This is a genomic window from Paraburkholderia sp. LEh10 (assembly GCF_017814945.1).
GTDB lineage: Bacteria > Pseudomonadota > Gammaproteobacteria > Burkholderiales > Burkholderiaceae > Paraburkholderia.
On the sequence record NZ_JAGIPX010000017.1, the window covers coordinates 57,672 to 115,342 of the forward strand.

The window sequence follows — 57,671 nt, forward strand, 5'->3', positions numbered from 1 at the left end:
ATGAACGAGCGCGCCTGCCTGATTGAAGTGCGTGACGTTGAACGCGATACCGAACTTGACAGGCGTGAGCGCGAGGCCCTTTTTCAGCACTTCGTTGTTGCGGTTGAATTCGAGCACTTCGGCGCGGCGCCTGCGATAGTCGCTTGTCGCTTCGAGTTCGTCGATCAGTTCGTGAATCACGTTGTCTTCGACGATCTGCCCATACGGCGTCTGGTTGCGCTCCGTCTTGCCGTACAGATTGCGGCGGCGCACGTCGAGCGAGTCCTTGCCGAGCGAGCGCGCGACGTTGTCCATGATGTACTCGATCGCGAATGCGCCCTGCGGGCCGCCAAAACCGCGAAACGCCGTGTTCGATTGCGTATTCGTCTTGCCGCAGAAGCCGTCGATCTTGACGTCCGACAGATAGTACGCGTTGTCGAAGTGGCAGACGGCGCGCGTCATCACGGGGCCGGACAGGTCGGCGGAAAAGCCGCAGCGCGACGTCATATCGACACAAACGCCGTCGATCAAGCCTTCGTCGTCGTAGCCGACGTCGTACGTGTAATGGAAGTCGTGGCGCTTGCCCGTCACCATCATGTCGTCGTCGCGATCAGGACGCAGCTTCACGGGACACAGCAGCTTCCACGCGGCGAGCGCTGCGCAGCACGCGAACAGGCCCGACTGCGATTCCTTGCCGCCGAAGCCGCCGCCCATGCGCCGGCATTCGACCAGCACGCTATGCGAATGCACGCCCAGCACATGCGCGATGAGGTGCTGCATCTCCGTCGGGTGTTGCGTCGAGCACCACACGTGCATGCCGTCGTCGTCCTTCGGCACCGCGTACGAAATCTGCCCTTCCAGATAGAACTGCTCCTGGCCGCCGAGCAGCATTTCGCCCGCTTCGCGATACGTCGCGCGCGCGAGCTTCGACTCCGCGTCGCCGCGCGCAAGCTTCATCGGCGGGATCACGCTCTGGTTCGCGGCGCGCGCCTGCTGCGCCGTCAGCACGGCGGGGAGTTCCTCGAATTCGATGTCCGCGCGACGCGCGCCGAGTCGCGCCGCATCGTGCGACGTCGCGACGACGATGAACATCGGCTGGCCGACGTACTGGACGACGCCGTCCGCGAGAATGGGATCGTCGCCTTTGACGATCGGCGCGCAATCGTTGTGGCCGGGAATGTCGCCCGCCGTGAAGACGGCGACCACGCCGGGCGTCGCGCGCACCTTGTCGAACGACATCGACAGGATCTTCGCGTGCGCTTTCGGCGATAGGCCGAGCGCCGCGTGCAGCGTGCCGGCGAGCTCCGGAATGTCGTCGGTGTAGGTTGCGCGGCCGCTCACGTGCAGATGCGCGGACTCGTGCGGGCGCGACACGTGCACTTGGGTAAATTCGGCGAGTTCCCTGGCGTCCTTCAGGAACGGTTCGGCTTGCTGGTTCATTCTGTTGGTTCTCCGTTTCCTGTTTGCGTCAGGCCGTCTCGCCGGCCGCGACGACTGCGCGCACATCGAGCGCGCTCTTTTGCAGCGGATCGTTCGGGCGCGTTTCGAGCCAGAAGCGGTACAGCGTGTTCTTCGCGGCCTCGAGCCGGTAGTCGCTCGTCGCGCGCATGTCGGAGAGCGGCTGGTAGTCTTTCGCGAGCGCGATCATCGCGATGTGCGCGGTCGCCTCGTGCCAGGCGGCATCGGCGAGCGCGGCTTCGGCATGCGTCGCGCGCTTCGGCGTCGCGGCCATCCCGCCGAACGCGATGCGCGGCTCACGGATCGTCTCGCCGTCGGCGATAAACGAGAACGCCGCGCACACAGCGGAAATATCCGAGTCGAAGCGCTTCGAGATCTTGTACGTGCGGAACTGGAAATGCTTGCGCGCCTCGTTGCGCGCGGGCACCTTCAGACCGACGACGAACTCATGCGCGGCCATATCCTTTTTCTGATACGCGAGATACAGGTCTTCGAGCGGCAATTCGCGTTCGATGTCGCCGCCGCGCAGCACGACGCGCGCACCGAGCGCGATCAGGCCCGGCATCGAATCGCCGATGGGCGAACCGTTCGCGACATTGCCGCCAAGCGTGCCCGCATTGCGGATCGGCAGCGATGCGAAGCGCTGCCACATCTCGGTGAGTTCGGGATACTGCTTCGCCAGTTCGGCATACGCGCGCTCGACCGTGACACCGGCGCCGATCTCGATCCAGTCGTCGTTCGTTTCGACCTTCTGCATGTCGGCGATCTGGCCGACGTACACGATATGTCCGAGCTCGCGCATCATCTTCGTGACCCACAGGCCGACATCGGTGCTGCCGGCGAGGATGCGCGTCGTCGGCGCGTCGGCCATGATCTTCGCGAGCGCCTCGACGGTGCGCGGCGCGTCGAACTTCTGGCCGTTGCATTCGTAGTGGAAGGTGTCGCCGCGCTCAAGCTTCGCGAGCTGCTCGGCGAGCGCCTTCACATCGACGGGCGCTTTCGGCGCGGGCAACTGGAACATGCGCTCGGCCGCCTCGATGATCGGGCGATAACCGGTGCAGCGGCACAGGTTGCCCGTCAGCGCGTTGGCGATGTCGGCCCGGTCCGGCACCGTTCTGCTCGCGCATGCGTGCTCATGGCCGTGCTTCTCGTACATCGACCACATCGACATCACGAAGCCTGGCGTGCAGAAGCCGCACTGCGATCCATGGCACTCGACCAGCGCCTGCTGCACCGGATGCAGGCCGCCGTCCGGCTGACGCAGGTCTTCGACAGTGAAGAGCGCCTTGCCGTCGAGCGTCGGCAGAAACTGGATGCATGCGTTGACCGCCTTGAAGCTGACGCCACCCGCGCCGTCGCGCTCGCCGATCACGACTGTGCACGCGCCGCAGTCGCCTTCCGCGCAGCCTTCCTTGGTGCCCGTGCAGCGCGCGTCTTCGCGCAGGTATTGGAGAACCGTGCGGGTGACGGGCGCGTCGGTGATCTCACGGATCGCGTTGCGATGGTAGAAGCGGATGGGCTGGCTCATGTCTGTTGCTCGTTTCGGTTGGTCGCGTCCGCAGGGGAATGCGGGCGGTGCGGCTGACGGTTCGAAAAGTAGCATCATCAATATTCACAACCCATAGGCCCGATCGCATGGGGGACATATAACTGCGCCGATAAATTGAGACGGCGATGAATGCTGCGCCTTATATCGATTTGTCCGTTTTAGCATTGATTTCGTTGAAATACCTCGTATAGGACATACCGGCCTAGTATCTACGCTGCGATGACACGGGCGCCCGGACAGAAAAATTGACGGAAATCCGTCAGACCATGCGCCGAGCCCATTCTATCGACGAGAAGTTTATCAAATAGCTTCTGCAAGGGAATCGGTTCCATGGGAAAATCATGCCTCCCCGCCGATTTCAAGTCTCGTTTTCCCCATGTCCGCCGACTCCGCCACATCGCGCAGCGAATTTGCGACCACTTTGCAGATCATTCCGGTCGTTTTTTTCACGTTTCTTTGCTACCTGACGATCGGCATTCCGCTCGCGGTGCTGCCGGGCTACGTCCATGACGACCTTGGTTACAGTGCGGTGCTGGCGGGCCTCGCGATCAGCGTCCAATACTTCGCGACGCTTGCTTCGCGTCCGCTCGCCGGCCGTTCCGCGGACACGCTCGGTCCCAAGAAGACGGTGACGATCGGCCTGGTCGGCTGCGGCGCGAGCGGCGTGCTGTTGCTGCTTGCCGTGCTGCTCGGCCGCTGGCCCGTGTTGAGTCTCGGCCTGCTGATATTGAGCCGGCTGGTGCTCGGCTTCGGCGAAAGCCTGTGCGGGACGGGCGCGATCCTGTGGGGCATCGGGCGCGTCGGCACGACGCACAATGCGCGCGTCATTTCGTGGAACGGCATCGCCACCTACGGTGCACTCGCGATTGGCGCGCCGCTCGGCGTCGCGATTGCGCGCGGCGTCGGCTTTTTCGCGCTCGGCATCGTCGTGATCGCGCTCGCGGCGCTCGGCTACTACCTCACGCGACTGATCGCGGCCGTGCCCGTCGTGCATGGGGAGCGCATGTCATACGCAAGCGTGTTCACGCGCGTGCTGCCGCACGGCATCGGACTCGCGCTCGGCTCGGCAGGCTTCGGCTCGATCGCAACGTTCATCACGCTGTTCTATGCGGCGAACCATTGGCCGAACGCGGCGCTGTCGCTGACGGTGTTCGGCACGATGTTCATTGGCTCGCGGCTGCTGTTCGCCAACACCATCAAGACTTACGGCGGTTTCCGCGTGGCGATTGCGTCGTTCTCGTTCGAGTGCGTCGGACTGCTGCTGCTCTGGCTCGCGCCCGAGCCGCATGTCGCGCTTGCGGGCGCAGCGCTGACGGGTTTCGGTTTTGCGCTGGTGTTTCCGGCGCTAGGCGTCGAGGCGGTCGGGCTCGTGCCGCCGGCTAGCCGTGGTGCGGCGCTCTCGGCGTATTCGGTGTTTCTCGATTTGTCGCTGGGGATTACCGGGCCGCTGGCCGGGTATATTGCCGGCGAGTTCGGATATGGGTCGGTGTTTCTGTTTGCGGCGATTGCCGCGGCGGCCGCTGTCGCGTTGTCGACGATGCTTTATTTGCGCAATGCGCGTACGCCGAACGCGCCGGCGGCGGCTTAGTCGTCGCGGTTTGCTTTGCCTTTGCGCGGGCATTTGCGATAGCAGTCTGTTTTGCCACTGTCGCTGGCATTCGCGATTTGGTTTGCTTTGCCCTGCGCGGGCATCCGCGATTTGGTTTGCTTTGCCCTGCGCGGGCATCCGCGATTTGGTTTGCTTTGCCCTGCGCAGGCATCCGCGATTTGGTTTGCTTTGCCCTGCGCGGGCATCCGCGATTTGGTTTGCTTTGCCCTGCGCGGGCATCCGCGATGCGCCTACCGGCGCGGAGGTTGCCCCTGTGCGGGGCGGCACCTCCTTTCTTTGCCGCGGCAAAGAAAGGAGGCAAAGAAAGCCGCTCACACCGCCAACCCTTGTTTCTACCCACGGGCTCTCAACGGCCCCGCACTTATTGCGCTAGCGTACCGGCGAGCGCCCGTTGCCCACGCGCTGGCTAACGCCTCACCCGCATCTGGCGCTTGCGCACCGACATACGGCGCCAAACATCTCACCGCCCTTGTCAGCGTGGGGACGTTGAGGGCCCCTGGGCAGGTGCTGTACTCGGAACGTTGGGGGCCCGTGGGTAATCGTCAAGCGGCTCGGGGTGAGCCCGCTTTCTTTGCTTACTTTCTTTGCGGCGGCAAAGAAAGTAAGTGCCGCCCCGCACAGGGGCAACCTTCGCGCCGCGAGGCGCATCGCGGATGCCCGCCCAGGGCAAAGCAAACCAAATCGCGGATGCCAGCGATAGCGGCAAAACAGACCGCAATCGCGAAAGCCATCAAAGGCAAAACAAAAAGAGAAAAAAGGCCACACGCGCTAGCGTGCAGCCTTCCATCACAACAAGCAAAAAACACCCGCGAGTATCACTCGCCCAGATACGCAGCCCGCACCTTTGGATCGTCTAGCATCTGCTTCGCGTCACCCGACATCGTGACCGTGCCCGAGTCCATCACATAACCGCGATCCGCGGCCTGCAACGCAAGACGCGCATTCTGCTCGACCAGCATCACCGTGATGCCCTCCTTCGAGATTTCGCGCACCACTTCGAAGATCTTCTCGACCATGATCGGCGACAGACCCATCGACGGCTCGTCCAGCAGCAGCAGCCTCGGCTTCGAGATGACGGCACGCGCCATCGCCAGCATCTGCTGCTCACCGCCCGAAAGCGTCCCGGCCAGCTGCGTCGCGCGTTCCTTCAGGCGCGGGAAGAAGCCGAACATGCGATCGACGTCCTTCTTGATGCCATCATTGTCGCTGCGCAGATAAGCGCCCATCTGCATGTTCTCGATGATCGACATGCGCGCGAAGATGCCACGGCCTTCCGGCACCATCGCGAGGCCGCGCTTGAGCAACTCGTGCGGCGGCACGCCCTTGATCGACTGGCCCATGTATTCGATGTCGCCCGCCGAATAGGGCTTCAGACCCGTGATCGCCTTCATCGTCGTCGTCTTGCCTGCGCCGTTCGCGCCGATCAGCGTGACGAGTTCGCCCTGCGCGATCTCCAGGTCGACGCCCTTGACGGCCTGAATGCCGCCGTAGTTGACCTGAAGGCCCTTGATTTTCAACATTGCCGTAGCCATCAGTGGACCCCCGCACCCAGATAAGCCTCGATCACCTTCGGGTCCTTCTGCACGTCCTGCGGCAGACCTTCAGCGATCACCTTGCCATAGTCGAGCACTGTCATGCGATTGCACAGGCCCATCACCAGTTTGACGTCGTGCTCGATCAGCAGGATCGTCTTGCCGTCCGAGCGGATCTTGTCGAGCAGCTTCGTCAGCTCGACCTTCTCCGTCGCGTTCATGCCGGCCGCCGGCTCGTCGAGCGCGAGCAGCTTCGGGTCGGTCGCCAGTGCGCGTGCGATCTCCAGACGTCGCTGGTGACCGTACGACAGATTGCGCGACGTGTAGTCCGCGTACTGCAGCACGCCCACGTATTCGAGCAGCTCCAGCGCGCGCTCCTTGATCTCGCGCTCCTCTTTACGCTCAGCTGGCGTCTGGAACACGGCGCCCAGCAGCCCGTGTTTCGTGCGCACGTGACGGCCGACCATCACGTTTTCCAGCGCAGTCATGCCGCCGAACAGACGGATGTTCTGGAACGTCCGCGCGATGCCCGCCTTCGCCACCTGATAAACGGCCGTCGGCGTGTAGTTCGTGCCGTCGAGCTTGAACTCGCCCGAGTCGGGCGTGTAGAGACCAGTAATCACGTTGAAGAACGTGGTCTTGCCGGCGCCGTTCGGGCCGATCAGACCGTAGATCGAGCCTTCCTCGATTTCGAGGCCGACATCCGACAGCGCCTGCAGACCGCCGAAGCGCTTGTTCACGCCCTTCACGGACAGACGGATTTTCTTGTCGCTCATGTGTGTTTCTCCTGTCCGTTTCCGTTACGCGCGCACCGGCTTCTTGCCGCTGCGCTTCGCGATCTTCGCGATCTTGTCCTCGTGCTTCGGCGACGGCCACAGGCCTTCCGAGCGGTACAGCATGATCAGCACCATCGCGAGTGCGTACACGAGCTGACGGATCACTTCCGTATCGACGATTTCGTGACCGAAGATCATGTGCTGCAGCGGACCCATCGTCGAGCGCAGGAATTCCGGCAGCACGGCGAGCAGCACCGCGCCGAGGATCACGCCCGGGATGTGACCCATGCCGCCCAGCACCACGCACGCCAGCACGACGATCGATTCCGGCAGCGTGAACGATTCCGGCGACACGAAGCCCTGGAACATGCCGAACATCGAGCCCGACAGGCCGCCGAACGACGCGCCCATCGCGAACGCGAGCAGTTTCACGTCACGGGTGTTGATGCCCATCGCCTTCGCGGCAATTTCGTCTTCGCGGATCGCGGCCCATGCGCGCCCGATACGCGAGTGCTGCAGACGCGTACAGGTCCAGATCACCAGCAGCGCACACAGCACGAACACGTAGTAGTACGCGTACACCGACGGGAACTGGAAGCCGAACAGCGAGTGCGTCTGCGCGAGGCTGAAGTCGCCGACGTGGATCGGATCGATACCCGTGATGCCCTTCGGACCGTTGGTGATGTTGGCCGGACGGTCGAGGTTGTTCAGGAAGATCCGGACGATTTCCCCGAAGCCCAACGTCACAATGGCAAGGTAGTCGCCACGCAGACGCAGCGTCGGCGCACCGAGAATCACACCGAAGAACGCAGCGATCCCCATTGCACACGGCACAATGATCCAGAACGGCGTGTGCAGTCCGCCCGGCGCGAGATGCGCAATCCATTCGAACTGCGACGACAGGTGCGGCGAACTCAACAACGCTGCCGTGTACGCGCCGACCGCATAGAACGCGATGTAGCCCAGGTCCAGCAGGCCGGCGAAGCCGACCACCACGTTCAGACCCAGCGCGAGCATCACATACAGCATCGCGAAGTCGAGCACGCGGACCCAGTAGTTGCCGCCTGCTGTGCCGATGATGAAGGGCGCGGCGATTACGAACACGGCGGTGATGACGCCTACCACCAGCGTCTTCGTCATGTTCCGTTCAGGGATGAGCGTCGTGGACGGCTCGATCGGTTGAATTGAGGTCATTGTGTTTACTCCTTTCCCTTACGCGCCGTTATGCACGGTCAGCCACACGTTCGCCAAGCAGGCCCGACGGACGGAACACCAGCACGATGATCAGCACGATGAATGCGAACACGTCCTGATAGTTACTGCCGAAAACGCCACCCGTGAGGTTGCCGATATAGCCGGCCCCCAGCTGTTCGATCAGACCGAGAATCACGCCGCCCACCATCGCGCCGCCGAGATTGCCGATACCGCCCAGCACGGCCGCCGTGAACGCCTTGAGACCGGGGATGAAGCCCATGTAGAAGTGCGCGTTGCCGTATTCCGACGCGATCATCACGCCCGCCAGCGCTGCCAGCGCCGAGCCGATCATGAAGGTCGCCGAAATCACGAAGTTCGGGTTCACGCCCATCAGCGAGGCGACGCCCGGGTTCTCGGCGATCGCACGCATCGCGCGGCCGAGCTTCGTCTTGTGCACGAGCAGCAGCAGGCCCGCCATCACGAGGAACGCGACCACGATGATCACGATTTCCGTCATCGAGATCACGGCGCCCGGCGTCGTATCCGTGGCCTTGATCACGTTCAGGGGATCGGTCGGCAGAAGCTGCGGGAACGGCAGCGGGTTGCGCGACCAGATCATCATCGCGAGCGTCTGCAGCAGGATCGACACGCCGATCGCGGTAATCAGCGGGGCGAGACGCGGTGCCTTGCGCAGCGGCCGGTAAGCCACCCGCTCGATCGTGTAGCCAACCATCGCGCAGACCACGGCGGCAATCGCCAACGCGATGCACAGCGTCGGCACGTTGCCCAGACCGGGGAAGTGGTTCTGCAACACCCCGATACAGGAGAGGGCAACCATCGCCCCCACCATCAGCACGTCGCCGTGCGCGAAGTTGATGATGCCCAGAATGCCGTACACCATCGTATAGCCCAGTGCGATGATGGCGTAGACGCTGCCAAGCACCAGTCCGTTGAGAACCTGCTGGACGAAAATATCCATTTAATGCTCCTTAGCCCGTGCGACTGGATTCGCGCTCGTCATCTGCCGGATTGGCTGATGCTTGACGGAATCGCAACGGCACTGCGGGTACTGATATAAAAGACCTGTAGGGGTTATCTTCATCGAGCGTGTGTGGCGGCTGGGTTGCAGCTGCCCGCACACTCGACGCGGATGCAAAAACGGCACCGTCGGATGGTCCGGTGCCGTCAGGCTGTACGTCCCGTCATTACATCTTCACGACGTCGAGGACAGCTTTCTTGCCATCCTTGAAGTCGTAAAGCGTAATCGCACCTTCTTTCAGGTCGCCCTTGTCGTCGAATGCGATGTGGCCGATTACACCCGTGTAGTCGGTCGAAGGCATCGCAGCGAGCACCTTGGGCGGCTCGATCGAATTGGCGCGCTTCATTGCATCGACGATCACGTACACAGCGTCATACGTGAACGGCGCGTAAATCTGCACCGGCGTGTGGAAGCGTGCGTCGTACTTCTTTTCGAAGTCCGCTCCCCTTTCCATCTTCGAAAGCGCAAGACCTGCTTCCGAACATACGAGGTTCTGAACGGCGCTACCCGCCAGCTCCTCTACCTTGTCGGTGCACACGCCGTCGCCGCCAAGGATTTTTGCCCTGATTCCGAGCGCGGCTGCCTGTTTCGTGAACGGCCCGCCCGTTGCGTCCATGCCGCCGAACATGATGGCGTCCGGCTGGGCACTTTTGATCTTCGTGAGGATGGCCCGGAAATCCGTGGCCCTGTCATTGGTCGCCTCGCGCGCGACGATCTTCGCGCCGCCCGCCTCCGCAGTCTTCGCGAACTCGTCGGCAAGGCCCTTGCCATACGCCGTCGCATCGTCGACGACAGCGATCCGCTTCGCGCCGAGTGCCTTCGTCGCGTAGTTCGCCAGCGCCGGGCCTTGCTGCGCATCTGTCGCCACGACCCGGTAGGTCGTCTTGAAGCCCTGCTGCGTATAGGCCGGATTCGTCGAGGACGGAGAAATCTGCACAATGCCCGCGTCGCTATATATCTTCGAGGCCGGAATCGACACACCCGAATTCAGGTGCCCGACGACGGCGACTACGTGATCGTCCACCAACTTCTGCGCGACCTGCGTACCCGTCTTCGGGTCGCCTGCGTCGTCCTGCGCGTCGAGTTGCAACTGGATCTTGCGGCCGTCGATGGTCAACCCCTGTGCGTTGATCTCTTCGACGGCGAGACGCGCCCCATTTTCATTATCCTTTCCCAGATGTGCAATGCCGCCCGTCAATGGGGCCACATGACCGATCTTCACCGCCACCGCTTCGCTTGCCGCGGGCGCCGACGCTGCCACTGCCGCCGACGCACCTGTGCCCGCCTCCCCATCGTTCTTTTTGCTGCACGCGGTCAGCATCGCAACCGCGGCCGCGATGGACACGGCACAAGCAAACTTGACTCGCATTAAATAGGTCTCCTGCGCCTTCTGAAATCTGGCGTTCCGAGGCGCTAGAGCCTTGAGAACGCGCGCATTGTAACTCCAATTATGCGACGGGCAATATTGTCGAATGCGCAGGGTTTTCCTGCATTGCAACCACTTTTTGAGATATTTAGTGCGTATTTGTCGCAACCTGGTTGCGCCAGATTTTCGCGCATCAGTTGCACCTGAATGACGCTGCGCAACATCAGTTGTTGCAGCGGCTTCCCGGCAAGCCCCATGGCACGGACCTTCGCACTCGCGTTCATCCCAAACATGCGCATGACGTCGAATGCACCGAAACTGTGCGCCCGACCGAACGATCACGCGAACATCAGACAAAAACGGGGCTCGATCACACTCATGAAGGCAAATTACGCCCGAAAAATCAAAAAGAATGTTCGCCCCGACACCGATTGTTTCCGGTTTTTCGGTGATTTGGCACCGTTTTTATCGTATCGGACCGGTCGTCGGGGCAATAAAAAAGCGCGCCAACGGCGCGCTTTTTGAATCGGGGACAGTTTGTCAGGCGGGCAGACCGAGTCCACGTGGCAGCGGGAACGCGATATTTTCCTCGATGCCCTCGAGCGCGCGCACGCTGCGCACGCCCAGCTCGCGCAGACGGCCGATGACAGCCTGAGCGAGCGCCTCCGGCGCCGACGCGCCCGCCGTCACGCCAATGCGGCGCTTGTCGGCAACCCACGCGGGATCGATCTGATCGGGCGAGTCCACCATATAGGACGGCACGCCGAGTTTCTCGGCCAACTCGCGCAGACGGTTGGAGTTCGAGCTGTTGGGGCTGCCGACCACGATCACGACGTCGCACTTCGGCGCCATGAACTTGACGGCGTCCTGGCGGTTTTGCGTCGCGTAGCAGATGTCCTGCTTCTTCGGCTCCTTGATGTCCGGGTATTTTGCCTTGAGCGCGGCGATGATCTGCGCGGCATCGTCGACGGACAGCGTGGTTTGCGTCACATAGGCAATGCGCTCGGGATCAGCGAGCTGCAGCGCCTGCACGTCCTCGATGTCTTCGACGAGGTACATGCCTTCCGCCGTCTGCCCCATCGTGCCTTCCACTTCCGGATGGCCCTTGTGGCCGATCATCACGATGTCGAAGCCTTCCGCGCGCATCTTCGCGACTTCGATGTGCACTTTGGTGACGAGCGGACACGTCGCGTCGTACACGCGCAGGCCGCGCTCGTCGGCTTCGGCGCGCACAGCCTTCGAAACCCCGTGCGCACTGAAGATCACCGTGCTGCCGGACGGCACCTCCTCCAGTTGCTCGATGAAAATCGCGCCCTTCTTGCGCAGGTCTTCGACGACATACGCGTTGTGAACGATTTCGTGGCGCACGTAGATCGGCGAACCGTACAGCTTGATGGCGCGTTCGACGATCTCGATCGCCCGATCGACGCCGGCGCAGAACCCGCGCGGTTGCGCAAGCAGGATTTCGGCTTCGGCGAGAGTCGTGTCCGTGATGCTCATGTTTACAGGATCCCGATGATTTTGACTTCGAACGTCAGCGCCTGGCCGGCGAGCGGATGGTTGAAATCGAAGAGGGCCGAGGTTTCGCCAACTTCCTTCAGCACGCCCGCGTAGCGTCCGCCGCCCGGCGCATTGAATTCGACGAGATCGCCCGGAGAAAAATCCTCGCCGATCATCGCGTTTTCGCGCAGCGTGGCCAGCGACACGCGCTGGATCAGCTCCGGATTGCGCGGCCCGAATGCCTGACCCGGCGTTAGCTGAAAGGTCGAGTGGTGACCCACCTTCAATCCCAGCAGAATATCTTCCAGCGGCGGCGCCAACTGGCCCGCGCCCAGCAGCAGCGTGGCGGGCTTGTCGTTGAAGGTGCTGACGATCTCGGCGCCATCGGCGAGCGAAAGCCGGTAGTGAAGCGTGACGTGCGAACCGGGTTTCACTTCGGAGATGTCGATGATGCTCATGCGGTACTCGTTCGGTCGTGGCGCGCGGCGCATGGGCGCGGCGGCGCGGGTCGCGCGCATGGCGGGCCGCCCGTGCCAAGCCGTGGGCGCCGTGCGCAAAGGCTCTATTGTAAGCCACATATCCGAAGCCGGCTGGAACGTCGCCGCGCGTCGCGTCGCCGCTGCCCTACCCGAATTTCCAAGGATGCCGGAATGAACGACACGATAGTCATACCACTCACCAATGCGGAAAAATCCCCCGCGCGCCGCCCGCCGCCCGCGTGGCCGATGCGCGACATGCCACGCGAAAGGCTTCTCAACGCCGGTCCGGCGGCGCTGTCCGACACCGAGCTGGTCGCACTCGTGCTGGGCTCGGGACTGCCCGGACACAACGTCTTCGACGTCGCGCGCTCGTTGCAGGAGCGGTTTGGCTCGCTGCGCGCGATGCTCGACGCGACGCCCGAAGATTTCGACGGCGTGCGCGGCGTCGGGCCAGCCAAACGTGCGCAATTGCTCGCGATCATGGAACTGGCGCGACGCTCGCTTGCCGAGAAGATGCGCGAGCGACCGCTGATCGATTCGCCGGAAGCCGTCGAAGATTACCTGCGGCTGCTGATCGGTTCGCGGCCTTACGAGGTGTTCATTTGCCTCTTTCTCGACACGCGGCACCGGCTGATCCGCTCCGAAGAAAACTCGCGCGGCTCGCTGACACGTATGGCCGTGTATCCGCGCGAAATCGTGCGGCGCGCGCTATCGGTGAACGCGGCGAGCCTGATCGTCGCGCATAATCATCCGTCCGGCGCCGTCAAGCCCAGCGCCAGCGACCGGCAGCTGACGCGGGTGCTGCGTGACACGCTCGCGCTGATCGATGTGCAACTGATCGACCATCTGGTGATCGGCGCAAACGAGACCTTCTCATTCGCCCGCACAGGTTGGCCGTAAGCTGGCGCACGCCAGCGGCGGCGGAGCAACAGCCGGCGAGCACGCGTTGCACGCGCTTGCTCGCCGTCGCAAATAAGGTTTGAATTTGCGGCTCTTTTTCTGCTAGAATTTCGGTTTGCCTCTTTCCAACCCTGTTCCGAAGCCATCAAGGCCTTTCCGGAAAGCAAGCGATCGATGTCGGCTACGGCTCGGTCCTATCGTTTTCCCGGGAAACTTCTCGGCGTTCGAACTCAGAATTAGCGTATTAGGAGTGCTCTCATGGCACGCGTATGCCAAGTAACTGGGAAAGCGCCGATGAGCGGCAACAACGTTTCCCACGCGAACAACAAGACCAAGCGTCGTTTTCTTCCGAATCTGCAAAGCCGCCGTTTCTGGGTTGAAAGCGAAAACCGCTGGGTGCGCCTGCGCGTTTCAAACGCCGGCCTGCGCCTGATCGACAAGAACGGTATCGACTCCGTGCTCGCTGACCTGCGTGCACGTGGCGAAGTCTAAGGAGTAAATCATGGCGAAGGGCGCACGCGACAAGATCAAGCTGGAGTCGACCGCTGGCACGGGTCACTTCTACACGACCACGAAGAACAAGCGCAACATGCCGGAAAAGATGGAGATCATGAAGTTCGATCCCGTCGCTCGCAAGCATGTGGCGTACAAGGAAACGAAGATCAAGTAATCTCGTTTTCCAGCCTTGTTGACGACAAAAAGCCCCGCTTGATGCGGGGCTTTTTGTTTTCCCCGTGTTTTGTTTTCCCCGTGTTTTCCGCGGCGGCAATCCTCCGCCGTCTCTTTCCATAGTCGCAACGCACTTAGCCGTTCGACCACCTTTCCCTCCACCGTCTGAACGCGTATCCTTTTCCGTTTCCTAATCGAACGGCCGTGGTGGCGCTTGCCGCACCCGCCGCGCAATACCACGGAGAGAGGAGATGAATTTCGATGTAGCGATCGTCGGCAGCGGATTGGCCGGTTTGAGTGTCGCGCTGAATCTCGCGCAGACGCGGCGCGTTGCCGTGATCGCCAAGCGTTCGCTGACCGAGGGCGCAAGCGACTGGGCGCAAGGCGGCATCGCCGCCGTGCTCGATTCGGCGGACAGCATAGAAAATCACGTCGATGACACGCTGGTCGCTGGCGGCGGACTGTGCGACGAGGCGGCGACCCGCTTCATCGTCGAGCATGGTCGCGACGCGATCGAGTGGCTGATCGATCAGGGCGTGCCTTTCACAAAAGACGATGCCGCCGAGCTCGGATTTCACCTGACGCGCGAAGGCGGTCACAGCCATCGCCGCATCATTCATGCGGCGGACGCCACGGGCCATGCCGTCGTCGCGACGCTGAGCGAACGCGTGCGTCAGCATCCGAACATCACGCTGCTCGAAGATCACTACGCGATCGATCTGATCACCTCCGACCGCCTCGGCCTGCCCGGCCGGCGCTGCCACGGCCTTTACGCGCTCGATCTGGCAAGCGGCCGCACCGTCACGATCGAAGCGCCGCATACCGTCCTCGCGACGGGCGGCGCAGGCAAGGTCTACCTCTACACGACGAATCCCGATACGGCGACCGGCGATGGCATCGCAATGGCGTGGCGCGCCGGCTGTCGCGTGTCGAACATGGAGTTCATCCAGTTTCATCCGACATGCCTGTTCCATCCGTATGCCAAATCGTTCCTGATTACCGAGGCAGTCCGCGGCGAAGGTGGCATTCTCAAGCTGCCCGACGGCACGCGCTTCATGCCCGCCCACGATGAACGCGCCGAACTCGCGCCGCGCGATATCGTCGCGCGCGCGATTGACTTCGAGATCAAGAAGCGCGGTATCGACTGCGTCTATCTCGACATCAGTCATCAACCCGCCGAGTTCCTGCGTGAGCACTTTCCGACCATTCTCGCGCGCTGCCTGGAGTTCGGCATCGACATCACGAAAGAGCCGATACCTGTCGTACCCGCAGCGCACTACACGTGTGGCGGCGTGGTGACGGATCTTGCTGGACGCACGGATCTGGCCGGGCTCTATGCGGTGGGCGAAACCTCGTGCACGGGCCTGCACGGCGCGAACCGGCTGGCGAGCAATTCCCTGCTGGAGTGCCTCGTGATCGGCCGCTCGGCTGCGCGAGCCATCGAAGAAGAAGGCTTCGGCGCCGCCGTGCATGCGCCGCTGCCCGACTGGGACGAAAGCCGCGTGTCCGATCCAGATGAGGAAGTGGTCGTCGCGCACAACTGGGATGAACTGCGCCGTCTGATGTGGAATTACGTGGGCATCGTGCGCACGGACAAGCGTCTGGCGCGCGCGAAGCACCGTTTGGCGCTGTTGCGCGACGAAATCCACGAGTACTACGCGAACTTCAAGGTGAACCGCGATTTGCTCGAGTTGCGCAACCTCGTCGAAGTGGCTTCGCTGATCGTCGATGGTGCGCGGTCGCGGCGCGAAAGCCGCGGTCTGCACTTCAGTCGCGACTGGCCGAACGCGTTGCCCAAGGCGCTGCCGACTGTGCTTTCGCCGGAACGCGTGCCGAACCGGAATGTATAGCGCGCTTTTGGGTCGAGGATAAAAAAGGCCATCGCCGGTCGGCCGGACCGGCGGTGGCCTTTTGCTTCACATCCCTCGCCTTGCGATCAAACGATCCGCATCGAAAAATCCGTCGCGCGCACGTCCTTCGTCAGCGAGCCGACTGAGACGCGGTCGACGCCCGTCTCCGCAATCTGCCTGATCGTGTCGAAGTTCACGCCGCCCGACACCTCAAGCACCGCGCGCCCTGCCGTGATGCGCACTGCGTCACGCATCATGTCGAGCGAGAAGTTGTCGAGAAGAATCGAATGGGCGCCATGCGCGAGCGCCGACTCCAGCTGCTCGAGCGTTTCGACTTCGATCTGGATCGACACGCCCGCGTCCAGCGCGAGTGCGGCTTGCATCGCCGCGCCGACGCCGCCCGCCGCCGCAATGTGATTTTCCTTGATGAGGATGCCGTCATAGAGCGCGAGACGCTGGTTTGCGCCGCCACCCACGCGCACCGCGTACTTCTGCGCGAGACGCAGGCCCGGCAGCGTCTTGCGCGTATCGAGAACACGTGCGCGGGTATGCGCGATCGCATCGGCGAACCGGCGCGTCGCGCTCGCGACGCCTGATAGCATCTGCAGGAAATTGAGACCGTTGCGCTCGGCGGTCAGCAGCGAGCGGGCCGGTCCGCGCAGCGTGCACACCACGGAATCCGCCGCCATGCGATCGCCTTCGCGATAACGCCATTGCACGTCGATACGCGGATCGACGCGGCGCATCACCTCGCTGAACCACGGGACGCCGCATAGCACCGCTTCTTCACGCACGATGATGCGCGCGTCGCGCATCTCGTCGGCGGGAACGAGAAGGCCCGTCAAATCGCCGCTGCCCACGTCTTCCGCGAGCGCATCGCCGACATTGCGCGCGATCGCCTCAGCGAACGCTTCACCGTACTGCGCGTCGATTTCCGCGAAAAGCGGCGATACGGCGTCCTTCACTTCCAGCTGCTCGTTAGCGCCCATCAAGCGGCTCCGACATTCGAGAACAGCGCGGTGTCGCGCGCGAGATCACCGCTCGCCTGCACGCGTTTCTTGTGACGCGCAGCGAAATCGAGCATCCGGTCGATCGGCAGACGCGCGCGTTCGCCAATTGCGGGATCGACGAAGATCTCGTTGTGGCCGCGCTCCAGCACGTCGGCGAGATTGCGCAAGCCGTTCATCGCCATCCACGGACAATGCGCGCAACTCTTGCACGTCGCGCTGTTGCCGGCCGTTGGCGCTTCGATAAAGGTCTTGCCGGGCGCGGCGAGCCGCATCTTGTGCAAGATGCCGAGGTCGGTCGCGACGATGAAGTGCGTCGCGCTGCTGTTCTTCGCCGCGGCGATCAGCTGCGTCGTCGAACCGACGACGTCCGCCTGCGCTACCACGCTTTCCGGCGACTCCGGATGCACGAGCACTTTCGCGTCCGGATATTCGGCGCGCAGCAGATCGAGCTCGACACCCTTGAACTCGTCGTGCACGAGACACGAGCCTTGCCACAGCAGCATGTCGGCGCCCGTCTTCTTCTGGATGTAGTTGCCCAGATGCCGGTCAGGCGCCCAGATGATCTTTTCGCCACGCGCGTGCAGGTCCGCAACGATTTCCAGCCCGATCGACGACGTCACCATCCAGTCGGCTCGCGCCTTCACCGCGGCGCTCGTGTTCGCATAGACGACGACCGTGCGGTCCGGATGCGCATCGCAAAATGCGGAAAATTCATCGACAGGACAGCCGAGATCGAGCGAACAGGTCGCGTCCAGATCAGGCATCAGAATGCGTTTGTTTGGGCTCAGAATCTTCGCGGTCTCGCCCATGAAGCGCACACCCGCGACCACCAGCGTCTGCGCGTCATGATCGCGTCCGAAGCGTGCCATTTCAAGCGAATCGGCCACACAGCCGCCCGTTTCGTCTGCCAATTCCTGCAGTTCCGCGTCGACGTAGTAGTGTGCGACGAGTACCGCTTTCTCACGCTTGAGCAGCTCGCGAATTCGCTCTTTCAACTTGTGCCGTTCCTGCGTCGAAGGTACGTCGGGCACCTTTGCCCAAGCCTGGCCGACGCTGCAGGCCGTGCCCTGCGGACGGTCGTACTCGACGCTCCTGATCGCCTGATTCATGATCTCCTCTGCCCTGCTGATTCCGCCGCCGACAGCCATCTGGGCGGCCCAAAAAAGCAAAACCCCGCCAGCGCGGGGTTTTGTGACGTAACGAAAGTTTAATAGATTTCGTCGTGGATCAGGCGTAGCGGCGCAGACGCATCGCAAATTCCTGCAGGGCCTTAATGCCGCTTTGTTCAGCGCGATGACACCAATCTTGCAATTGCACCAGCAGTTGTTCGCGCGACGCGTTCGAACGCTCCCACATCGCGGAAAGTTCGTTGCGCAATTCGATGTAAGTGCGCAATTTCTGGCTGTTTGCGAAAATCTGCGGCAATTGAAGACGCTGTGGCTCGTCAAGACCCGCCTCTTCCTTGTGGAACCACGTGCGCGCGCCGCGCATCAGCTGGTACTTCTCGCGCGCGCCCACTTCCTTCAGATGCGCGAGTTCCTGGCGGTATGCGCGCTTGATCGCCTTCGCGTAGCGCGCCATCACTTCATAGCGGTTCGCGAGCACGGCCTGCAGCGTATCCTGGTCGAGTACGAGCTTGCCGGTGGTCAGCCGCGGCGTCGGCGCCAGCTTCTTCACCTTGGCAAGACGGAACGCCGACATGATGCGGATGTACATCCAGCCGATATCGAACTCGTACCACTTGTTCGACAGCTTCGCCGACGTCGCGTACGTGTGGTGATTGTTATGCAGCTCTTCGCCGCCGATGATGATGCCCCACGGGAACAGATTCGTGCTCGCATCCGCCGAGTTGAAGTTGCGATAGCCCCAGAAATGTCCGAGACCATTGACGACACCCGCTGCCCAGAAAGGAATCCAGATCATCTGCGCGGCCCACACGGTCAGACCGACGACGCCGAACAGCGCCACGTCGATGACCATCATCAGGCTCACGCCGAGGATCGGGTACTTCGTGTAAATGTTGCGTTCGATCCAGTCGTTCGGCGTGCCGTGGCTGAACTTGCGCATCGTTTCTTCGTTCTTCGCTTCGGTGCGATACAGTTCGGCACCTTGGAGCAGTACCTTCCAGATGCCACGCGTCTGCGGGCTGTGCGGATCGTCTTCCGTCTCGCACTTCGCGTGATGCTTGCGGTGGATCGCGGCCCATTGGCCCGTCAGCATGCCCGTCGTCATCCACAGCCAGAAGCGGAAGAAGTGGCTTGCGATGGGGTGGAGATCCAGTGCGCGGTGCGCCTGGCAGCGATGCAGATAGACGGTGACGCCGATGATCGTCACGTGCGTGACGGCGAGCGTCCACAACACGATTTGCCACCACGAGAAACGCAGCGCGCCGTGGGCAAGGAAATCAAACAGAGAATTCAACAAGGCGGTTTACCTGAGGAACGGAAGACATGCGCGCAAGGATACAACGGCGCCTGTCAAGAAAGTGAAAGCAAGTAGGGGATTTTTGACAATATTCTACGCGAATCGCGGCAAGTGTCTGTAACAAATAGGGAAATTGTTGTGCTGCATCAACCGGACGGTTCCAAAAATGGGTCGGAAACGTCCTTTTTCCGCCTGCCGTGGCCCGTTTTCAGGCGGCACCGCCCGCTTCGTTCGCGGCATGCGTGGCCATCGGCATCGGCTGCGACATGATGTCGCTGGGAGCGGCGACGATGCGCACTTCGCGCTGCGCATAAGGGATCGAAATGCCGTTCTCCTGGAAGAGGCGCCAGATGTTGCGGTTCACATTCGAGCGCACGCCGGATGTGCCCGTCGCCGCATCCTGGATCCAATAGCCCAGTTCGAGATTGATGCCGTCCGGTCCGAAGCCCGCCAGATAAGGCGTGGGCGCCGGGTCCTGCAGCACGCGGTCGATGCCTTGAGTCGCCTCGACCAGCAGCGCCATCGCCTTTTCGACATCCGTCGAGTACGCCACCACAACGGTCGCCTTCGCGTTCCCGCGCGTCAAGTACGACGACTGGTTCTGCACGACATCGGTGATCAGCTTTTCGTTCGGAATCAGCGTTTCGATGCCGTCGAGCCCGCGCACCACCGTATAGCGCGTGCGGATCTGCGTCACCATGCCTTGCAGGCCGCTCACGTTGATCGTGTCGCCGATGCGCAGCGACCGGTCAATCAGGATGATGAAGCCCGACACATAATTGCTCGCGATCTTCTGCAAGCCGAAACCGAGGCCGACGCCGAGCGCGCCGCCAAATACGCCGAGCACCGTGATATCGATGCCCACCAGCGACAGGCTGATCAGGATCGCCGCCAGCATCAGCAGCGCGCGGCTGACGCGCGACAGCACCACTTGCAGATTCGCGTCGAGCGAGCGCGAGCGCATCAGCTTGTCTTCGAGCGCCGCGCCGAGCCACATCGCGACGATCATCGTCACGCACACCCAAAGCAGCCCCGACAGCAGCGAGAGCAGCGTCAGATGCGTATTGGCGATACGAAACTGCACGCTCGCCATCCACTTGAGCACGTCGTTCTGAATGCCCATCACGGTGAGCACCATGCCCGTCCAGACGACCAGCGACACGACTTTTTCGACCAGCGACAGCCATGTATGCGCACTACCGTCGCGGCCGAACACCCGCCGCGCGAGATAGAACGCGATATAGATCAGCCCGATGCCGAACAGCGGCACCATCGCCAGATCGAGCAGCGACGTATGAATGAACTGCCCTGCGATCGCGCGCGCGATCCAGACGAGCACGCCGCCGAGCAGCGGAAAGAGCGCGCGATTGAGCGCCTCGGCCCCGAAGCGAAGTGCGCCGCGACGGGTTTCGCGCTGCGCGTCGAGCGCGCGGCGCAGGTAGCGCGCGAGCACCCACGCGAGTGCGAGCGTGCCGAGCAGCACGCCGACTTGCCACAGGATCACGGGCTGGCCGAAGTCGCGCCCGACGTCGCCCAGCATGTGGAAGAAAGGATGATTTTGCATGATGTTTCCCGCGGCCGGCGCGGCGCTCGCGCGCGCCCGCCGGGCCGCTCAGGCTTGCGCCGATCGTCCCGATGGCGCGGCGCGCTTAGCCGCGGCGCTCCAGCACGGCGGCGAAGAAGCCGTCCGTCGCGTGACGGTGCGGCCATAGCGACAGAAAGTCACCCATTTCCAGCTCGATCCGCTGTTCGGCGAGCACGTCGCGCGCGGGCACGAGTTCGAAATCCGGGTGATCGGCGAGAAACTGTTGCACGACGCCTTCGTTTTCCGCGTCGAGGATACTGCAAGTCGCGTACACGAGGCGGCCGCCCTTCTTCACGAGGCGCGCTGCGCTCGTCAGGATGGACTGTTGCTTCGGCGTCAGCTCCGCGATCGACTCCGGCGACTGCCGCCACTTCAGATCAGGATTGCGGCGCAGCGTGCCAAGGCCGCTGCAGGGCGCATCGACCAGCACGCGGTCGATCTTGCCCGCAAGACGCTTGATCTTCGCGTCGTGCTCGCTGTCGATCAGCACCGGGTTCACGTTCGACAGGCCGCTGCGCGCGAGGCGCGGCTTGAGCTTGGCGAGGCGCCGGTCGGAGACGTCGAACGCGTAGAGACGGCCCGTCGAGCGCATCATCGCGCCGAGCGCCAGTGTCTTGCCGCCCGCGCCCGCGCAGAAGTCGACGACCATCTCGCCGCGCTTGGGCGCCACCAGCGCGCACAACAGCTGGCTGCCTTCGTCCTGCACTTCGAGCCAGCCGCTCTGGAATGCGTCGAGCTTCGTCAGCGGCGGCTTGCCGACCACGCGCACGCCGAGCGGCGCATACGGCGTCGCGCCCGCCTCGATGCCCGCCTTCGATAGCGCGCCCAGCACTTCGTCACGATTCGCCTTGATCGGATTCGTGCGCAGATCCAGCGGTGCCGGATAGTTCAGCGCGGCGGCCAGATGCGCGAGCTCTTCACCTTCGAAACGCTTGCCGAGCGCCTGATAAATCCAGTCCGGCAGATTCATCCGAATGCGCAGCGGCAGGCTCTGTGGATCGATCTTCGACACGTGTTCGAGCCATGCGCCCTCCGCTTCCGACACGAACGGCTTCAGCGCCGTGCGGCCCGCCGTCTGCATCAGTCCGAGCAATGCTAGTCGTCGATTAGGACTGCCGGTGCCGCTTTCCGCGAGATGCGCAAACTCCATCCGGCGACGCAACACCGCGAACACGGCTTCCGCGATCACGCCGCGCTCGCCGTGACCGAGCTTCGGATGCGCACGGAAAAAGCGGCTGGTGGCGGCGTCGGCGGGGCCGGTGAAGGCGAGGACGTCAGCGAGCAGCGTCTCGGTTTGTCCGATCAAGAATCCATGCAGTCTCATGCGCCCTCCCCGGCGGTGTTCTGGCTTGTTGTGTCAACGAAGAGCCACTGCGGCTCGGGCGGCGTCACCGTGACGCGCAGCCCGTCGAGCGCCAGACGCCCTTCAACGAACCAGCGCACCGCGCGCGGATAGATCACATGCTCGGTCCCGAGCACGCGTGCGGCGAGCGCCGCAGCATCGTCGCCGGCGAGCACGGGTACCGCGGACTGCAAGACGATCGGCCCGTGATCGAGCTGCGACGTGACGAAGTGCACCGACGCGCCATGCAGCCGCACGCCGGCGTCGAGCGCCTGCTGATGCGTCCTGAGGCCTGGAAAGCTCGGCAGCAGCGACGGATGCACGTTCATCATGCGCCCCGCATAATGGTCGACGAATCCGTCGGTCAGCACGCGCATGAAGCCCGCGAGCACCACGAGATCGGGTGCAAAGCCGTCGATTTCGCGCGCGAGCGCCGCATCGAACGTTTCGCGATCGGGAAACCGGCGGTGGTCGACGACCACCGTGGCAATGCCTTGCGACGCCGCGAACGCAAGGCCGGCGGCGTCAGGACGGTTGGCAATCACGGCGGCGACTCGCGCCGGCCAGCGTTCGCTCGCGCACGCGCGTACGATGGCTTCCATGTTGCTGCCCCGTCCGGAAATCAGAATGACGAGATTTTTCATCCGCGGATTTTATCATTCGGCCATGCCCGATCCGCGCGGCGGCGCCGTGTCCTGCACGGTGCGTTTATAATCGTTTGTTTTGCGGCATCCGGCCCGCTCAATCCTTTCGCCCGCTATCGTGAGAGTCTTCCGCGGTCTTCCCAATGCCGAGAGCCGTGCGCCCTGCGCACTGACGATCGGCAACTTCGACGGTGTCCACCGCGGACATCAGGCGTTGCTCGCCCGTGTCCGCGCCGCCGCCGACGCACGCGGCCTGCCCGTCTGCGTGATGACCTTCGAGCCGCACCCGCGCGAGTTCTTCAATCCCGCCGGCGCGCCGCCGCGCATCGCGATGCTGCGCGACAAGCTCGAAGCGCTGCGCATGAACGGCGTCGACCGCGTGGTCGTCGAGCACTTCAATCACACGTTCGCAAGCCAGTCGCCCGATACGTTCGTTCAGCGGATCATCGTCAACGGCCTGCATACGCGCTGGGTGATGATCGGCGACGACTTCCGCTACGGCGCAAAGCGCGCGGGCGATTTCGCGTCGCTGAAAGAGGCGGGCCAGCAATACGGCTTCGAAGTCGAACAGATGGCGACGGTCGCCGATCCGTCCGGCGCGCGCATTTCGAGTTCCGGCGTGCGCACGTCGCTGATCGCCGGCGACCTCGATGCGGCGCGCGCCGCGCTCGGCCGCGACTACTTGATCAGCGGCCACGTCGTCCACGGACTGAAACTCGGCCGCGACCTTGGTTTCCCCACGCTGAATCTCCCCATCGCGCACAAGCGTCCCGCGCTGTCGGGGATTTTCATCGTCCGCGTGCATGGCATCGAAGACAAGCCGCTGCCGGGCGTCGCGAGCCTCGGCTTGCGCCCGACCGTCGACGATTCCGGCCGCGTGCTGCTCGAAGTGCATCTGCTCGACTGGCATGGCGACGCGTACGGCAAGCTGGTGCGCGTCGAGTTTATGAAGAAGCTGCGCGACGAGGAGAAGTTCGTCGACCTCGAAACACTGACGGCCGCGATCGCGCGCGACGTCGCGCACGCCCGCGCGTGGTTCGAGGCGATCGGCGACGTGCCGGGCAGCCGTTCCACGGGCTTCGCCAGATCGGCCACCGATCGAATTAGATGACGGCCGCGGTACGTGCGGTCCGCGAAGCGAAGCACGTACCATCCGCCGCGCATAGACAGGCGCTGCATGCGGGATCTGCAACGGCCCCGCGTCGTGCGCGACGCCGGGCGCATCGCAAACGGCAGCGCCCGTCGTCACTCAGGTCTTCGCGCAGCCACGCCCTAACACCGTATTCACCGCCACTTCACCATGAGCAACAAGAAAGCCGATTCGAAACCGCAGGCCCGCTATCCCGTCAACCTGCTGGACACGCCCTTCCCGATGCGCGGCGACCTGCCCAAGCGCGAGCCGCAATGGGTCAAGGACTGGCAGGAAAACAAGGTCTACGAGAAGATCCGCGCCGCCTCCCGCGGCCGCAAGAAATTCATCCTGCACGACGGCCCGCCGTATGCGAACGGCGACATCCACCTCGGCCATGCGGTGAACAAGATCCTGAAGGACATGATCGTCAAGGCCCGCAACATGGCGGGGTTCGACGCTGTCTACGTGCCGGGCTGGGACTGCCACGGCATGCCGATCGAAATCCAGATCGAAAAGCAGTTCGGCAAGTCGCTGCCCGCGGCCGAAGTGATGCAGAAGGCGCGTGCCTACGCGACGGAGCAGATCGACAAGCAGAAAGCCGGCTTCCGGCGTCTGGGCGTGCTCGGCGACTGGGACAATCCGTACCGGACGATGAACTTCGCGAACGAGGCGGGCGAAATCCGCGCGCTCGCGAAGATCATGGAAAAGGGCTACGTGTTCCGCGGCCTGAAGCCGGTGAACTGGTGTTTCGATTGCGGCTCGGCATTGGCGGAAGCGGAAGTCGAGTACAAGGACAAGACCGATCCGACCATCGACGTGATGTTCCCGATCGCGGAGCCAGACAAGACGGCGCAGGCGTTCGGCCTCGCGTCGCTGCCGCGCGACGAGGGCGGCATCGTGATCTGGACGACGACGCCGTGGACGATCCCCGCGAACCAGGCGCTGAACCTGCATCCGGAGATCGTCTATGCCCTCGTCGATACGCCGCGCGGCCTCCTGATCCTCGCCGAGGAGCGCGTCGAGGCCTGCCTGAAGTCGTATGGCGTCGACGGCAACGTAATCGCGACGACGCCCGGCGCGAAGCTCGTCAACCTGCGCTTCAGTCATCCCCTCGCGTCCGCGCATCCGGGCTACAAGCGCACGTCGCCCGTCTATCTCGGCGACTACGTGACGACGGAAACGGGCACGGGCATCGTGCACTCGTCCCCGGCGTACGGCGTCGAGGACTTCATTTCGTGCAAGACGCACGGCATGGCCGACTCTGACATCATCAACCCCGTGATGGGCGATGGCCGTTACATCGAATCGCTCGCGCTGTTCGGCGGCCTGTCGATCTGGGCGGCCAATCCGAAGATCGTCGAGGCGCTCGACGAGGCGGGCACGCTGCTGCGCACCGAAAAATACCTGCACAGCTACATGCACTGCTGGCGCCACAAGACGCCGATCATCTATCGCGCCACCTCCCAGTGGTTCGCCGGCATGGACATCAAGCCGAACGACACGGACAAGACGCTGCGCGAAACCGCGCTCGAAGGCATCGAAGCGACGGCGTTCTATCCGTCGTGGGGCAAGCAGCGTCTCTTCGCGATGATCGCGAACCGTCCCGACTGGACGCTGTCGCGCCAGCGTCAATGGGGCGTGCCGATGGCGTTCTTCGTGCACAAGGAAACGGGTGAGCTGCATCCGCGCACGCTGGAACTGCTCGAAGAAGTCGCGAAGCGCGTCGAAGTGTCGGGCATCGAGGCATGGCAGACGCTCGATCCGCGCGAGCTGATCGGCGACGACGCGAACATGTACGTGAAGAACCGCGACACGCTCGACGTGTGGTTCGATTCGGGCACGACGCACTGGCACGTGCTGCGCGGCTCGCATAAGGACGAACTGCAATTCCCGGCCGATCTGTACCTGGAAGGCTCGGACCAGCATCGCGGCTGGTTCCATTCGTCGCTGCTGACGGCGTCGATGCTCGACGGCCGTCCGCCGTACAACGCGCTGCTCACGCACGGCTTCACCGTCGACGGCGAAGGCCGCAAGATGTCGAAGTCGCTCGGCAACGGGATCGATCCGCATGAGGTTGCGAACCGTCTGGGCGCGGAAATCATCCGTCTGTGGATCGCGTCGACGGATTACTCGGGCGAACTGGCGATCTCCGAAGAAATTCTGAAGCGCGTGACGGAGAGCTATCGACGCATTCGTAACACGCTGCGCTTTCTGCTCGCGAACCTGTCGGACTTCGACTTCGAGCAGCACGCGCGCCCGGCCGGCGAATGGCTGGAGATCGACCGTTACGCAGTCGCGCTTACCGCCAACCTGCAAGCGGACATCCTGTCGCATTACGACAAGTACGAGTTCCATCCGGTCGTCGCGAAGCTGCAGACGTTCTGCTCGGAAGACCTCGGCGGCTTCTACCTCGACGTGCTGAAGGATCGCCTGTACACGACCGCGCCGGATTCGAACGCGCGCCGTTCCGCGCAGACCGCGCTGTACCACATCGCGCAAGGTCTGCTGCGCCTGATGGCGCCGTTCCTGTCGTTCACGGCCGAAGAAGCGTGGAAGGTGTTCCAGCCGCAAAGCGAGACGATCTACACCGAGACGTATCATGTCTACCCGCAGGTGCCCGACGCATCCGCGCTGCTCGACAAGTGGACGCTGCTGCGCGCCGTCCGTAGCGACGTGACGAAGGCGCTCGAGGAAGCGCGCGTCGCGAACCAGATCGGCTCGTCGCTGCAGGCGGAAGTCGAGATCCGCGCGAGCGGCGCGCGTCACGATGCGCTCGCGAGCCTCGGCGGCGACCTGAAGTTCGTGCTGATCACGTCGGGTGCGACAGTCGTGAAGGTCGACAGCGAAGCGGAAGAAGGCGTCGATGTGATCGCGTCGAAGTACCTCAAGTGCGAGCGCTGCTGGCACTATCGCAAGGAGGTCGGCGAAGACGCCGAGCACCCGACGCTGTGCGGCCGCTGCATCAGTAACCTGTTCGGCAACGGCGAAACGAGGAGCGCGGCATAATGTCCAGAACGCTGTCGAAACCGGCGGGCGGCTCGCTTGCGCCGTGGCTGGGCGTTGCCGTCATCGTTATCCTGTTCGACCAGTTGACGAAGATCGCAGTGGCGAAGGTGTTCGCGTACGGCTCGTCGCATGCCGTCACGCCGTTTTTCAACCTCGTGCTCGTCTACAACCGCGGCGCCGCGTTCAGCTTCCTCGCCATGGCGGGCGGCTGGCAGCGCTGGGCGTTCACGGCGCTGGGCGTCGCGGCTGCGCTGCTGATCTGCTATCTGCTCAAGCGGCATGGCAATCAGAAGCTGTTCTGCGCGGCGCTTGCGCTGATCATGGGCGGCGCGATCGGCAACGTGATCGACCGCCTGCTGTACGGCCATGTGATCGACTTCCTCGATGTCCATGTCGGCACGTGGCACTGGCCGGCGTTCAACCTCGCGGACAGCGCGATCACGGTCGGCGCGGCGTTGCTGGTGTTCGACGAACTGCGGCGCGTGCGCGGCGCGCGCTGACATAACAACAAGCCGTGTGCGGCGCATCGAAGGCCGCGCACACGGCGCAGGCATCGCGGCCACCGCCGCGCCGCCCGCGCCAAAGCAGTCTTGCAGTACGAAGCCGGCACGCTTCACGGATGCGCCGGCCGCTACGTCTTGTCGGAGGCACCAGTTGGCCACAGAACTCGCCGGTAAACACATCGTTCTCGGCATGACAGGCGGAATCGCCTGCTACAAGATCGCTGAACTCACGCGCCTTCTGACGAAGGCGGGCGCAACCGTCCAGGTCGCGATGACGGACGCGGCGACGCAGTTCATCACACCTGTCACGATGCAGGCGCTCTCGGGCCGCCCTGTCTACACGAGCCAGTGGGACGCGCGCATTCCGAACAACATGCCGCATATCGATCTGTCGCGCGAAGCCGACGCGATCGTGATCGCCCCCGCCTCCACCGACTTCCTCGCCAAGCTCGCGCACGGCCTGTGCGACGATCTGCTGTCCACCCTATGCATCGCGCGTGACTGTCCGCTGCTCGTCGTGCCCGCGATGAACCGGCAAATGTGGATGAATCCCGCGACGCAGCGCAACGTCGCGCAGCTGCGCGCGGACGGCGTCGCGCTGCTCGGCCCGGATTCGGGCGCGCAGGCGTGCGGCGAAGTCGGCGATGGGCGGATGCTCGAACCGGAGGCCGTCTACGAAGCGATCGCGTCGTTCTTCACGCCGAAGCTTCTGGCAGGCCGCCGCGTGCTGTTGACGGCAGGCCCGACGTTCGAGCCGATCGACCCCGTGCGCGGCATCACGAACCGTTCGAGCGGCAAGATGGGCTTCGCGCTCGCGCGTGCGGCGCAACAGGCGGGCGCGGACGTCCATCTCGTCGCCGGCCCCGTGGGTCTGGAAACGCCGTGGGGCGTCTACCGCGAAGACGTGCAGACCGCGCAGCAGATGCACGATGCGGTGATGCGTGCGGTGCCCGACTACGATATCTTTATCGGCGTCGCAGCCGTCGCGGACTGGCGCGTCGACCATATCGCCGATCACAAGATCAAGAAGACGGCCGGACGCGCCGTGCCTTCGTTCTCGTTCGTCGAGAACCCGGACATTCTGGCTTGCGTCGCGAAGCTCCCGCATCCGCCGTACTGTGTCGGCTTTGCGGCGGAAAGCGGCGATCTCGACGTACACGGCGAAGAGAAGCGCAAGCGCAAGAACGTGCCGCTTCTGGTCGGCAACCTCGGCCCGCAGACGTTCGGGCTCGACGATAACGAAGTCGTGCTTTTCGAAGCCGCCGGCAACACGCGGCTTCCGCGCGCGGACAAGCAGACGCTCGCGCGCGCCCTGATCGCGGAAATCGCAAAGCGCCTGCCGGATGCGAGCCTGATCGGATGAGCGCCGCATCGCTCGACGTCATCGTGAATGGCCACGCTCGCATGCAATCCATCAGCTAACGCCATGGTGTTGTCATGACCCTGCTCTCCGTGCTCGACCAGACGCCCGTGATCGACGGGCATAAGGTGGCCGACGCGATCGCCGCGACGGTCGAACTCGCACAACTCGCCGACGATCTCGGCTATACGCGCTACTGGTGCGCCGAACATCACGGGCTTTACGGCGTATCGAACCCGTGCCCGGAAGTGCTGCTCGCACACCTCGGCAGCGTGACCAAGCGCATCCGCATCGGCTCGGGCGGCATCATGCTGCCGTACTACAGCCCATTCAAGGTCGCCGAGCAGTTCATGATGCTCGAGGCGCTGTTTCCAAACCGCGTGGACCTGGGCGTCGGACGCGCGCCGGGCGGCGACATGCGTACCGCGCAGGCGGTCGCCGCGGGCGCATACAACCGCGGCGAGCAGTTCCCGCAGCAGGTCGCCGATCTCGTCGGGCTGATGGATGGCACGCTGCCGTCCGATCATCTTGGCTATGGCGTGCTGCTCCAGCCGCAGATCGAAACGCGTCCGCAACTGTGGGTGCTCGGTTCCAGCGATTTCGGCGGCATGCTGGCCGCGCAACTCGGCATTCGTTTCTCATTCGCGCATTTCATCAATGCGCACTTCGGGCACGCTGTCGCGCAAGCGTATCGCGAGCGCTTCAAGGCCGGTCATGAGCAGAAGCCTTATCTCGCCGCCGCCGTGTTCGTCATTTGCGCGGACACGGAGCGCGAAGCTGCCGACCTCGAAAAAGCCGTCGATCTGCGCCGCGTGCAGATGGCGTACGGCCTGAATGCGCCGATTCCTTCGATCGAACAGGGGCTCGCGCAGGAATATGGCGAACGCGAGGTGCTGATCATCGACCGGGAGAAGCCGCGCAGCATCATCGGCACGCCGGAGTCCGTGGCCGAACGGCTGCGTGCTTTGCAGGAACAGTTCGAAGCAGACGAACTGATCGTGCTTACGGTCACGGGAAGCTATCGTGCGCGCTTGCGCTCGTACGAACTGCTGGCCGAAGCGTTCGAACTCGGCAAGCAATAACAGGCAATCAGGCGAAACGCGCCAGCACACGCCACCCTTTCAACCTCTCACCACACTGCATGAAACTCGATCTGAAGATTCTCGACCCGCGCATGCGCGAACAACTCCCCGCCTACGCCACGACGGGCAGCGCGGGCCTCGACCTGCGCGCGTGTCTCGACGCGCCGCTGAAGCTGGAGCCCGGTCAAACGGCGCTGGTGCCGACGGGCCTCGCGATCCATGTCGGCGATCCCGGCTATGCGGCGCTGATCCTGCCGCGCTCGGGCCTCGGTCACAAGCACGGCATCGTGCTCGGCAATCTGGTCGGCCTGATCGACTCCGACTATCAGGGCCAGCTGATGATCTCGACGTGGAACCGTGGCACGACCACGTTCACGCTGAATCCGATGGAGCGGCTCGCGCAACTGGTGATCGTCCCCGTGGTGCAGGCGGAGTTCAATATCGTCGACGATTTCGAAACGAGCGAGCGCGGCGAAGGCGGTTTCGGCAGCACGGGCAAGCACTGAGCCGTTGCTCAGTTTTTGCTGGACACGTTTGACGCGCGGCAAAAAAAACGGCGTGGGTTGTGAAACCCACGCCGTTTGCTTTTGCTTCGGATCTGTAAAGCCGCTCAGTCCACTTCCACCGCTTCCGGATTCGGATTGCGCGGCGGCGCCGAGTTCTCGTCGAACGTCAGCTGGACCTTGTCGTCCGCATCGACGTCGACCGTCACGCGGCCGCCGTTCATCAGCTTGCCGAACAGCAGTTCGTCGGCCAGCGCGCGGCGGATCGTGTCCTGAATCAGACGCTGCATCGGACGCGCACCCATCAGCGGATCGAAACCGTGCTTCGCCAGATGCTTGCGCAGCGCATCGGTGAAGAGCGCGTCGACCTTCTTCTCGTGCAGCTGGTCTTCCAGTTGCATCAGGAACTTGTCGACCACGCGCATGATGATTTCTTCATCGAGCGAGCGGAAGCTGATCGTCGCATCCAGACGGTTGCGGAACTCAGGCGTGAACATGCGCTTGATATCGGCCATTTCGTCGCCCGTCTCGCGGCGCGTCGTGAAACCGATCGTCGACTTCTGCATCGACTCTGCGCCCGCATTCGTCGTCATGATGATGATGACGTTGCGGAAATCCGCCTTACGGCCGTTGTTATCGGTCAGCGTGCCGTGGTCCATCACCTGCAGCAGCACGTTGAAGATATCCGGATGCGCCTTCTCGATTTCGTCGAGCAGCAGCACGCAATGCGGCTTTTTCGTCACGGCTTCCGTCAGCAGACCGCCCTGATCGAAACCGACGTAACCCGGAGGCGCGCCGATCAGACGGCTGACGGCGTGACGCTCCATGTATTCCGACATGTCGAAGCGGATCAGCTCGATGCCCAGCGTGAACGCCAGTTGGCGCGCCACTTCCGTCTTGCCGACGCCCGTCGGGCCTGAGAACAGGAACGCGCCGATCGGCTTGTCGGTCTTGCCCAGCCCCGCGCGCGCCATCTTGATCGATGCGGACAGCGCGTCGATCGCGGGGTCCTGACCGAACACGACGGCCTTCAGGTCGCGGTCGAGCGTCTGCAGCTTGCTGCGGTCGTCCTGCGACACGCTTTGCGCCGGCACGCGCGCGATCTTCGAGATGATTTCCTCGATCTCGCTCTTGCCGATCGTCTTCTTCTGCTTCGACTTCGGCAGGATGCGCTGCGCCGCGCCCGCTTCGTCGATCACGTCGATTGCCTTGTCGGGCAAGTGACGATCCGTGATGAAACGAGCCGACAGCTCAGCCGCCGCCGACAGCGCACCCGACGAGTACTTCACGCCATGATGCTCTTCGAAGCGCGACTTCAGGCCGCGCAGGATTGCCACCGTCTGCTCGACGGTCGGCTCGGTCACGTCGATCTTCTGGAAACGGCGTGACAATGCCGCGTCCTTTTCGAAAATGCCGCGGAACTCGGTGAACGTAGTCGCGCCAATGCACTTGAGCGTGCCCGACGACAGCGCCGGCTTCAGCAGATTCGACGCGTCCAGCGTGCCGCCCGATGCGGCGCCCGCGCCGATCAGCGTATGAATTTCGTCGATGAACAGAATCGCGTTCGGACGTTCCTTCAACTCCTTCAGAACCGTCTTCAGGCGCTGTTCGAAATCGCCGCGATACTTGGTGCCCGCAAGCAGAGCGCCCATATCGAGTGAATAGACCTGTGCGTCGACCAGGATGTCGGGCACTTCGCCGCGCGTGATGCGCCACGCGAGCCCTTCCGCGATCGCCGTCTTGCCGACGCCTGCCTCGCCGACCAGCAGCGGGTTATTCTTGCGGCGGCGGCACAGCACCTGCACGACACGCTCGACTTCCGCTTCGCGTCCGATCAGCGGATCGATGCGGCCGTCCTTCGCCATCTGGTTCAGGTTCTGCGTGAATTGCGCAAGCGGCGTTTCTTTTTGCGCGGCCGCTTCGTCCGACTCGGCGTTCGTGTCGCTCGACTTCGCGGCTTCCGAGTTGTTCGTCTTCGCGATGCCGTGCGAAATGAAATTGACGACGTCCAGACGCGTCACGCCCTGCTGCTGCAGGTAGTAGACCGCGTGCGAGTCCTTCTCGCCGAAGATCGCCACGAGCACGTTCGCGCCCGTCACTTCCTTCTTGCCGTTCGACGTGGACTGGACGTGCATGATCGCGCGCTGGATCACACGCTGGAAACCCAGCGTGGGCTGCGTATCGACGTCGTCAGTGCCCGGAACGGTCGGCGTATTGTCGTGAATGAAGTTGCGCAGGTTCTGACGCAGGTCTTCGATGTTGGCCGCGCATGCGCGCAGCACTTCGGCAGCCGTCGGGTTGTCCAACAGCGCCAGCAAAAGATGTTCGACCGTAATGAACTCATGCCGCGCCTGGCGCGCTTCCATGAACGCCATGTGCAGGCTGACTTCCAGTTCCTGGGCAATCATGCTTCCTCCATCACACACTGCAGCGGATGCCCGGCCTGCCGTGCGTGGGTAACGACTTGCTCGACTTTGGTCGACGCGATATCCCGCGTGTAGACCCCACAAACTCCCCTGCCTTCTCGATGGACCTTCAACATGATCTGCGTTGCGGTCTCACGATCTTTATTGAAATATTCCTGCACGATCATCACGACGAATTCCATCGGCGTGAAATCGTCATTCAACAGCACCACCTTGAACATGGCAGGCGGTTTCAGCTTTTGTTCCTGCCGCTCCAGTACGGTGTTGTCCTGCTTGTCCGGGATAATCGCCATACACCCATTCTAAACAACTCGGACAGGCCCGCAATCCTGTCAAAACCCGACCGGCTGGCCGGACATTCGTTCCCTCCGGCCCTGTCGAGCGGCCTGTCGCGGGTGCGCTTCGCGCCAGGCCGCGTGCGGTTGCGGCCTTCCGGTAAATCTGTAATGCAGCGTATGACTGCAGTCGGATCGAGTATCGCACAACCCGCGCCAGCAGGCTGACGACCCGCCAGGTCAGAACCGGCATCCCCTTCCGCAGAACAGCATGTGAGTCGATTATGCGACTTTTCAAGACGGACCGCTTGCGCCACCGCACATAAGAAAAGCGGGAGAAACCCTGGAAATTGGTTCTTTACAACGAAGAAATGGGCGTCTCAAAATTTTCTTGACACTCGAATAAAGAGCCTCAACAATCAAGCTGGCACTTTTTTCAATAAGCGGTCTATACGAAAAAATGCCGTTGGTGAGCTTGTGAGGAGGGGCGACTGCATCCCGCGGTCGTTGAGCTTTTCGAGGGCTCGTGGCAGCTTTTGAGTTACAGGGGAAGTTGGTATGGCAACTGGTACGGTCAAGTGGTTCAACGACGCAAAAGGTTTCGGATTCATTACGCCCGACGAAGGCGGTGAGGATCTGTTTGCACACTTTTCGGCTATCCAGATGAACGGTTTCAAGACCCTCAAGGAAGGCCAGAAGGTGAGCTTCGAGGTCGTTCAAGGCCCGAAGGGCAAACAGGCATCGAACATTCAGTCCGCAGCCTGATACGGTTCGATTCCGCAGCCTTGAAAACCCGGCCTCGCGCCGGGTTTTTTCGTTTCCGGCGCGAGTCGCGTGTCTATCGATAACTACGGCGGCGATCAGACAACCTTGAGGGTCGCCATCATGCCGAGGTCCTCATGTTCCAGGATGTGGCAATGGAACATCCGCTCGCCCGCGTCGCGCTGAACCGTCGCGATGCGCACCGTCTGTCCCGGCTGCACATTGACGGTGTCGCGCCACGCGAGAAACGGCTCCGGCGTTTTCGCGCCGCCCTGCTCGCGCTCGATCACCTGAAACTGCGTGCCATGCAGGTGAAACGGATGATCCATGTCGGTGCGGTTTTCGATTGACCATACCTCGACCTCGCCGCGCCGGCTCGTCAGCGCGATGCGCGCCGGATCGAACGCCGCGCCGTTGATCAGGAAGCGCATGCCGGGCGGCAGCGCCGACATCGACGCGCCGGGACGGTGCATCGCCATCATGTCCATCGCCTCGGTGAAGACGACCGATTTTTGCGGTGCATTGCCATCCGCATGACCCGTCGATGACAGCAGCGGCGCGATGTGCCGCAGCGTTTGCGGCACGGCGCGCGCCGCCGCTTGCGCGCCTGGCTCGAAGCGGATGTCGGCGAGCGGTTTGGCCGGCTCGGGAGGCAGGCCGCTGCCCTCGGTCATCGTCATTTTGCGGCGGTCGTAGACGGCAGCCGTGAGCGTCGCCGTCGATGGCTGCGCACCCGCGCGCACCACGATTTCCGCGCGCTCGCCCGGCGCGAGCAGCAGCTCCGTCAGACCGTCGCGCGGCTTGTCGAGCAGGCCGCCATCGGTGCCGACCTGAGTGAAGATCTGTTTGTCACCGAGCGACAATCTCAAATAGCGGGCATTGCAACCATTCCACAGACGCCAGCGCTCGTCCTGCGCGATGGCGATCAGAGGACGGCGCGCGCCGTTCACTAGCACGAACTGGCCTTCGCGGCCGTTCATCCAGTCCATGACGTCGTTCGGCGCAATCGATGCGTCGCTCGCGAGTTTCAGGTCCGAGAAAAAAAGATGCCGTTCGGGAAACGCGGCGAGGGGATCGTCGGCGGCACGCACGACGATGGGGCCCGCGAGCCCGCGAAACACCTGCTCCGACGACATCATGTGCGGATGCGAGTGATACCAGTACGTGCCCGCGCTGCCCTGCGGCAATGTGAAACGGTACACGTGCGTCCCGCCCGGTGCGACGGGATTCATCGGATTGCCGTCCTGATCGGGTGGAACGGGCAGACCATGCCAATGAATCGTCGATGCTTGCGGCAGATGGTTGACGAAGCGGATCTCGACGTTATCGCCTTCGCGCACGTCGATCAGCGGCCCGACGATCGGCCCTTGCGCGGCGTCGCCGTAAAGCCACAACGAGGTGGAATGCCCCGCCATTAGCTGGCGGCGCACGGGTTGCGCGACGAGCATCGCGCGAAAGACGCCGGGCTCCGTGCTCTCGTTCGCGAGTTTTCGCAATGCGGCAAGCGGCGCGCCCGCGGGCAGCGCCGTCTCGGGCGCGAGTTTCGCGGCGGGTTGGCCGGCGTGCGGTTTTGCGGCATGAGTCGACGGCATGCCGGGCATGTCTTCCATATCGCTCATGCCGGACGTGCCATGCATGTCATGCATCGAATGCTGTGCGAAGACGCCGCGCGCGAAGAGCGACGCGACGGCGGCGCTCAATGTGCGGGCGAGAAATTCCCTGCGAATCATGGATCGGTTCCTTGCTGATGCGGCGCGGCAAGACCACTGCGGGCGGCGCGCATCGATCATGTGATCTCGGGCGAGCGTGAAGGCGTTCACGCGTCGTTTCGTGTTGTGCGCTGCTCAAAGAGGCGCTGACATCGAACGGTCACACGATCGGCGGCCGCACTGGCGGCGCGCGGGGTGACGCCGGCGCGTGCGGGATCGCTAGCGGCGCCCCGCGCGGGGGACGACGCTGTGAGCGCGGGCACCCGCACGGTTGACGGCAGCGCGCTGCAATGCGGGCCGCATGCCGTCACGCAGCACGACGAGTGAGCGTGGCCGCATGGCAAACGGGAATCGCGCGAGTGAATTGACCGATCGTCATACGCTGCCATCGCGAGCGCCGGTTCACGTGCGCTGATCGTTCGCTTCGATGCGTCGTGATGCTCGCACGCAGACGCGCGTTGCATGCCGAGCAAGGCGAGCGTCAATACGATGATGATGCGCGACAACAGGTTCATGTCGGTCGAGGCGAACATGCGCTGTCTGGAGTCGAATGGTATCGGCCGATCATAACGCAGCCGCGCGGCTGGAGCCGCCAGGCGCACCGCAAAAACAAAACCCCGCCGGGCGTGGGCCCGGCGGGGTTCGTCTGTGGTACGCAAACGCTGGTCCGCGCTTACATGTTCTCGATCATCACCTGCCCGAAGCCCGAACACGACACCTGCGTCGCGCCTTCCATCAGACGCGCGAAGTCATAGGTGACGCGCTTCGAAAGAATCGACTTCTCCATCGACTTGATGATCGCATCCGCTGCTTCCGTCCAGCCGAGATGACGCAGCATCATTTCCGCCGACAGGATCTCGGAACCGGGGTTCACATAGTCCTTGCCCGCGTACTTCGGCGCCGTGCCGTGCGTCGCCTCGAACATCGCGACTGAATCCGACATGTTCGCGCCAGGCGCGATGCCGATGCCGCCGACCTGCGCCGCGAGCGCATCGGAGATGTAGTCGCCGTTCAGGTTCAGCGTGGCGATCACGTCGTACTCGGCGGGACGCAGCAGGATCTGCTGCAGGAACGCATCGGCGATCACGTCCTTCACGACGATGTCGGTGCCCGTCTTCGGATTCTTCACCTTCATCCACGGGCCGCCCTCGATCAGCTCCGCGCCGAATTCCTTCTGCGCAAGCGCATAGCCGTAATCACGGAACGCGCCTTCCGTGTACTTCATGATATTGCCCTTGTGCACCAGCGTGACCGTGCGGCGCTCGTTGTCAATCGCGTACTGGATCGCCTTGCGCACCAGACGCTCCGTGCCTTCGCGCGACACCGGCTTCACGCCGATACCCGACGTGTCCGGGAAGCGGATCTTCTTCACGCCCATTTCTTCGCGCAGGAACTTGATGACCTTCTTCGCTTCCGGCGACTCAGCCGCCCATTCGATGCCCGCGTAAATGTCTTCCGAGTTCTCGCGGAAGATCACCATGTTGACCTTTTCCGGCTCGCGCAGCGGCGACGGCACGCCCTTGAAGTACTGCACGGGACGCAGGCACACATACAGGTCGAGTTCCTGGCGCAGCGCGACATTCAGCGAACGGATGCCGCCGCCGACGGGCGTCGTCAGCGGCCCTTTGATCGAAACGACGTACTCCTTCAGCACCTGCAGTGTTTCGTCGGGCAGCCATACGTCGGGACCGTAGACCTTGGTCGCCTTTTCGCCTGCGTAGATTTCCATCCATTGGATCTTCTTCTTGCCGCCGTACGCCTTTTCGACGGCTGCATCGACTACCTTGATCATCACGGGCGTAATGTCGACGCCCGTGCCGTCGCCTTCGATATACGGAATGATCGGCTGGTCGGAAACGTTGAGCGAGAAATCCGCGTTGACGGTGATCTTGTCACCGTCAGCCGGAACCGTAATGTGCTGATACGCCATGATCGGACTCCAGTGATAGCTGTGCTGTGAGAACAGGTCGAAATGCGAAACCGGGGCGCTCCTCGTATGCGCGACGCGGCGCAACGCCGATGCAAATGCCGATGCCAGAGGCCGATGCAGCAAGCGGCGAGGCGCCTATTCTAGCCCACGTCGGCACCCGTCCGCCCTCGGGACGTGCACGGACACACGCGTTTTTTGGCGGTGGCGCAGATCGGAGACAGGCTTCGCGCGTCCTATGTCTTATATAAGATATAGGACTCGACGACCGCTATTATGCTTTAAGATCTCGTGATTTGCTACGGCTCCTGGCCGTTGTTTATACAGGCAACGCGTCGATTGCGGCGCCGCAGCCGCGCCATCCTGCCCGTCGTCCTGATACACGCATGACTCTGCTCGCCCTCAACAAACCCTTCGGCACGATCTGTCAGTTTTCGCCGCACGAGACGCGCGCGTCGCTCGCCGACTGGGTGAAGGTGCCGGGCGTCTATCCCGCGGGACGCCTCGATTCCGACAGCGAAGGTCTCATCCTGCTCACGGACGATGGCGCGTTGCAGGCGCGCATCGCCGAACCGCGTCACAAGCTGGTGAAGCGCTACTGGGCGCAGGTGGAAGGCGCGCCCTCCGGGCGCGATCTGCAGGCGCTCGCGCGCGGCGTCGATCTGGGCGACTATGTGACGCAGCCATGCCGCGCGGCGTTCGTCGAATCCAGCGACCTGCTATGGGCGCGCACGCCACCCATTCGCTATCGTGCCGCGATTCCCACGACATGGATCGAGCTCTCGATCACGGAAGGCAAGAACCGTCAGGTGCGCCGGATGACGGCGGCCGTCGGCTTTCCGACACTGCGGCTCGTGCGCGTCGGCGTCGGCGTGCTCGATATTTTTTCGCTCGGATTGCAGCCTGGCGAGAGCATCGCGCTGCCGGCGCGCGCGCCCTGGGACGGTCTCCGATAGCGCCTTGGTCGAACGCGAAAGATCCGTCCATTGCCTGCTAAGCCGTTGTCCCGACATGCATTTTCGTGTGATTCCACAATCGGTATGCGCGCGCAAAAGCGCCCAAAAAAGTGCCCAAAAAATCAAATGGAAACTCCGGGCGCGCACTCGAAAAATTTCCTGAAATTTTTCGTCAACCGTGTCGCGAGCTCACGCGTTATTCGACGCAGATGCCGCTGAAGCTGTCCGGCATTCAGCCTCAAGAGCCTTTGCACAAGCCGCTCCAACGACGTGTAAGAAGGTGTCTGAACGCTCGCAGCCGCAAAGAAAAATTTCTTCGATGCGGATGTCAACCGAAAGGTGGACGGCACGTTTAACGACATGACTCAATCCAACCGGGTCATTGGGTTAATTTACTAAAGCTGAGGATTCACACAATGAACAAACTGATCGCCGCTCTGGTCGCTGGTCTCTTCGCAACGGCAGCATTCGCACAAGCTTCGGCACCGGAAGCGGCAGCTCCGGCAGCTCCGGCAGCAGCTTCGTCGCACAAGGCAACGAAGAAGGTTTCGCACAAGAAGTCGCACAAGAAGGCAGCTCCGGCAGCAGCAGCTTCGGCAGCGTCGGAATAAGTTTGTTGTTGCAATAACGCAGTCAAGAATTAGCTTCACGGCCGTTCTTACGGCGTTGAAAGGCAGATGGCCACAAGGCTCTCTGCCTTTTTGTTTTTGACGCGCTCGCGTAACATTCGCGGTTCATATTCAGCAAGGAGTCACTCGTGCGATTTTCATTGCGCTCGTTGATGGCGCGCTTCGCAGTTGCAGTTGCATTGCCTGTCGCTGCAGTGTCCGCATTGTCGTTGGCTGCGACGTCCGCGCAGGACGCGCACGCGCAGCCGATGCCGCAAGGCGCGAAGCAGCCCGGCGATTTTCCGCGCGCGAAACTCTCGGCGGGCATGTTCGTCATCGACGCAGCCGTCGCCGCGAACGACACGGACCGCGAGCAAGGCTTGATGTACCGCACGCAACTCGCGCCCAACGAAGGCATGCTCTTCGTGTTCGGCGAGAACGCCGTGCATTGCTTCTGGATGAAGAACACGTTGATTCCGCTGTCGATCGCGTTCATGCGCGCGGACGGCACGATCACGGATATCGACGAGATGAAGGCGGAAACGACGGACAACCATTGCCCGAAGAACAACGGCGTCTATGCGCTCGAGATGAGCAAGGGCTGGTTCACGTCGAAGGGCATCAAGCCCGGCATGAAGATTCAGGGGCTGCCGGCGCCGCAATAGGCGAACTGCAGAAAGCGCCTGCCGTCGATGCGGCGCGCGCCCCGCTTCGGGCTTTCGCGCGACTGTGCGGCTGTCCCGTACCCCGTACCTTGGCAGTCCCGGCGGTTCGCCCGCTGGAACTGCACCCGCCGCACGACACAACGCGAGCCGTCGCGCCCCTGGGGCGCGCCGGCTTTTTTGCGTCCGCTGCACCGCAACGCGGCGCGCGAGCCCCGTCTGGCGTGCGCTGGCAGGATTCCTGCAAAAGCCAGGGCGACACGCTATTCTTATAGTCTCACCAGCAGCACCGAGATCGTCCGGGCAGCGCAGCAGATATCAGCGGAAAGGCCCGGCGCCATTCACCGGCGCGCCAACTCATGGAGGTTCACGTGCCCCGCAAGACTCCTATCGAGCGATACCGGAACATCGGTATCAGTGCTCACATCGATGCCGGCAAGACCACCACCACCGAACGCATTCTTTTCTACACCGGCGTGACTCACAAGATCGGCGAGGTTCACGACGGTGCGGCGACGATGGACTGGATGGAACAGGAGCAGGAGCGCGGCATCACGATCACGTCGGCGGCCACGACGGCGTTCTGGAAAGGCATGGCCGGCAATTATCCGGAGCACCGGATCAACATCATCGACACGCCGGGGCACGTCGACTTCACGATCGAAGTCGAGCGCTCGATGCGCGTGCTCGACGGCGCCTGCATGGTGTACGACTCCGTCGGCGGCGTGCAGCCGCAGTCCGAAACCGTGTGGCGCCAGGCGAACAAGTACAAGGTGCCGCGCATCGCGTTCGTCAACAAGATGGACCGCGTCGGCGCGGACTTCTTCCGCGTGCAGCGGCAGATCGGCGAGCGCCTCAAAGGCGTCGCCGTGCCCATCCAGATTCCCGTCGGCGCGGAAGACAGTTTCCAGGGCGTCGTCGATCTCGTGAAGATGAAGGCGATCGTCTGGGACGACGAGAGCCAGGGCATCAAGTTCTCGTACGAAGAGATCCCCGACAACCTCAAGGAACTCGCGCACGAGTGGCGCGAAAAGATGGTCGAGGCCGCGGCGGAATCGAGCGAAGAACTGCTCGAAAAGTATCTGACCGATCATGAGAGCCTGACGGAAGACGAGATCAAGGCGGGCATCAGAAAGCGCACCATTGCGAATGAGATCGTGCCGATGCTGTGCGGCAGCGCGTTCAAGAACAAGGGCGTGCAGGCGATGCTCGACGCCGTGATCGACTATCTGCCGTCGCCTGTGGACGTGCCCGCGATTCTCGGCCACACCGAGGACGACGAGCAAGCGGAGCGTCATCCGAGCGACGACGAGCCGTTCTCCGCGCTCGCGTTCAAGATCATGACGGACCCGTTCGTCGGCCAGTTGATCTTCTTCCGCGTGTATTCGGGCGTCGTCGAATCGGGCGACACCGTCTACAACCCGGTGAAGGAAAAGAAGGAGCGCCTCGGCCGCATTCTTCAGATGCACGCGAACGAGCGCAAGGAAATCAAGGAAGTGCGCGCGGGCGACATCGCGGCCGCCGTCGGTCTGAAGGAAGCGACCACGGGCGACACGCTATGCGACCCGAACAACATCATCATCCTCGAACGGATGATTTTCCCGGACCCGGTGATCTCGCAGGCGGTGGAGCCGAAGACCAAGGCCGACCAGGAAAAGATGGGCATTGCGCTGAACCGTCTCGCGCAGGAGGACCCGTCGTTTCGCGTCACGACCGACGAGGAATCCGGCCAGACCATCATCTCCGGCATGGGCGAGCTGCACCTCGAAATTCTCGTCGACCGGATGAAGCGCGAGTTCGGCGTCGAGGCGACCGTTGGCAAACCGCAGGTTGCGTATCGCGAGACGGTGCGCAACAAGGTCGAAAACGTCGAAGGCAAGTTCGTCAAGCAGTCGGGCGGTCGCGGCCAGTACGGCCATGCCGTGATCTCGCTCGAGCCCGATCACGGCAAGGGGTATCAGTTCATCGACGCGATCAAGGGCGGCGTGATTCCGCGCGAATTCATCCCGGCCGTCGACAAGGGCATTCAGGAAACGCTCAAGGCGGGGGTGCTCGCAGGCTATCCCGTCGTCGACGTGAAGGTGACGCTAACGTTCGGTTCGTACCACGACGTCGACTCGAACGAAAACGCGTTCCGCATGGCCGGCTCGATGGCGTTCAAGGAAGCGATGCGCAAGGCGAAGCCGGTGCTGCTCGAACCGATGATGGCCGTCGAAGTGGAAACGCCCGAGGAGTTCATGGGCAACGTGATGGGCGACCTGTCGGGCCGCCGAGGCATCGTGCAAGGCATGGAAGATATCGCGGGCGGCGGTGGCAAGCTCGTGCGCGCCGAAGTGCCGCTCGCGGAGATGTTCGGCTATTCGACTTCGCTGCGCTCGCTCACGCAAGGCCGGGCGACTTACACGATGGAGTTCAAGCACTATGCCGAGACGCCGACGAACGTGTCGGAGGCAATTATTAATTCGAAGGGCAAATAGGCCGGTGTTTCGTTGACCACACAAGCCCGTTCGCAAGGACGGGCTTTTTTGTTGGTTCGCGCCCGCCGAGGCGCGAAGCATTCCTGCGCAGACGGTTCACAAATCGGCGCTCTATTCGCAGCCTCTGCGCGATCGTTTTCTTCTCCAGGCAATCCTGACGATGGCTTGCCGCATGAGGTCTTGAATATGGTTAAAAGTTTCGACGGCTGACGGTGCCATCGCATGAGACGTCAATTGGCCAAAGATCTTTCCAGTCAGGCATTCGCTTGCGAACCGCTGCACCATTCGCATCCGACGATCCATACGCAAACTTTTTGACCGTGCCAGAATGACCTGACGCAAAGGCGCAAGCGCGCAGCCAAGGAGACCGCTCATGCCCCACGACCAACAACCGCCCCAGGAATCCATCGACTGGCGTGAGCATGGCGTCAGGGTCATCAAAGGCGACCAGCTCGACACGAACACGCCGCAGACTCCCGGCATGAACCGCGCCGCCGCGATCAACGCCGCCCGCGTCGGCGCACAGAAGCTGTGGGCGGGCACCGTGACGATTCATCCGAACGCGAAGACGGGCGCGCATCATCACGGCGCGCTGGAAAGCGTGATCTACGTGGTGCGCGGGCATGCGCGGATGCGCTGGGGCGAGCATCTGGAGTTCACGGCGGAAGCAGGCCCCGGCGACTTCATCTTCGTGCCGCCTTACGTGCCCCATCAGGAGATCAACGCGAGCACCGACGATCCGCTCGAATGCGTGCTCGTGCGCAGCGACAACGAAGCCGTCGTTGTGAACCTGAACATCGACGCCGTCGAGAAACCCGAAACCGTCTACTGGGTCGATCCCATCCACAAGCATCCGCACGACCACTGACACCATCGCCGCCTGAAGCCGGCGGCCGATACAACGCCCCGACACAACGCCCGCATGACGCCGACCTTTTCGCTGCGCCCTCGCCTCGTCACGCTGTACGCCGGACTGATCGCCGCGAACCTCGCCGCGTGGTCGTGGGCGCTGATCGCCTTTCGCGACTATCCGCTGCTGCTCGGCACCGCGATGCTCGCATATGGCTTCGGCCTGCGGCATGCCGTCGATGCCGACCACATCGCCGCCATCGATGCCGTCACGCGCAAGCTGATGCAGGAAGGCAAGCGGCCGCTCGGCGTGGGGCTCGCGTTTTCGCTCGGGCATTCGTCCGTCGTGATCGCGGCGACCGTCGGCATCGCGTTGACGGCGCTGTCGCTGCACGGGCGCTTCGCAGCATTTCACGCGGTCGGCGGGACGATCGGCACGCTCGTGTCGTCGGGCTTTCTGCTCGTGCTCGCCGGCGTGAATCTCGCTATCCTGCGCGATGTATGGCGACGCTACCGGCACCTGCAGCGCGGCGCACCACTGCCGCACGATCATGCATCGGTGGGCGCGCCCGCCGGCCTGCTGTCGCGTGCGCTCAAGCCCCTCTTCCGGCTCGTGACGAAGAGCTGGCACATGTACCCCGTCGGCGTACTGTTTGGCCTCGGCTTCGACACGGCAACGGAGATCGGCCTGCTCGCCATTGCCGCCGCCGAAGCAGGCAAAGGCCTGCCGCTGTATTCGATCCTCGTGTTCCCCGCGCTCTTCACGGCGGGCATGACGCTCGTCGATTCGACGGACAACGTGCTGATGGTCCACGCGTACGGCTGGGCGATGGACGACCCGAAGCGCAAGCTCTACTACAACGCCAGCATCACGTTCGTGTCGGCTGTCGTGGCAATCGCGATCGGCGGCATCGAGGCACTCGGTTTGCTGTCGGACAAGCTGGGCCTGAACGGTGGCCCATGGGATGCGGTGGCCGCCGTCAACGCGCGTTTCGGCATGCTGGGCTACGGCATCGTCTGCGTCTTCATGCTGTGCTGGATCGGCTCGATCCTGTTTCATCGCTGGCGCAGGCCCGCGCCGCTCGGCCGCGAGGGCTAGTGTCCGGGCCGTATCGGGCGCACCGCTGCGCGAGCGCCGGATCGGCCGCAAAAGCGCCCGTTGGCGCGCCACGCCGTTGTGCGCGCGACACAACTCCCGAACCGAATCGTCTGAAGGGAACCGCGCATCGCTGCGGATGCTCCCAATACGGAAGCAATCGCTTACACTGAACCCGCATCGTCGTCGCACTACCACCGCAGCGCCTCGCGCAACAGCCCGTGGCGTCCCAACAGAACGGATCGGACCAACCATCGATGAAGAATTCCGCGGACCCGCGTTTTGCGCCTGACTCAGCAGAAGCTGTTGATCTGGAGGCGACGCGCCGCAGCGCCGGCGCCCACGGCAATCACGCCATCGACGAATTTCTCGCCGGCCGTCTCACGCGGCGCGAACTGCTCCGTTATGCGAGCGTAATCGGCATGTCGCTCGCGGGCGGCGGTCTGTTGGTGCCGCGCAGCGCGCGCGCGCAAGGGGCGGCTGGCGCGAACGCGACGATCCGCGTCGCGCATCTGACGCCCGCGGGCGCCGTCGATCCAATGACGGTCACGGATGCCGCGGGCCTGTGCCTGCTGAACCAGACGGGCGAATTCCTGATCGACGACGACGGCGAAAAGCAGACGCTCAAGCCCGCGCTCGCGCTGTCGTGGAAGCCGAACGACAAGGGCGACGTGTGGACCTTCAAGCTGCGCGAAAACGTCAAGTTCCACGACGGCCAGCCCTTTACGGCGAAGGACGTCGCCGCGACGTTCGACCGGCTCGCCGATCCCGCCGCCGGCTCGGCGGCGCTGTCGACGCTCAAGGGCGTGCTGTCGAAGGGCGGCACAAAGGTCGTCGACGATCACACGGTCGCGTTCCATCTCGACGCGCCGAACGGCAATTTCCCCTATTACGTGTCGTCGGATAACTACAACGCGGTGATCCTGCCCGCGAGCTACGCGGGCGGCTACGAGAAGACCTTCATCGGCACGGGACCGTTCAAGCTCGAAAAGTATCAGCCGAAAGTGGGCGCATCGTTCGTGCGCAATCCCGATTATTGGGGCGAAAAAGCGCTGCCTCAGCGCGTGCAGTTCACGTTCTACGCGGATCAGCAGGCGCAGATTCTCGCGCTGCAGGGCCATCAGGGCGACGTGATGGGCACCTTCACCGTGCAAGGCGGCCAGGGCCTGATGAACAACCCGGAATTCAAGGTGATCGGCGTGAAGTCGAGCGCGCACCGGCAGATTCACATGCGCGTCGACAGTCCGCAGTTCAAGGACAAGCGCGTGCGCCAGGCGCTCGCGCTGTCGCTCGATCGCGAGGTGATCGTCAAGGGCCTCTTCAAGGGCCGCGCGCAGGTCGGCAACGACAGCCCGTTTGCGCCCGTGTTTCCGTCTTCGGATGCAGGCATGCCGCAGCGCAAGATCGATGTCGCGAAGGCCAAGCAGCTGCTCGCGCAGGCCGGCGTGCCCAATGGCTTCGACGTGACGCTCACGACCGAAAAGTACATGGAGATTCCCGACCTCGCGGTCGTCGTGCAGAACTACGCGAAGGCGGCCGGCATTCGCATCAACCTGAAGGTCGAGAGCCAGTCGCAATACTACGGCTCGGGCACGCCCGGCAAATCGGACTGGCTCGATTCGCCCCTGGGCATCACCGACTATGGCAGCCGCGGCGTGCCGAACGTATTCCTCAGCGCGCCGCTGACGAGCACGGGCACGTGGAATGCCGCGCATTTCAATAACCCGCAGTACGACAAGCTGGTCGCCGACTATGTCGCGGCGCTCGATATCGCCGCGCAGAAAAAAGTCTCCGCGCAGATCCAGACGCTCTTGCTCGACGAAACGCCCGTGATCTTCCCGTTCTTCTACGATCAGCTGATCGCCGCGCGCAAGCAGTTGAACGGCGTGCGCTTCACTGCGATCGCGCAGATGTATTTCGATCGCGCGACGCTCGCGGCCTGATTACGCGCGGCGCTGCGAGCAAGGACCATCGATGTCGACCACGGTTACGACTTCCGCCCCTCGCAGCGGCGGCAGCGGAGCGCGCGTCGTGCGGTTCGTCGCGACGCGCATCGGCTTGTCGCTGATTACGCTGTGGCTGCTGTCGGTGATCGTGTTCGCGGGCGGCCAGCTGCTGCCCGGCAACATCGGCCGCGCGATTCTCGGGCCGCTCGCCGATGCGCGCGCCGTCGCCGCGCTCAATCATCAGCTCGGCGCGGACCGGCCGCTTCTCGCGCAGTACACGCAATGGATCACGCACTTCGTCCAGGGCGACATGGGCCTGTCGTACGCGTTTCGCGAGCCCGTCGGGCCGTTCGTCGCCAGCGCGCTCGCGAACTCCGCGAAGCTCGGCCTGTTCGCATTCGTCGTGGTCGTGCCGCTCGGCATCGCGGGCGGCGTGTGGGCGGCGATGCATGCGGGACGCTGGCTCGACCGCACGATCAGCATCGCGGGCCTGTCGGCGACGGTGGTGCCCGAGTTCGTGTCGTCGATCGTGCTGATACTCGTGTTCGGCGTGTGGCTGCAATGGCTGCCCATCGAAGCATCCGCGCCGCCCGGCGCAGGCTTCTTCACGCAACTGAAGCATCTGGTTTTGCCGATACTGCCGCTTGTCTTCGTGTTCTTCGGCTATATCGCGCGAATGGCGCGCGCGGGCACCGTCGAGGCGCTCGACGCCGACTACACGCGCACCGCGATTCTCAAGGGCCTGCCGCCGCATATCGTGATCTGGCGGCATGTGCTGCGCAACGCATTGCTGCCGACCATCACGGTCGCCGCGACGCAGCTCGGCTACATGATCGGCGGCCTCGTCGTCGTGGAGACGCTGTTCCACTATCAGGGCATCGGCTCGCTGATCTACAACGCGGCGAAAGCGAAGGACTTCCCGATGCTCGAAGGCGGCGTGCTGACCATCGGCGTCGTGTACACGCTGGCGAATCTCGTCGCCGATGCGCTGTACGTGCTCCTCAATCCGCGTCTGCGGGTGAGGAGCGCCGAATGAGCTCGACGCTGCCGACGCCCTCGTCCTCACCCGCGGCCGCGCCGCGCGCGCGCGACAGCCGCTACGACACGCTGCGCTTGCTGCTGCGCTCGCCGACGTTCATCGTCGGCGCGCTGATCGTGCTGTGGTGGATCGTGTGCGCGGTGGCGGGAACGTGGATCGCGCCGCTCGACCCCTACGCGTCCGATCCGCTGAACTCGCTCACGCCGCCCGCGAAGGGCCACTGGTTCGGCACCGACCAGCTGGGCCGCGACGTGCTCTCGCGCGTGATCGTCGGCGCGCGCGACATCCTCACCATCGCCCCCCTCGCGACATTGCTCGGCACGCTCGCGGGCACCGCGCTCGGTCTTCTGGTCGGCTATTTCGACGGCTGGGTCGACAATGTGATGGGACGCGCGATCGATGCCGTGCTCGCGCTGCCCCTCGTGATCGTCGCGCTGCTGGCGCTCGCCGCAGTGGGCGCGTCGAACCTTACGGTGATCCTCGTGATCGGCATCACGTTCACGCCGATCACGGCCCGCACGGTGCGCGCCGCCGTGTTCGCCGAGCGGCATCTCGACTACGTCGCCGCGGCGCAACTGCGTGGCGAGAACGCGCTCTATATCATGTTCGCGGAGATCCTCCCGAACGTGCTGCCCCCCATCATCGTCGAAGCGACGGTGCGGCTCGGCTACGCGATCTTCGCGGTCGCGACGCTATCGTTTCTCGGCTTCGGCATCCAGCCGCCGTCGGCCGACTGGGGCCTCGCGCTCTCCGATTCGTACACGCTGATGGCGGGCGGCGCATGGTGGACGGTGGTGTTCGACGCGGCCGCGATCGCGACGCTAGTGGTCGGCGTGAATCTGATCGCGGATGCCGTGCAGGGAGCCGTTGACGGATGAACGCCTCGCCCGCTCCCCTTCCCCGCACTGCGTTTGCCGCCTTCGATGTATCGAAGAGCGAACAGTCCGACGCGCTCACGATCGTCGGCCTCACCGTCACGTATCGCACGCGCGGACGCGAACGCGAGGTGTTGCAGGACGTGTCGTTCCGCATCCGGCGCGGCGAATCGTATGGTCTCGTCGGTGAATCGGGCTGCGGCAAGTCGACGGTCGCGATGGCGACTCTGCGTTATCTGCCGCGCAACGGACGCGTGAAAGCGGGCCGCATTTCGATCGCGGGCAACGAAGTGCATTCGCTCGATGCCGCCGCGCTGCGCGATATGCGCGCGAACGCGATCTCGATGGTGTATCAGGACCCGTCGCGCGCGCTCAATCCGTCGCTGACGATTGCGCGCCAGGTCGCCGAAGCGTTCGAAGCTTCGGGCGCGACCTACCAAGACGCGCTGAAGCACACCGCCGACATGCTGCGCAAGGTGCGTATCGCCGAGCCTGAGCGCGTGATGGACAGCTATCCTCATCAGTTGTCGGGCGGCATGCAGCAGCGCGTCGTGATCGCGATGGCGCTCGCGTCGAAGCCCGCGCTGCTGATTCTCGACGAGCCGACGACAGGGCTCGATGCCACCGTCGAAGCCGAAGTGCTCGATCTCGTCGCGCAACTGCGCGAGGAGTTCGACACGGCCGTGCTCTTCATCAGCCACAACCTCGCGGTGATCGGGCGGATGTGCGAGCGCGTCGGCGTGCTTTACGCGGGCAAGCTCGTCGAAGAAGGCGCGACGCAGGATGTGTTCGCGCGGCCGCGTCATCCGTACACCGTCGGTTTGCTGCGTTGCCTGCCCACGTCGGGCCGCAGCAAGGACACCGACCGGCTCGACACGATCGCGGGCAGCCTGCCGCAGCCGGGCTCCATCACGCAGGGCTGCATCTACGCGGAGCGCTGCCGTCTCGCCGACGAGCGCTGCCGCCGCGAAGCGCCGCCGCCGTATCGGATGAGCGCCGCGCATGGCGATCAGATGTCGCGCTGTCACTATCACGAGCGCGCGGCCGAGCTGCCTCGCGCGACGCCCGTCGAGGCGCCCGCGCGGTCGCGCGAAGCACGCGCCGGCTCGCCTGTCCTGCGCGCGGAAAACGTGTCGAAGACATTCCACGTCGCGGGCGCGGCGCTGCGCGCCGTCGACGACGTGTCGCTGGAATTGTCGAAGGGCGAGACGCTCGGGCTCGTCGGCGAATCGGGCAGCGGCAAGACGACGCTCGCCAAGCTGCTGCTCGGGCTCGTCTCGCCCGACGCCGGCAGCGTGATCGAGCTCGACGGCACGCCGCTGCCGCCGCGCGTCACGCGTCGCAACGACGATCAGGTGAAGTCGCTGCAGATCGTGTTCCAGAACCCGGACTCGGCGCTCAATCGCGCGCATTCCGTCAAGCGGCTGATCGGGCGCGCGTTGTCGCGGCTGTCCGCGCTGCGCGGCGAGGCGCGCGAAGCGAGGCTTGCGTCGCTCGCTCAAGCCGTGCGGCTGCCCGACCGCTATCTGGGATCGCGCACGCGGCAGCTGTCGGGCGGCTTGAAACAGCGCGTCGCGATTGCGCGCGCGTTCGCGGGCGATCCACGCATCGTCGTGTGCGACGAGCCGACTTCCGCGCTCGATGTGTCCGTGCAGGCCGCGATCCTCAATCTGCTCGCCGACCTTCAACGCGATCGCGGCGTGAGCTATGTGTTCATCTCGCACGATCTGCATGTCGTGCGTTATCTGTCCGATCGCATCGCGGTGCTGTACGTCGGCCGCCTGCTCGAAATCGGGCCTGCGTCCGCCGTGTTCGGGGGCCCGCATCATCCTTATACGGAGGCGTTGCTGTCTTCGGTGCCGACCCTCGATGTGCACGGCAACGAGCAGGCCGTCAACGGAAAGACGCAGCGCATCCGCCTGTCAGGCGAATTGCCGAGTCCCGCTTCACCGCCTTCCGGCTGCGTGTTTCACACACGCTGTCCGCGCAAGCTCGGCGCAGTTTGCGAGCAACAGGACCCGCCCTTTGCGGATGCCGGCGACGGTCATCGCATCCGCTGCCACATCCCCGTCGACGAACTGCGCGCGCTTCAACGCCGCGCCTGAACGCGAACCCGCGCCGGCCTCGCACTCGCGGTGAAACGAAGTCCCGCGCGATGCGGCCCAGCTCGTTCGGGCCGCATCCGCGGAAGAAGTGATTCCGAAGTGGATCGTCACAGCCGACGTGTCGCTGCCTGCCAGCGGCGTGTCGGCTGCGACGCAACCTGCGCTGGAATGATGCAGCGTCGCGCCGTGCCCGGCTCGGTGCATATGCATCACGCGCGCAATTGAGCGACGCGGCATAGCGGCTTCAATTAGCCGCTCGACACATCAAAGCATTTCCAGCGGCCGCTTGCTGCGCGGCGGGCGAAAGTGCGCATCGATAGCGGCGAGGTCGTCGGGGCAAAGATGCAGGTCGAGCGCGCGCCGGTTGTCGCGCACATGCTCGATGCGCCCCGACTTCGGAATGGCGAGCACATCGGGCTGCCGCAGCACCCACGCAAGCGCGACCTGAAACATCGAGACACCATGTCTGCCCGCAATATCGTCGAGCGGCGAGCGCTTCGGCAGACGCGCATGATCGACGGGGCTATACGCCATCGCGGGCATCTTGCGGCCCGCGAGCCATGGCAGCAGATCGAACTCCGGCCCGCGCCGCGCGACGTTGTAGAGAATCTGGTTCGTCGCGCATGCGTCGCCGTGCGGCACCTCGACGAGCTCTTCCATATCGTCGACATCGAAATTGCTCACGCCCCAGTGACGTATCTTGCCGTCGCGGCGCAGCGCCTCGAAGCCCGCGACCGTCTCTTCGAGCGGCACCGAGCCGCGCCAGTGCAGCAGATACAGATCGATCCGGTCAGTCTTCAGCCGTCTCAACGACTGCTCGCATGCATGCCGGACGCCGCGCCTGCTCGCGTTGTGCGGATAGACCTTGCTGACGAGAAACACATCGTCGCGCAAGCCCTGCAACGCTTCGCCCAAGAGCGTCTCAGTCGCGCCGTCGCCGTACATTTCCGCCGTATCGATCAACGTCATGCCGAGTTCGATGCCGCCGCGCACCGCATCGATCTCCGCCTTGCGCCGCGATGGATGCTCTCCCATCTCCCACGTGCCCTGCCCCAGCTTCGGAATGCGCTCGCCGTCGGGCAGCGTCACGCTGGCGATGTCCTTCGTCATGGTTGCGTCCTCGCGAATGATGTCGTGATGCGCCGCCGGGCAGCGGCCAACGCAACGAGTGTAGCGCTTGATCGCGCAGCGCATCCGCGTCCCGGCAAAACCCCGCTATAACGCCGCGCGCCGATGTCATAAAATTGCCGCTTGCCCTTCTTGCGCCCGACCCATGAACCCAGCCTCGGAAGACCGCTGGCGCGATCTGCGCCCGGACCCGGAAAACGATACGCCGCTGTATCTTCAGCTCGCGCGCAAGCTCGGCAACGCGATTCACGAGAACCGCTGGAATGCGGGCGAAGCTCTGCCGTCGGAGCGTGTGCTGTCGGATGCGCTCGGCGTATCGCGCATCACGGCGCGCAAGGCGATCGCGCTGCTCGTCGAACAAGGGCTGATACGCCGCTCGCAGGGCGCGGGCAGCTTCATCACGCCGCGCTATGAAGATCCGTTGTCACGCCTGTCGAGCTTCAGCGAAATGCTGCGCCGGCGCGGCTTCACGCCGAGTTCGCAATGGCTGTCGCGCGAGATCGTGCCCGCCAATCGCGACGAAGTGATCCAGCTCGGGTTGTCGCCCGCGGCAGCCGTCACGCGTCTGCGCCGCTTGCGTCTCGCCGATGGCATCGTCATGGCCGTCGAGAACTCGACGTTCCCCGCGTCGATCATTCCCGATCCGCAGGCGATCGGCGATTCGCTGTACACGTATCTCGAGCAGCGCGGGCTGACCATCGTGCGCGCGTTGCAACACTTCCGCGCCGTCAACGCGAGCGACGAAATCGCGCAGCAAATGAGCATCGCGCCAAATGAAGCGCTGCTGCTCATCACGCGCATCGGCTATACGGCCGATCAGCGCGCCATCGAACTCACCGACACCTACTGCCGCAACGACTACTACGACTTCGTCGCCGAATTGCGCAAGTAGACGCCGTGCGACTCAGTCGTTCCAGCGCGGCGCGTGCGTGCCGATCGGCACGGGCGGCTGCGCATAGAACGCGGGCGTCACGGACATCTGCTCGGCGGGCGCGGCCGCCCGCACGCGGCCAAACGGCGAATCGACGTCGTGCAGGCAGTCCTGCACCTCGTCATACGTGATGTCGGGCGCTCGCCAGCCGCTCTCGATCTGTCCCATCGATTGCAGCCAGCGGCCCGTCTGCGCGAGCGACAGCCGCACGAGCCAGCTGCCGCCTTCCTGCGCGCGGCGCGCGAGCGCGACCATCGCGCCGAACGCAGCGAGATAACCCGTCGCGTGATCGAGCGCCTGACACGGCAGATGCTTCGGCCCATCGACGCCCGCCGCGCGGCTCTCCGTGTACGCGATGCCGCTCGCCGACTGCACGAGGCTGTCGAAGCCGCGCCGCGCGGCCCACGGCCCCGCATGCCCATACGCCGAGATCGACACGCAGACGATGCCGGGCCTGACGCGCGCCAGCGCCTCGGGCGCGAAGCCGCGCGCGGCGAGCGAGCCCGGCCGGTACGCCTGCAGAAACACGTCCGCTTCGCCGGCGAGCGCGAGCAACTGCTCGCGCGCCGAGGCCTCGCGCAGATCGAGCGTCGCCGAACGCTTGCCGCGCCCATTGTCGATGACGAGCGGCGCGATGTTCGGCAGATGCGGCCCGTTGATCAAGAGCACATCGGCGCCATGCTGCGCGAGCGCGCGCCCCGCCACGGGCCCCGCAATGATGCGCGACAAGTCGAGCACACGCATGCCCGACAACGGCCGTTGCGCCGCGCCCCGGCCCGGCGCTTCAGGCGGCGCGTCGCCGATCCGCTCGATTTCGAAAAGCGGCAGATTCGCAATCGCCTTTGCCTGATCGAGCGCCGCCCATTCGCGCGGTGAGCGGATCAGCGCGGCGCACAGGCCGGCATCGGCGAGTGTCTGGTCGAGCCTCGCGCCGTCCCAGCCACGAATCGCCTGCGCGACCGCGCCGCGATCGCCGTCGCAGCCGAGCACGTTCAACACGCCTTGCAGATGATGCGCAAAGTTCGTGTGCAGTTGAATCCAGCGGCCATCGCGCGTCGCATAGAAGCCCGTCACGGGATGACGCAGTTCCGGCGGCAAGCCGCCGTTGACGCGCAGATAGCGCTCGCTGCGAAACGCGGCGAGCGCGCGCCGCACGCTGACATCGACGCGCTGCATCTGGCCCGTACGCAGCCGGAAGCATTCGGCGGCGGCAAGGCCCGTCGCGGCAATCGACGCGCTCGCAAGCGTGCCGACGCGAAACACGGAAGGCAGCACGGGATCGTTGCCGTCGATAGAGACGTGAGCAAGCGAGGCCGGGTCGCAACCGGCAACGGACCACAGATGATCGAGAGCGGGTTGGGGCGTCATGGCGAGCGGGCTTCCTGAATAAGAGCGGCGTGAACCAGTCTAGATTTGCGCCTCGCCATGATCAATCTTGATTCATATAATCAATATATATCGATTTGTTTGGCTTTCGCGCTCCGCCATGTCCAATCCGATGCCCGCCCCGCGTTATCTGTCCGCCGACGAAGCCGCCACGATGCTCGGCATCAGCGTCACGACGCTCTATGCGTATGTCAGCCGGGGCATGCTGCGTTCGGCGCCGGATGCGAACAGCAAGCGGCGTCTGTACGACGCCGACGAAGTGCGGCGTCTCGCGCGCCGCAAGGAGGACGGCAAGCGCGCGGGCAAAGTCGCGCAGAAGGTGCTGGATTGGGGCGTGCCCGTGCTCGAATCGTCGATTACGCTGATCGCCGACGGCAAGCTGCTGTACCGCGGCCGCGATGCCGTCGAACTGGCGCGCACGGCCACGCTGGAAGAAGTGGCGGCGCTGCTGTGGGAATGCAGCGCGCGGCGCATTGCCGATGCGCCCGCCGCGCCCCTTGCCGCCGCGCAATGGTCGGCGTGGCTCAAGCTGTGGAGCGACAGCGCGCCGCTCGACCGCGCACTCGTGCTGCTGCCTGCCGCCGCCGCGCAGATGCCGCGCGTCTGGGCGCTCGGCCGGGACGCGCAACTCGATAATGCCTGCGCGCTGATGCGCCTGCTGGCGGGCGCGATGATTTCCGCGCCGCCATCGAACGAACCGCTGCACAAGCAGCTCGCCGGCGCATGGGGCGTGCGCAATCGCGCGCAGATCAATCTGCTGCGCGCGGCGCTCGTCGCGTGCGCCGATCACGAGCTGAATGCGTCGACGTTCACGGTGCGCTGCATCACGTCGACGGGAACGCATCTGTTCGGCGCCGTCGCGGGCGGGCTCGCCGCGCTGTCGGGGCCGAGGCATGGCGGGGAAACGGCGCGCGTGGCCGCGTTGTTCGACGAAGCCGCGCGCGCCGCCGATCTCGATCGCTATCTGGCGACACGGCTCGCGCATGACGGGGACGGCGCGGCAGGCCCGGCGCTATCGGGCTTTGGGCACCCGTTGTATCCGAACGGCGATCCGCGCGCGCGGCTGTTGCTCGATCTGCTCGACGAATGCGCGCCCGCCCGCTCGCCGCTCGCGGAAGTTCAGAGGCTCGCGCGCGCCGTGCGCAACACGACAGACGCCGCGCCGACGGTCGATTTCGCGCTTGCCGCGATCGAGCGCGTGCTCGGCCTGCCCGTCGGCGCGGCCTTCACGCTTTTCGCCGTGGGCCGCGTGACGGGCTGGATCGCGCATGCGATCGAGCAGACGAACGACGGCCGCCTGATCCGCCCGCGCGCCCGGTACGTCGGCGCTTATGAAGCCGGCTGATGGAAGCCAACTGATGGAAGCCAGCCGACGGACGCCGACCGAGCGGCGGACAACTGGAGCGCGCAGACCAGACGCGCACTTCACGCCGCAAGCAGCCAGCGCGGCATCCACGTCCAGCGGGGCGTGTATTGCCTTTGCACGCGCACTTCCGTGCTCGCGCCGCCCGTGACGGCCAGCGAAAGCCGCGCGCCGTCTTGCCCGGCGCTCAGCCACGCGATCGCGCCTCGCTTCAGTTCGAAGGATTCACCCGCGGCGAGCCAGTAGTCTTCGGCGTCGCCTTCGACGGTGAGCCAGAGTTCCCCTGCCAGCACGTTCACGGTGAGCGGCTGCGCGACCCGCCAGGCGCTCGCCGGCTCGCCGTGTTCGAGTTCAAAAGTACGGATTTCACGCATCGCTTGCTCCTTGAAGTGCTTTATCGCTTGCATCCATTATTGGCGTGCGATGATCTCTGTCACATGCACAGTGCTGAACAGTTTCAAAAGAACTGTACAGTCAGAAAAGCTGACAGTTGCTGGCGCTCCGACCGTGACAGACGGGACCGACGCGCAACGCAAGACGCAGCGAGGAAGACACGCCATGAAGCTCGACATCGACCTGAACCGCGAAAACGGCGTGCCGCTCACCGAGCAGATTGTGAGCGGCGTGCAGGAATGGATACGCTCGCGCACCGCGCACCCCGGCGCGAAGCTGCCGTCGATCCGCCAGTTCGCCTCCGACAACGACATCAGCCGCTTCCCGGTGATCGAGGCCTATGACCGGCTCGTATCGCTCGGCTATCTGGATTCGCGGCCAGGCTCCGGCTTTTACGTGGCAGAACGCCATCGTGCGGCAATGAGCTGCCAGGGCGCCTCCGACCCGCGCCGCGCCGAAGAAGAATCGGGACATATCCTCCAGCAGTTCAATCATCCCGGCGAATCGCTGAAGCTCGGCAGCGGCTTCATCCCCGAAGCGTGGCGCGACATGGACAGTCTCGCGCAGGCGGTCCGCCACGTATCGCGCACCGACGGCGCGAGCCTGATCGATTACGCGACGCCGCTCGGCAACGCGACGCTGCGCGAACATCTGCAAGGCCGCGTCGCACAGCTCGGCATCGAAGCGCAAGCGTCGCAGATCCTGATCACGATCGGCGCGAGCCAGGCGATGGACCTGCTGATGCGCTATCTGCTCAAGCCCGGCGACACAATCTTCGTCGAAGACCCCGGCTACTACAATTTCAACGGCTTGCTGAAGCTGCATGGCGTGAATCTCGTGGGAATTCCGCGCACGCGCACGGGCCCCGATCTCGATGCAATGCAAATGCAGTTGCAGCAGCACCGGCCGAAGCTCGTCTTCATCAACTCCGTGTTCCACAACCCGACGGGCACGACGATCGCGCCGCCCGTCTCGTTCCGCCTGCTGCAGCTCGCGCGCGAACACGGCTTCAAGATTCTCGAAGACGACATCTATGCGGACTTCCAGTCGGAACCGACCGACCGCCTCGCGACACTCGACCAGCTCGAGCATGTGATCTACGTCGGCGGGTTGTCGAAGACACTATCGTCGTCGCTGCGCATCGGCTACGTGATCGCGGATCACGCAACCATCAAGGATCTCGCGGACATCAAGATGCTGACGAGCATCGGCGGCTCGCGCTTCGCGGAAGCCGTAACCGTCGCGCTGCTCGAACGCGGGATGTACCGCAAGCATCTCGAACGGTTGCGCCGGCGCATGCGCGAAGCGCTCGGCTCGGCCGTGCAGACGCTGGAGATGAGCGGCTGGCAGGTGTTCGAGAATCCGCTCGGCGGCAAGTTCGTGTGGGCGCGCGTGCCGCATGTCGAGAATGCCGAGCGGCTCGTCGAATGCGGCGCACCGCTCGGCGTGACGGTCGCGCCCGGCCGCTATTTCCGCCCGAACGCGGAGCCGAGCCCGTGGATCCGCATCAATGCCGCCTTCGCGAACGATCCGCGCGCGCGAGCGTTCTTCGAGAAAGCGGTGCAACTGAAGCCGTGACGGGCCGCTGGGCGCGGCGTTTGCTGTCCGCGTGCTGACACACTCGCGCGGTGCTTTTTCCTTAGAATGTGGGCACTTTTCGAAGCCCGCCCCGGCCCTGCCTTCATGTCCGAACCGACCGAATCTGCATCCGCCGCCGCCCGTCATACCGCGAGAACCGCCCCCACTGCCCGCTCGCTGACGGTCATGCTATGGATCGTCGCGACGGGCTTCTTCATGCAGACGCTCGATTCGACCATCGTCAACACCGCGCTGCCCGCGATGGCGACGAGCCTCGGCGAACTGCCGTTGCGGATGCAATCAGTCGTGATCGCGTATTCGCTGACGATGGCCGTGATGATTCCCGTCTCCGGCTGGCTCGCGGACAAGCTCGGCACGCGGCGCGTGTTCATGAGCGCGATCCTGATCTTCACGGTCGGCTCGCTGCTGTGCGCGAACGCACACACGCTCACGCAGCTGGTGATCTACCGCGTGCTGCAGGGCGTGGGCGGCGCGATGCTGCTGCCCGTCGGCCGGCTCGCCGTGCTGCGCATCTTTCCCGCCGAACGCTATCTGCCCGCGCTCTCGTTCGTCGCGATTCCCGGCCTGATCGGTCCGCTGATCGGACCGACACTCGGCGGCTGGATCGTGAAGATCGCGTCGTGGCACTGGATCTTCCTCATCAACGTGCCCGTCGGCATCGCGGGCCT

49 protein-coding genes (2 of these 49 cut by a window edge) are annotated in these 57,671 nt (G+C 63.9%); 26 read left to right on the plus strand and 23 right to left on the minus strand.

Annotation, left to right across the window (positions count from 1 at the left end; translation table 11 throughout):
* On the minus strand, window positions 1-1,419 hold the 5' portion of the coding sequence (gene xdhB / locus J8I87_RS16380) for a xanthine dehydrogenase molybdopterin binding subunit (RefSeq protein WP_209932531.1). 933 nt of this gene lie to the left of the window's left edge; the window shows 1,419 of its 2,352 coding nt (coding positions 1-1,419); it begins with the start codon at window positions 1,417-1,419; its stop codon lies off the left edge, out of view.
* Window positions 1,420-1,447: 28 nt separating this feature from the next.
* Window positions 1,448-2,965 (minus strand): xanthine dehydrogenase small subunit, encoded by a 1,518-nt coding sequence (gene xdhA / locus J8I87_RS16385; RefSeq protein WP_209932533.1) that lies wholly within the window; start codon window positions 2,963-2,965, stop codon window positions 1,448-1,450.
* Between the two features lie 397 nt (window positions 2,966-3,362).
* Between xdhA and J8I87_RS16390 the strand changes: the two genes are divergently transcribed.
* Window positions 3,363-4,574, plus strand: a complete 1,212-nt coding sequence (locus tag J8I87_RS16390; RefSeq protein ID WP_209932534.1) for an MFS transporter — start codon at window positions 3,363-3,365, stop codon at window positions 4,572-4,574.
* A gap of 836 nt (window positions 4,575-5,410) precedes the next feature.
* Here the strand turns inward: J8I87_RS16390 and J8I87_RS16395 are convergent.
* The 8 genes from J8I87_RS16395 to J8I87_RS16430 form a co-directional block, all read right to left on the minus strand.
* Complete coding sequence (locus J8I87_RS16395) at window positions 5,411-6,127, minus strand: ABC transporter ATP-binding protein (protein ID WP_209932535.1); 717 nt, start codon at window positions 6,125-6,127, stop codon at window positions 5,411-5,413.
* On the minus strand, window positions 6,127-6,903 hold the full coding sequence (locus tag J8I87_RS16400; protein ID WP_209932536.1) for an ABC transporter ATP-binding protein: 777 nt from the start codon (window positions 6,901-6,903) through the stop codon (window positions 6,127-6,129). Before J8I87_RS16400 ends, J8I87_RS16395 begins: the two co-directional genes overlap by 1 nt.
* A gap of 24 nt (window positions 6,904-6,927) precedes the next feature.
* Window positions 6,928-8,097: an ABC transporter permease subunit gene (locus J8I87_RS16405; RefSeq protein ID WP_209932537.1), complete on the minus strand. Its 1,170-nt coding sequence runs from the start codon at window positions 8,095-8,097 to the stop codon at window positions 6,928-6,930.
* Between the two features lie 28 nt (window positions 8,098-8,125).
* Window positions 8,126-9,076, minus strand: a complete 951-nt coding sequence (locus J8I87_RS16410) for a branched-chain amino acid ABC transporter permease (RefSeq protein WP_209932538.1) — start codon at window positions 9,074-9,076, stop codon at window positions 8,126-8,128.
* Between the two features lie 226 nt (window positions 9,077-9,302).
* Window positions 9,303-10,505 carry a branched-chain amino acid ABC transporter substrate-binding protein gene (locus J8I87_RS16415; protein WP_209932540.1) on the minus strand — a complete coding sequence of 401 codons (1,203 nt, stop codon included), beginning with the start codon at window positions 10,503-10,505 and terminating at the stop codon, window positions 9,303-9,305.
* 44 nt (window positions 10,506-10,549) lie between these two features.
* On the minus strand, window positions 10,550-10,795 hold the full coding sequence (locus J8I87_RS16420; RefSeq protein ID WP_209932541.1) for a hypothetical protein: 246 nt from the start codon (window positions 10,793-10,795) through the stop codon (window positions 10,550-10,552).
* A 247-nt stretch (window positions 10,796-11,042) separates the two neighbouring features.
* Window positions 11,043-12,002, minus strand: coding sequence for a 4-hydroxy-3-methylbut-2-enyl diphosphate reductase (gene ispH, locus J8I87_RS16425; protein WP_209932542.1), 960 nt, complete (start codon window positions 12,000-12,002; stop codon window positions 11,043-11,045).
* Window positions 12,003-12,004: 2 nt separating this feature from the next.
* Complete coding sequence (locus tag J8I87_RS16430) at window positions 12,005-12,460, minus strand: peptidylprolyl isomerase (RefSeq protein WP_209932647.1); 456 nt, start codon at window positions 12,458-12,460, stop codon at window positions 12,005-12,007.
* 192 nt (window positions 12,461-12,652) lie between these two features.
* Between J8I87_RS16430 and radC the strand changes: the two genes are divergently transcribed.
* From radC to nadB, 4 genes are all read left to right on the plus strand, one after another.
* Window positions 12,653-13,381: a RadC family protein gene (gene radC / locus J8I87_RS16435; RefSeq protein ID WP_209932543.1), complete on the plus strand. Its 729-nt coding sequence runs from the start codon at window positions 12,653-12,655 to the stop codon at window positions 13,379-13,381.
* A 258-nt stretch (window positions 13,382-13,639) separates the two neighbouring features.
* Window positions 13,640-13,873 carry a 50S ribosomal protein L28 gene (rpmB, locus tag J8I87_RS16440; protein ID WP_026121846.1) on the plus strand — a complete coding sequence of 78 codons (234 nt, stop codon included), beginning with the start codon at window positions 13,640-13,642 and terminating at the stop codon, window positions 13,871-13,873.
* A gap of 10 nt (window positions 13,874-13,883) precedes the next feature.
* Window positions 13,884-14,051, plus strand: a complete 168-nt coding sequence (rpmG, locus tag J8I87_RS16445) for a 50S ribosomal protein L33 (protein ID WP_004185395.1) — start codon at window positions 13,884-13,886, stop codon at window positions 14,049-14,051.
* Window positions 14,052-14,301: 250 nt separating this feature from the next.
* On the plus strand, window positions 14,302-15,900 hold the full coding sequence (gene nadB, locus J8I87_RS16450) for an L-aspartate oxidase (protein ID WP_209932544.1): 1,599 nt from the start codon (window positions 14,302-14,304) through the stop codon (window positions 15,898-15,900).
* A gap of 86 nt (window positions 15,901-15,986) precedes the next feature.
* On the opposite strand, the gene nadC is transcribed toward nadB, so the two are convergent.
* From nadC to purN, 6 genes are all read right to left on the minus strand, one after another.
* Window positions 15,987-16,889: a carboxylating nicotinate-nucleotide diphosphorylase gene (gene nadC / locus J8I87_RS16455; RefSeq protein WP_209932546.1), complete on the minus strand. Its 903-nt coding sequence runs from the start codon at window positions 16,887-16,889 to the stop codon at window positions 15,987-15,989.
* On the minus strand, window positions 16,889-18,019 hold the full coding sequence (nadA, locus tag J8I87_RS16460; protein WP_209932547.1) for a quinolinate synthase NadA: 1,131 nt from the start codon (window positions 18,017-18,019) through the stop codon (window positions 16,889-16,891). The genes nadC and nadA overlap by 1 nt, the downstream gene beginning before the upstream one ends.
* A 118-nt stretch (window positions 18,020-18,137) precedes the next feature.
* Window positions 18,138-19,334 (minus strand): acyl-CoA desaturase, encoded by a 1,197-nt coding sequence (locus J8I87_RS16465; RefSeq protein WP_209932548.1) that lies wholly within the window; start codon window positions 19,332-19,334, stop codon window positions 18,138-18,140.
* A 208-nt stretch (window positions 19,335-19,542) separates the two neighbouring features.
* The gene (locus J8I87_RS16470; protein WP_209932549.1) at window positions 19,543-20,898 is read right to left on the minus strand and encodes a mechanosensitive ion channel family protein; all 1,356 of its coding nucleotides are present in this window, start codon (window positions 20,896-20,898) and stop codon (window positions 19,543-19,545) included.
* 85 nt (window positions 20,899-20,983) lie between these two features.
* Window positions 20,984-22,243 carry an RsmB/NOP family class I SAM-dependent RNA methyltransferase gene (locus J8I87_RS16475; RefSeq protein WP_209932551.1) on the minus strand — a complete coding sequence of 420 codons (1,260 nt, stop codon included), beginning with the start codon at window positions 22,241-22,243 and terminating at the stop codon, window positions 20,984-20,986.
* On the minus strand, window positions 22,240-22,905 hold the full coding sequence (gene purN / locus J8I87_RS16480; protein WP_209932552.1) for a phosphoribosylglycinamide formyltransferase: 666 nt from the start codon (window positions 22,903-22,905) through the stop codon (window positions 22,240-22,242). The genes J8I87_RS16475 and purN overlap by 4 nt, the downstream gene beginning before the upstream one ends.
* 118 nt (window positions 22,906-23,023) lie before the next feature.
* Here purN and J8I87_RS16485 point away from each other — a divergent pair, with 118 nt between their 5' ends.
* The 6 genes from J8I87_RS16485 to dut all read left to right on the plus strand — a co-directional run bounded on the left by J8I87_RS16485 (window position 23,024) and on the right by dut (window position 30,494).
* Entirely contained in the window at window positions 23,024-24,016 is a 993-nt protein-coding gene (locus tag J8I87_RS16485) for a bifunctional riboflavin kinase/FAD synthetase (RefSeq protein WP_209932553.1), read from the plus strand.
* A 189-nt stretch (window positions 24,017-24,205) separates the two neighbouring features.
* The gene (gene ileS, locus J8I87_RS16490) at window positions 24,206-27,043 is read left to right on the plus strand and encodes an isoleucine--tRNA ligase (RefSeq protein ID WP_209932554.1); all 2,838 of its coding nucleotides are present in this window, start codon (window positions 24,206-24,208) and stop codon (window positions 27,041-27,043) included.
* The gene (lspA, locus tag J8I87_RS16495) at window positions 27,043-27,543 is read left to right on the plus strand and encodes a signal peptidase II (protein ID WP_209932555.1); all 501 of its coding nucleotides are present in this window, start codon (window positions 27,043-27,045) and stop codon (window positions 27,541-27,543) included. The genes ileS and lspA overlap by 1 nt, the downstream gene beginning before the upstream one ends.
* Before the next feature lie 154 nt (window positions 27,544-27,697).
* Complete coding sequence (gene coaBC / locus J8I87_RS16500; protein WP_209932556.1) at window positions 27,698-28,909, plus strand: bifunctional phosphopantothenoylcysteine decarboxylase/phosphopantothenate--cysteine ligase CoaBC; 1,212 nt, start codon at window positions 27,698-27,700, stop codon at window positions 28,907-28,909.
* 74 nt (window positions 28,910-28,983) lie between these two features.
* A complete protein-coding gene (locus J8I87_RS16505) occupies window positions 28,984-29,988 on the plus strand; it encodes an LLM class flavin-dependent oxidoreductase (protein WP_209932558.1) in 1,005 nt (334 codons plus the stop codon).
* A gap of 59 nt (window positions 29,989-30,047) precedes the next feature.
* Window positions 30,048-30,494 (plus strand): dUTP diphosphatase, encoded by a 447-nt coding sequence (dut, locus tag J8I87_RS16510; protein ID WP_209932559.1) that lies wholly within the window; start codon window positions 30,048-30,050, stop codon window positions 30,492-30,494.
* Between the two features lie 104 nt (window positions 30,495-30,598).
* Here the strand turns inward: dut and clpA are convergent, their stop codons facing one another.
* Both clpA and clpS read right to left on the minus strand, forming a co-directional pair.
* Window positions 30,599-32,899, minus strand: coding sequence for an ATP-dependent Clp protease ATP-binding subunit ClpA (clpA, locus tag J8I87_RS16515; RefSeq protein ID WP_209932561.1), 2,301 nt, complete (start codon window positions 32,897-32,899; stop codon window positions 30,599-30,601).
* Complete coding sequence (gene clpS / locus J8I87_RS16520) at window positions 32,896-33,210, minus strand: ATP-dependent Clp protease adapter ClpS (protein ID WP_012399982.1); 315 nt, start codon at window positions 33,208-33,210, stop codon at window positions 32,896-32,898. The genes clpA and clpS overlap by 4 nt, the downstream gene beginning before the upstream one ends.
* Before the next feature lie 540 nt (window positions 33,211-33,750).
* Between clpS and cspD the strand changes: the two genes are divergently transcribed.
* Window positions 33,751-33,957: a cold shock domain-containing protein CspD gene (gene cspD / locus J8I87_RS16525; protein WP_007586257.1), complete on the plus strand. Its 207-nt coding sequence runs from the start codon at window positions 33,751-33,753 to the stop codon at window positions 33,955-33,957.
* A 95-nt stretch (window positions 33,958-34,052) separates the two neighbouring features.
* On the opposite strand, the gene J8I87_RS16530 is transcribed toward cspD, so the two are convergent.
* Window positions 34,053-35,684, minus strand: coding sequence for a multicopper oxidase family protein (locus J8I87_RS16530; protein ID WP_209932562.1), 1,632 nt, complete (start codon window positions 35,682-35,684; stop codon window positions 34,053-34,055).
* A 652-nt stretch (window positions 35,685-36,336) separates the two neighbouring features.
* The gene (gene icd, locus J8I87_RS16535) at window positions 36,337-37,593 is read right to left on the minus strand and encodes an NADP-dependent isocitrate dehydrogenase (RefSeq protein ID WP_209932564.1); all 1,257 of its coding nucleotides are present in this window, start codon (window positions 37,591-37,593) and stop codon (window positions 36,337-36,339) included.
* 383 nt (window positions 37,594-37,976) lie between these two features.
* Here icd and J8I87_RS16540 point away from each other — a divergent pair, with 383 nt between their 5' ends.
* The 10 genes from J8I87_RS16540 to J8I87_RS16585 all read left to right on the plus strand — a co-directional run bounded on the left by J8I87_RS16540 (window position 37,977) and on the right by J8I87_RS16585 (window position 50,203).
* Complete coding sequence (locus tag J8I87_RS16540) at window positions 37,977-38,546, plus strand: pseudouridine synthase (protein WP_209932565.1); 570 nt, start codon at window positions 37,977-37,979, stop codon at window positions 38,544-38,546.
* 416 nt (window positions 38,547-38,962) lie between these two features.
* Window positions 38,963-39,157: a hypothetical protein gene (locus J8I87_RS16545; RefSeq protein ID WP_209932566.1), complete on the plus strand. Its 195-nt coding sequence runs from the start codon at window positions 38,963-38,965 to the stop codon at window positions 39,155-39,157.
* Between the two features lie 146 nt (window positions 39,158-39,303).
* Window positions 39,304-39,819 carry a DUF192 domain-containing protein gene (locus J8I87_RS16550; protein ID WP_209932567.1) on the plus strand — a complete coding sequence of 172 codons (516 nt, stop codon included), beginning with the start codon at window positions 39,304-39,306 and terminating at the stop codon, window positions 39,817-39,819.
* Window positions 39,820-40,187: 368 nt separating this feature from the next.
* Window positions 40,188-42,293 (plus strand): elongation factor G, encoded by a 2,106-nt coding sequence (gene fusA / locus J8I87_RS16555; RefSeq protein ID WP_209932569.1) that lies wholly within the window; start codon window positions 40,188-40,190, stop codon window positions 42,291-42,293.
* Between the two features lie 373 nt (window positions 42,294-42,666).
* Window positions 42,667-43,161, plus strand: coding sequence for a cupin domain-containing protein (locus tag J8I87_RS16560; protein WP_209932571.1), 495 nt, complete (start codon window positions 42,667-42,669; stop codon window positions 43,159-43,161).
* 54 nt (window positions 43,162-43,215) lie between these two features.
* Window positions 43,216-44,241, plus strand: coding sequence for a HoxN/HupN/NixA family nickel/cobalt transporter (locus J8I87_RS16565; protein ID WP_209932573.1), 1,026 nt, complete (start codon window positions 43,216-43,218; stop codon window positions 44,239-44,241).
* A 254-nt stretch (window positions 44,242-44,495) separates the two neighbouring features.
* Complete coding sequence (locus J8I87_RS16570) at window positions 44,496-46,181, plus strand: ABC transporter substrate-binding protein (RefSeq protein ID WP_209932576.1); 1,686 nt, start codon at window positions 44,496-44,498, stop codon at window positions 46,179-46,181.
* 31 nt (window positions 46,182-46,212) lie between these two features.
* Window positions 46,213-47,220, plus strand: coding sequence for an ABC transporter permease (locus J8I87_RS16575; RefSeq protein ID WP_209932578.1), 1,008 nt, complete (start codon window positions 46,213-46,215; stop codon window positions 47,218-47,220).
* Window positions 47,217-48,101 carry an ABC transporter permease gene (locus tag J8I87_RS16580; protein ID WP_209932580.1) on the plus strand — a complete coding sequence of 295 codons (885 nt, stop codon included), beginning with the start codon at window positions 47,217-47,219 and terminating at the stop codon, window positions 48,099-48,101. Before J8I87_RS16575 ends, J8I87_RS16580 begins: the two co-directional genes overlap by 4 nt.
* A complete protein-coding gene (locus J8I87_RS16585; RefSeq protein WP_209932582.1) occupies window positions 48,098-50,203 on the plus strand; it encodes an ABC transporter ATP-binding protein in 2,106 nt (701 codons plus the stop codon). Before J8I87_RS16580 ends, J8I87_RS16585 begins: the two co-directional genes overlap by 4 nt.
* A 264-nt stretch (window positions 50,204-50,467) precedes the next feature.
* On the opposite strand, the gene J8I87_RS16590 is transcribed toward J8I87_RS16585, so the two are convergent.
* The gene (locus J8I87_RS16590) at window positions 50,468-51,313 is read right to left on the minus strand and encodes an aldo/keto reductase (RefSeq protein ID WP_209932584.1); all 846 of its coding nucleotides are present in this window, start codon (window positions 51,311-51,313) and stop codon (window positions 50,468-50,470) included.
* Between the two features lie 163 nt (window positions 51,314-51,476).
* On the opposite strand from J8I87_RS16590, the gene J8I87_RS16595 reads away from it, so the two are divergent.
* Window positions 51,477-52,223, plus strand: a complete 747-nt coding sequence (locus J8I87_RS16595; RefSeq protein WP_209932586.1) for a GntR family transcriptional regulator — start codon at window positions 51,477-51,479, stop codon at window positions 52,221-52,223.
* 12 nt (window positions 52,224-52,235) lie between these two features.
* Here J8I87_RS16595 and J8I87_RS16600 read toward each other — a convergent pair whose 3' ends face one another.
* The gene (locus tag J8I87_RS16600; protein WP_209932588.1) at window positions 52,236-53,630 is read right to left on the minus strand and encodes a CoA transferase; all 1,395 of its coding nucleotides are present in this window, start codon (window positions 53,628-53,630) and stop codon (window positions 52,236-52,238) included.
* Between the two features lie 118 nt (window positions 53,631-53,748).
* Here J8I87_RS16600 and J8I87_RS16605 point away from each other — a divergent pair, with 118 nt between their 5' ends.
* Entirely contained in the window at window positions 53,749-54,993 is a 1,245-nt protein-coding gene (locus J8I87_RS16605; RefSeq protein WP_409518763.1) for a citrate synthase family protein, read from the plus strand.
* An 80-nt stretch (window positions 54,994-55,073) separates the two neighbouring features.
* Here the strand turns inward: J8I87_RS16605 and J8I87_RS16610 are convergent, their stop codons facing one another.
* Window positions 55,074-55,385 carry a DUF2917 domain-containing protein gene (locus J8I87_RS16610; RefSeq protein WP_209932590.1) on the minus strand — a complete coding sequence of 104 codons (312 nt, stop codon included), beginning with the start codon at window positions 55,383-55,385 and terminating at the stop codon, window positions 55,074-55,076.
* A gap of 184 nt (window positions 55,386-55,569) precedes the next feature.
* On the opposite strand from J8I87_RS16610, the gene J8I87_RS16615 reads away from it, so the two are divergent.
* Window positions 55,570-56,982 (plus strand): PLP-dependent aminotransferase family protein, encoded by a 1,413-nt coding sequence (locus J8I87_RS16615; protein ID WP_209932591.1) that lies wholly within the window; start codon window positions 55,570-55,572, stop codon window positions 56,980-56,982.
* Between the two features lie 105 nt (window positions 56,983-57,087).
* A protein-coding gene (gene mdtD, locus J8I87_RS16620) for a multidrug transporter subunit MdtD (protein WP_280923078.1) crosses the window boundary here: on the plus strand, window positions 57,088-57,671 show its 5' end (the start). It continues 883 nt past the right edge of the window; 584 of the gene's 1,467 nt are visible here — the first part of the coding sequence; the start codon lies at window positions 57,088-57,090; its stop codon lies beyond the right edge, outside the window.

Coding starts and splice junctions, on each gene's coding strand:
- nadB (WP_209932544.1), top strand. CDS start 14,302: ATGAATTTCGATGTAGCGATCGTCGGCAGCGGATTGGCCGGTTTGAGT.
- J8I87_RS16530 (WP_209932562.1), bottom strand. CDS start 35,684: ATGATTCGCAGGGAATTTCTCGCCCGCACATTGAGCGCCGCCGTCGCG.
- nadA (WP_209932547.1), bottom strand. CDS start 18,019: ATGAATCAGGCGATCAGGAGCGTCGAGTACGACCGTCCGCAGGGCACG.
- J8I87_RS16410 (WP_209932538.1), bottom strand. CDS start 9,076: ATGGATATTTTCGTCCAGCAGGTTCTCAACGGACTGGTGCTTGGCAGC.
- J8I87_RS16470 (WP_209932549.1), bottom strand. CDS start 20,898: ATGCAAAATCATCCTTTCTTCCACATGCTGGGCGACGTCGGGCGCGAC.
- J8I87_RS16580 (WP_209932580.1), top strand. CDS start 47,217: ATGAGCTCGACGCTGCCGACGCCCTCGTCCTCACCCGCGGCCGCGCCG.
- J8I87_RS16415 (WP_209932540.1), bottom strand. CDS start 10,505: ATGCGAGTCAAGTTTGCTTGTGCCGTGTCCATCGCGGCCGCGGTTGCG.
- J8I87_RS16615 (WP_209932591.1), top strand. CDS start 55,570: ATGAAGCTCGACATCGACCTGAACCGCGAAAACGGCGTGCCGCTCACC.
- xdhA (WP_209932533.1), bottom strand. CDS start 2,965: ATGAGCCAGCCCATCCGCTTCTACCATCGCAACGCGATCCGTGAGATC.
- clpA (WP_209932561.1), bottom strand. CDS start 32,899: ATGATTGCCCAGGAACTGGAAGTCAGCCTGCACATGGCGTTCATGGAA.
- J8I87_RS16570 (WP_209932576.1), top strand. CDS start 44,496: ATGAAGAATTCCGCGGACCCGCGTTTTGCGCCTGACTCAGCAGAAGCT.
- J8I87_RS16395 (WP_209932535.1), bottom strand. CDS start 6,127: ATGGCTACGGCAATGTTGAAAATCAAGGGCCTTCAGGTCAACTACGGC.
- dut (WP_209932559.1), top strand. CDS start 30,048: ATGAAACTCGATCTGAAGATTCTCGACCCGCGCATGCGCGAACAACTC.
- ispH (WP_209932542.1), bottom strand. CDS start 12,002: ATGAGCATCACGGACACGACTCTCGCCGAAGCCGAAATCCTGCTTGCG.
- clpS (WP_012399982.1), bottom strand. CDS start 33,210: ATGGCGATTATCCCGGACAAGCAGGACAACACCGTACTGGAGCGGCAG.
- J8I87_RS16405 (WP_209932537.1), bottom strand. CDS start 8,097: ATGACCTCAATTCAACCGATCGAGCCGTCCACGACGCTCATCCCTGAA.
- J8I87_RS16585 (WP_209932582.1), top strand. CDS start 48,098: ATGAACGCCTCGCCCGCTCCCCTTCCCCGCACTGCGTTTGCCGCCTTC.
- cspD (WP_007586257.1), top strand. CDS start 33,751: ATGGCAACTGGTACGGTCAAGTGGTTCAACGACGCAAAAGGTTTCGGA.
- J8I87_RS16565 (WP_209932573.1), top strand. CDS start 43,216: ATGACGCCGACCTTTTCGCTGCGCCCTCGCCTCGTCACGCTGTACGCC.
- icd (WP_209932564.1), bottom strand. CDS start 37,593: ATGGCGTATCAGCACATTACGGTTCCGGCTGACGGTGACAAGATCACC.
- radC (WP_209932543.1), top strand. CDS start 12,653: ATGAACGACACGATAGTCATACCACTCACCAATGCGGAAAAATCCCCC.
- J8I87_RS16540 (WP_209932565.1), top strand. CDS start 37,977: ATGACTCTGCTCGCCCTCAACAAACCCTTCGGCACGATCTGTCAGTTT.
- lspA (WP_209932555.1), top strand. CDS start 27,043: ATGTCCAGAACGCTGTCGAAACCGGCGGGCGGCTCGCTTGCGCCGTGG.
- J8I87_RS16605 (WP_409518763.1), top strand. CDS start 53,749: ATGTCCAATCCGATGCCCGCCCCGCGTTATCTGTCCGCCGACGAAGCC.
- J8I87_RS16595 (WP_209932586.1), top strand. CDS start 51,477: ATGAACCCAGCCTCGGAAGACCGCTGGCGCGATCTGCGCCCGGACCCG.
- J8I87_RS16400 (WP_209932536.1), bottom strand. CDS start 6,903: ATGAGCGACAAGAAAATCCGTCTGTCCGTGAAGGGCGTGAACAAGCGC.
- purN (WP_209932552.1), bottom strand. CDS start 22,905: ATGAAAAATCTCGTCATTCTGATTTCCGGACGGGGCAGCAACATGGAA.
- nadC (WP_209932546.1), bottom strand. CDS start 16,889: ATGGGCGCTAACGAGCAGCTGGAAGTGAAGGACGCCGTATCGCCGCTT.
- J8I87_RS16420 (WP_209932541.1), bottom strand. CDS start 10,795: ATGTTTGGGATGAACGCGAGTGCGAAGGTCCGTGCCATGGGGCTTGCC.
- J8I87_RS16575 (WP_209932578.1), top strand. CDS start 46,213: ATGTCGACCACGGTTACGACTTCCGCCCCTCGCAGCGGCGGCAGCGGA.
- J8I87_RS16475 (WP_209932551.1), bottom strand. CDS start 22,243: ATGAGACTGCATGGATTCTTGATCGGACAAACCGAGACGCTGCTCGCT.
- J8I87_RS16505 (WP_209932558.1), top strand. CDS start 28,984: ATGACCCTGCTCTCCGTGCTCGACCAGACGCCCGTGATCGACGGGCAT.
- J8I87_RS16610 (WP_209932590.1), bottom strand. CDS start 55,385: ATGCGTGAAATCCGTACTTTTGAACTCGAACACGGCGAGCCGGCGAGC.
- ileS (WP_209932554.1), top strand. CDS start 24,206: ATGAGCAACAAGAAAGCCGATTCGAAACCGCAGGCCCGCTATCCCGTC.
- rpmB (WP_026121846.1), top strand. CDS start 13,640: ATGGCACGCGTATGCCAAGTAACTGGGAAAGCGCCGATGAGCGGCAAC.
- J8I87_RS16590 (WP_209932584.1), bottom strand. CDS start 51,313: ATGACGAAGGACATCGCCAGCGTGACGCTGCCCGACGGCGAGCGCATT.
- rpmG (WP_004185395.1), top strand. CDS start 13,884: ATGGCGAAGGGCGCACGCGACAAGATCAAGCTGGAGTCGACCGCTGGC.
- J8I87_RS16560 (WP_209932571.1), top strand. CDS start 42,667: ATGCCCCACGACCAACAACCGCCCCAGGAATCCATCGACTGGCGTGAG.
- J8I87_RS16545 (WP_209932566.1), top strand. CDS start 38,963: ATGAACAAACTGATCGCCGCTCTGGTCGCTGGTCTCTTCGCAACGGCA.
- J8I87_RS16600 (WP_209932588.1), bottom strand. CDS start 53,630: ATGACGCCCCAACCCGCTCTCGATCATCTGTGGTCCGTTGCCGGTTGC.
- J8I87_RS16430 (WP_209932647.1), bottom strand. CDS start 12,460: ATGAGCATCATCGACATCTCCGAAGTGAAACCCGGTTCGCACGTCACG.
- J8I87_RS16390 (WP_209932534.1), top strand. CDS start 3,363: ATGTCCGCCGACTCCGCCACATCGCGCAGCGAATTTGCGACCACTTTG.